Origin of the sequence: Streptomyces poriferorum, from assembly GCF_019399235.1 — a bacterium.
GTDB classification, from domain to species: Bacteria; Actinomycetota; Actinomycetes; order Streptomycetales; family Streptomycetaceae; genus Streptomyces; species Streptomyces poriferorum.
Genome location: NZ_JAELVH010000010.1, coordinates 1 through 52,660, shown reverse-complemented (window position 1 = coordinate 52,660; position 52,660 = coordinate 1). Strand labels below are relative to the sequence as shown.

Below are 52,660 nucleotides of genomic sequence, written 5' to 3'. Positions count from 1 at the left end.
ATCCGAGAAACAGTGCCTAGCAGCGACCGTGGCGGGCAGCCTGAACGACCGCGGGCTCTCCCAACGGACCACCGGCACCGCCCTGGCGCTGCTCGCTGCCTCGTGGCTGCCCTTGGCCTTCACCCGCAGCTCGCTCTGGGCCCTGGTCGTCGGCGTGATCCTCCTCGATCTCGCCGTGCAGGCGGTCCATGTCACCAACCAGACCCTGATCTATGCGCTGCACCCGGACGCGGGCAGCCGGTTGATCGGCGGATACATGGTCTTCTACTCGATCGGCAGCGCCACCGGCGCCATCGCCGCGACCTCCCTGTACACGGCGGCCGGCTGGGGCGCCGTATGTGCACTCGGCGCCGCAATCAGCTGCCTCGCGTTTGTGCTCTGGGCACTCACGCCACACAGCATCCCGGACACCACCAGGGCCACCGACTGAGGTCATTTCGTGGCTGTTGATGTACCGACCAATTGATGAGCAACATCGGTAAGTGGCGATGCGCGGCCGCATCGACGTCGGATCATGCCCATAAAACGGTGTCAGACCGGGTTTGAGATCTCGCGTTGTGGTCGGGTAGCCGGAGATCATGGCTGATCTCCGGCTACCCGACCACACGGATGAATCGTCTGGTGACTGCATCTATCGACCGTCGTCGGTCCCTTGAGGAGCTGGAATGTGATCGTTGGCAGGCGCCCCCGCCTGGCGCCACCTATCTCAGAGGCTGTTGTCTTTCCGAGTCTGAAGACTGTGTTTTTGCTGGTCAGGCGTAGGGGTGGTGTGGGAGTGATGGACCGCCGTTTCATCGCTCCCGTGGAGGTCGTGAATGCCGTCGGCTGCCGGACTGCTGGAACAGCACGAGCTAGCCGCCCGCCGTCGTGTGGATGGGCTGCGTGAGGAAGCCGAGGTGCGGGTGTCACCGCCCGTGGTGGTGAAGGCGAGATCACAGGTTCCGGTGTGGCGAGAGGGACTGCCAAACCGCGCGATCATCCTGATCAGACGTCATGCCAAGGGGCCGGGCCGCACGCGCTCGCCCGACCTGTGAACACTCTCCACTCGGTCAATGCATCGATAGACCAGCGGCATTGCGACCGAGGCCGAACCTGCAGAGCCGTCCGAGGTGGTGCCGTCGAGGCCTGTGGACGCGCGATGCCTTGAGCACGCCGATGAGGGCTGAACCCATGTCATGGTCGCGCCTCCTCGGCGACGAGACGGGCCGCGGCGGGTGGAGCGCCCCGCTACGTCGGACTCGGTTCGCGCAACACCTACCGTGTGGTCCTCCTCGGTCATTGCCCTGCGCGCAGGGCAATGACCGCAGTGTCGGTCACAGGGCGACGACGGCACCCTCACGCATCCAACCCCGCCCATCCGCGGCCGCGTCAGTGGCGACCAGTACATAGCCGTACTCGTTGTAGGACGCGCCCTCGCACGTTGCTGCGCCAACGATGTCACCCGCGTACTTGGTCTTCACCACGGCACTGTTCGGATTCGGATTCTCATAAACTCCAGCAGTCGGCCACACGACCTTGTACTGACAGCCGGCCTGGGGCGACGCAGCGGCGATCGGGGTGCCGGCGAGCGAGCCGCCGAAGCCGAACGCGGTGATCAGGACGGCGGTAGCAAAACGCCTCGTACGCATCATGGGCTGTCCTTCGGAGGAGTTGGTGCGTGTCGAGTACATGATGACAGTCCCCTGTGGCGAGCTGTTCGCGGGTTGAGTCCTGCCGTTCAGCTCCGCAGGGCATCCTTCAGACGTCGGCGCCCGGGGCCGGGTCCGTCCCTGGTCACCCACTGCTCCTCCCGGCTCGACCACGATGGCTGCGGCGGTGTGCCGGTTCGTCGAGAAGGTACCCGGTGCCCGTTCCTCGCCCTCTTCCTGAACGTGACCGCCTTCTCCGCCTTCACAGCATTCCCGACGCCCGGGGTCCTTCCGGGGAAGCGCAACCCCCCTCCGCTCCGAAGCTGGACATGTTGCGCATGCAGGGCAGCGCGATTGTCATGCCGCTGAACTGGTCACCCCGCGGGGGAAGCTGCTTGCGATCACTGCCTGTGGCGGGCGATCTCAGTGCTGGTCGTACATGCCCAGGGTTGACCACGGACGGTAAGACGAAGTACCCGGACTCACCCAGCCGTCCTCTTTGCTCACAAGACTCGGACCGTGCTCGCGGCAGTAGCGATGTGCAACAGGGAGCGCCCGTACCAGGAAGCCCTGGGCCCCTGCGGGTTGCCGTGCGGCAGCGCCCGCCGACGGTACGGAGTGCAGCCCCGGCCGCTCGGGTGCAGGTGCAGGTGCGGGCGGCCGGGCCTAGCGTGGGAGGAGGGCATCGAGGCACTCTTGCGACGGAGGCATGCATGGCCGTACGGCACCGGTTGATCAGGAAGCCTCCCGCAGAAGTCTGGGAGGTTCTTTCCGACACCGAACGGTACGGGGACTGGGTAGTCGGCGCCGCCAAGGCCCAGATGGACGCGGGGCAGTGGCCGGAGCTGGGAGCAACCCTCCGATACGAGATCAGGATCGGGCCGTTCACCCTGCACAACCGGACCGTGGTACGCCGCAGCGAACCAACCACCGTCCTCGAGCTGGAGGCGGACAGCGGGCCGCTGGGGACCGCCAGGATCGCGATGGAGCTGCGGCCCTGGGGCGAGCACACCCTGATCATCTTTGACGAACACCCGCTGCGCGGTGCGGGAGGAGCTCTGCACAACGGCCTCCTGGACGCGGCCCAGCAAATGAGGCACCGCGTGATGCTGGGCCGTCTGGCCCGTCTGTGCGAGGCCGGTGAAAGCCCGCCCCGCACGGCTCACGGGCGGCCGCGACCTCGCAAGGTGTGAACCGAGACCCCGCAGGCCCCGACCGCTCCGCCGGGCGGGGCGCCGACCACCGAGCCGGGAGCCAGCCATGCCGGACGCCGTAGTGATCGGGGCGGGTCCCAACGGGCTGGTCGCGGCCAACCTCCCGGCCGACGCGGGCTGGAGTGTGGAGGTCCTGGAAGCCCAGAACGAGCCGGGCGGAGCGGTCCGGCACGACCGGGGAGTCGACCCAGAGTTCGCCAGCGACCTCTTCAGCGCCTTCTGCCCCCTCGCAGCCGCTTCCCCGGTGCTGCGCGGTCTGCATCTGGAGCGTGAGGGGCTGAGTTGGAGCCACGCCCCGAAAGTACTCGCCCACCCCCCGCTCGACGGCCGCTGCGCCGTCCTCAGCCGTGGCCTGGAAGAGACGGCCGCGAGTCCGGAGGCGTTCGCTCCCGGTGACGGGGCCGCGTGGAAGGAGCTGCGGAACGTCTGGGAGACGCTGCGGCCCGGCATCATCGACGCGCTGTTCACGCCTTTCCCCCCAGTCCGCGCCGGCGCCCGGCTGGCGCTGCGGCTGCGCGCGGCAGGCGGGCTCCGACCGGCCGGGACGATGGTGCCGCCGGTGCGACGACTGGGCCAGGAGGAGTTCCGCGGCGAGGGCGGCAGACTCCTGCTCTCGTCCGGGTAGTCCCCACTGCCTCGGACGCGGCGAGAACAGCGGGAAGGTCGTGGTGGGGGCAGGGCAGCCTGTCAGGCTGGCCGGCTGAGCCGGCCGTCCGACACCGAGGAGTGACGGCGGCCGACCGCTCGGGCTTGAAGAAGTGTCCGTGCCAGGTTGCTGCCGCGGCTATGAGAGGGAGGCACTGCCCCTTCGGGAATGGTTGAACAGCCCGCGGAACGCGATCATGGCGACGGTGAGCCAGACCACGCCGACGAGAGCGACAAGGCCCGCTGATCGTGCGACCACGCCGAGATCCGCTCCGGACTCGAGGTGCCGGATCGCGTTGAGGCCGTGCGTCACCGGCACTGCCTGGGCTGCCCATCCCACGCCGGACGGCCAGAAGTCGACCGGGACGACCGCACCGCAGAAGGCTGTGATGGCCATGGTCACGACGGCGCTCATGACATTGCGCGCCCCCGGCGCCAGCAAGGCCACCGCACCGATCACCAGAGCCATGCAGTACGTGGCGAAGCTCGTCAGCAGCACCAAAACGACGACGAGCGGGACATCGGCCGCGGTCCAGTGGAGATCGAAGAACAGCGACATCGTGAAAATCGCGATGGAGGTGGTAGCGGTGGCGGACAGGGGCCACATCATGCTTCTGCCGAAGTAGTAGCCACCGGGAACGACCGGTGAGGCTGCCAGCAGTGGGAAGGTACCCAGGTTCAGGTCCCAGGTCGTGGACGCCACGGTCATCAGAGACTCCGCGACACAGATCATCAGCGCGGCGCCGAGCACCACGTGAACCACATAGTCGGGGTCTCCGACCGTCACACCGATGATGCTGTAGAACGCCACCTGGCAGAGAACTCGGACGAGCCAGCCGCCCAGCCACGTCTTCCACGTGTAGAACCACGCGAAGTCGGTGCGCGCAACGATGAAGCCTTGCCGTACCGCCGTCATGACCCGCAGGGCATGGATTCCCATCGCTTCCCCCTCACTCCTTGGCCAGCGCGCCGAGTGCGCGTGCGCGTTGCAGGAAGCGACTGATGAACAGCCGTCCGAGTGCGAAGGCGGTTGCCCCGAGGAGGCCGAGCATCACCAGGTAACAGATGGTGTTCTCCAGCTCCGCTCCCGGTGTCGTCGCAGCTCTCAGCAGATCGGCGCCCCAGGACAGATACACGATCCGGGTCAGGCCCTCGAGCCAGCCCGGGTACTGGGAAACGGGCACCAGCACACCGCCCAGCAGATAGACCGGGAAGGACAGGGTGTTCTGCACGCTCCGGGCGCCCGGAGCGATCACGAAGACCGCGGACAGTGCGGTCGCCGTCGCCGCCGTCGCCGCCGCGGTGAGGACCAGGGCAGAGGCGAAGAGCAGAGGCTGCTCGAAGGAGAGCCAATAGCCGAAGACCGAGCCCGCCGCGAGATAGGACATCAGGAACGAAGGCAGTGCGAGCAGCATGCAGGCGCAGAGTCGCCCGAAGAGCAGCATGGCGAAAGACATGGGTGCGGCGATCAACGACTCCAGTCGCCCGTTCTCCCGGTCCTCGCTGATCATCTCCCCCGAGAAGGACAGGGCGGCCGTCCACATGGTGATGAGCATGGGGGCGATGACGGCATGCGAGTTGAGGTCGGTGCGCCCCGAGTACTCCATGATCGACATGAACACCAAGGCGAAGAACGGCGCTGTGATGAGTGAGAAGTACGTGTCCGCCTGACCCCGCATGGCGACGATCTGGAATTCGAATCCGGCGCCGAAGCCGGGCATCAGGCGCCGTCGTGGGGCTCGCTGAAGGGCTGTCATCCACCCACAGCCATTCCGCGGCGGCCGATGAGATGCAGATAGACCTCTTCCAGCGAGGGCCGGCTCCTGGAGACGTCGGTCACGCCCGCTGCCACGATCGTCATCAGCACCTGTCGTGTGGCTTCGGAATGCTCGGTCTCGACGCGAAGGACACCGGCCTCCGTCTCCGACACGGCTGCCACGCCCGCGAGGCCGGTGAGGCGGTCACGCACCTCCTGCGGCACGCCTCGGGCGTCGACGCGTTCCCGGGTAGAGACGATGTTCCCGACCGTGGTGGGGCTTTCCGTCAGGGCCAGGTTGCCGTCGTCGATGAACGACACCCGGTCGCTGAGCTCCGCGGCCTCGGCCATGTCATGGGTCGTCATCAGTATGGTGCGGCCGTCGGCCCGGAGTTCCCGGACAAGGTCGCGAAAGTCCCGGGCCGCCACCGGATCCATGCCGACCGTGGGCTCGTCGAGGATCAGCACACCCGGGTCGGAAACCAGGCCCCGGGCCAGGTGGAGCCGCTGCTTCATGCCGCGGGAGAACCCCTGCACCCGTTCGTCGGCGCGTTGCGCCAGGCCCATCCGGTCGAGCAGTTCGTCCACCCGCCGTCGCCGTTCACCGCGGCGCAGGCCGTAGAGCGATGCCCAGAAGTTCAGGTTCTGCCGCGCGCTCAGTCGGTTGTAGAGCCCGCGGTCACCCCCGAAGACCACGCCCAGGCACTGCTTCGCCTTCTCTGCGTCCCTCACCACCTCATGACCGAGCACCGTGACCGTGCCCGAGGTGGGGAGGAGGACCGTGGAGAGGATTCGGCACAGGGTGGTCTTGCCGGCACCGTTCGGGCCCAGCAGTGCGTGCACCTCGCCCCGGGGGATGGTGAGGTCAATGCCCTTGAGCGCCATGAAGTCGGGCTTCCCCTTGACCACGTAGGAGCGGGTGACCCCTCGTATGTCGATGGCTGCCGTCATCGCTCGCCTCCGGTCGCCTCGGCCTCGGACCTGACCAGGGAGGCAGGCCGCATATCGGTCCACGCCCCCTCGATCACGTCCAGGCATTCCCGGCGCTCGCCGGGTCCGTGGACCTGCCGCCAGCCGCGGGGTACCTCCAGCGGAGCCGGCCACAGAGAGTGCTGGTTCTCGTCGTTGACGAGAACCAGAAAACGCCCTTCGGCGTCGTCGAACGGGTTGGACATCCACCTGCTCCTGTCAGTCGGGGCCGATCGGGCCTAGGGCCTCTCGTCTGGATCACGCCGGGCTCGCGGGGTCCGGCCTGATCCAGACGAAAGGCCCTAGCGGAGGCCGAGGGCGAGAATCCCCGCGATCCGTTCCTGTGCGCCGGGACTCATCAGTTCGACGTGTGCGTAGTCGACTCTCACGACACCCAGCTTCCCTTCCACATAGGGCTCCCAGAGCTCGGAGCCGAGCCAAGCGGGGCGCCCTGGCTCCTCGGCTGTCACGAGGAGCACATCGCCGCGGAAGACTCCCGGGACGTCCCGGGGCCCGAGGCGCAGGTGGTGGCCGGTCACCATCTCCAGCCGGCCGAGGTGCTCCGGCGACAGTCCTCGCAGCACCTCGGCCGTGAGGTGCTCGCGAAGCACGCTCGCAGGATCCGGCTCCCGCCCGGCGCCGCGGGCGGCAACCTCGTTGAGGGGGTAGCTGTCGAGCAGCGCCAGCAGCGACACCTCTTCCCCGGCGTTCTGAAGCTGGGCCGCCATGGCATGGGCGACGTTCCCCCCGAAGGACCACCCCAGGATCTGGTAGGGCCCGTGTGGCTGGTACTCGCGCACCAGTCGCACGTACTCCGAGGCGAGTTCCCGCACACTCGCGGCCTGGCGCCCGGCGCCGCTCAAGCCCGGGGGCTGCAGGCCGACAACCGGAACGTGCGCCGGAAGGTGACGCACCAGGCCGGCGTAGCACCAGCTGAGTCCGGTCACCGGATGGACGCAGAAGAGGGGTGTGCCCGTCCCCTTGCGCAGCGGCAGTACTGCGGCCATGGGGTTCCGGCCCGAGCCGCCCCGCAGCACCCGGAGCAGTCCTGCGACCGAGCGCCCCCGCATCACGTCCTGGATGGTCGGCTCCAGCCCCAGCAAGCCGCGCAGCCGGCTGACCAGCCGGACCGCGAGCAGCGAGTGTCCGCCGAGTTCGAAGAAATCGTCCTCCGGCCCCACATCGGGGATTCCGAGCACCTCGGAGAACTCCTGACAGAGCAGTTCCTCCTCCGGGCCCCGCGCGACGTCCCCGGAGCCCGGCGCGGCGTCCCCGGGCAGCGGAGCCGGGAGGGCGCGCCGGTCGAGTTTGCCGGCCGTGGTCATGGGAAGGGCGTCGACGCGGACGAAGGCCGACGGGATGAGGTGAGCGGGGAGTTGCTCGGCGAGGTGGCCTCGAAGGGCACGCGCCTCACATTCCTCGGCCTCCGGAACGAGGTAGGCGACCAGCTGTGCCTTGCCGGGTTCGTCCTCCCGCAGCATCACCGCCGCCTGCCCCACGTCCGGATGCCGGGCGAGCGCAGCCTCGATCTCTCCCGGCTCCACCCGGAAGCCTCTGAGCTTCACCTGGTCATCCGCTCGTCCGTCGAAGGCCAGCTGCCCGGCAGCGTCCCAGTGGGCCAGATCGCCGGTCCGGTACATACGGGAGCCGGGCGGACCGTACGGATCAGCGACGAACCTCTCCGCCGTCCTGGCCGGTTGCTCCACGTAGCCACGGGAGAGTTGCGCCCCGGCCAGGTAGATCTCGCCACGCGCCATGGGCGGCACGGGGCGAAGGGCATCGTCCAGGACGTACACCGTGTTTCCGCCCAGCGGACGGCCGATGCGCGGCGCCGGTCGTCCGGCCAGAAGACAGGCCGTGGCGTTGACCGTGAACTCGGTGGGCCCGTAGACGTTGTAGGTCCGAGTCCCTGCGGCTGCGCGCAGCCTCGTCCACAGGTTCCGGTCGGCCCGCTCGCCGCCCATCAGCAGCAGGCCCGGGGCGCGCCCGGAGTCGTCGAGCAGCCCCGCCTCCACCAGCTGGGCGAGATACGTCGGCGTAGCGTCCACGACATCGATGTGCCGGTCCAGGAGATACCGGGTGTACTCCTGGGGGTCGCTCCTGGTGGTCTCCGGGACGACGTGCAGCTCGTGTCCCGCGACGAGCGCGAGAATTCCCTGCCAGGAAGCATCGAAGGCGACGGAGGCGGTGAGGCTCACCCGCAACTGTTCGCGGCCCAGTTCCTCCGTCGCGGCCCGGAAGATCTGCTGGGACATCTCGGCGAGCAGACTGGCCAGTTGGCGGTGTTCCACCAGCACGCCCTTGGGGCGGCCCGTCGACCCCGAGGTGTGAATCACGTATGCGGCGTGTTCCCCGCATATCGGCGGTCGGGGCTGTTCCTGGCCGGGAAGCCGGGCAGGCGCGGCGGCCAGTTCGGCGAGTGTCTGGGGGGAGTCCAGGTCCAGACAGGGAACCCCTGACTCCGCCGAGAGCCGCGAGGCCGACTCGCCGTCGGCGAGAACGAGTGAGACACGGGCGTCCCGGAGAATGTTCGCACTGCGTCGCACCGGATGGGAGACGTCGAGCGGTACGGCCGCGCCGCCCGCCGCGAGCACGGCGAGGAGGGTCGTGATCTGGCGGCCCGACCGGGGCATCAGCACCGCCACGCGTTGCTCCGGTCCGATGCCCCTCGCTCGGAGTGCGTGGGCCAGGCGGCCGAGGCGTTCCCCCAACTCTCCGAAGGTGAGCTCTCCGTCCTCGGCGACCAGGGCCGGCGAGTCGGGGACCTCCGCGATCCGCTGCCGGAGCACGTCCAGGACGAGGGGGGCGGGTACCGCGTCGGGCGTCGGCTCCTGTCTCCTCGCCGGGGCGGCGTTCGAACGTCCCGGCGCGGTCACCGGGAGGTCCGGTCGCTCGCTCAGCTGGTCGACGAGGGAACGAAGCTCATCTGCCAGCCACTGGGCTGTCTCGGGTTCGAAGAGCTCTGCGCAGTAGAGCAGTTGGCAGTCCAGCCCCCGGCCGTCAGGGCGCTCACGGAATTCGAGGGCGAGGTCGAACTTGGCCGTACTCAGCCGGGTCTCCCCCGCGGTTGCCGATACCTCGCCGAAGTCCGGCGTGCCTGATTCTGCCTCCAGGCAGGTGACCATGGTCTGGAACAGCGGGTTCCGCCAGGACACCCGATGCGGGCTGAGGCTCCCGACCAGGCGGTCGAACGGGAGTTCCTGTTGCGCGAACGCGGACAGCGCGGTGTCCCGTGCGCGACGGACGAGCTCGCGGAAGTCCGGGTCTCCCGAGACGTCGAGACGCAGTACGACCGTGTTGACGAAGTAGCCCACCATGTCGTTGAGAGCCTCGTCCGTCCGCCCCGCGACGGGCGTGCCCAACGGGATGTCGTGTCCGGCACCGGTACGGGCCAGCAGTGCGGCGACCGCCGCGTGGGCGACGACCAGCATCGAGGTGCCCGACTCCTGGGCCACGGCGGAGAGCCGCCGGTGCACCGCGGGCCCCCAGCCGATCGTGACCCGCCCCGCGGTGATCCGGTCCTCGTCCGGACGCGGGTGGTCGTAGGGCAGCGGCAGCTCCTCGGGCAGCTCCGCCAGAGTGTTCCGCCAGAAGTCCAGTTGGCGCCGTGCGAAGTCGGAGGGCTGTTCGGCGCCGCCCAGGAGCTGGTGCTGCCAGACGGCGTAGTCGGCGTAACGCACCGGCAGTGGAGCCCAGTCCGGCGCATGGCCCGCGGCCCGGCTCCGGTATGCGTCGCCCAGGTCGCGCCGCAGCGGTCCGAGCGACCAGCCGTCCACCGCGATGTGGTGGAACACCAGGGAGAGCACGTGCTCTCCCTCTCCGCTCGTGCAGAGCAGGGCTCGCATCGGCAACTCGTTCGCCAGATCGAACTCGCGGTCACCCTCCGCCCTCAGCCGCCGGGCCAGCTCCTCGGGGGTGACAGACTCCACCGCCAACAGCTCGGGCAGCTCGCCCGGAGGGACCACCTGCGGAAACGGGCTGCCGTCCCGCTCCGGACAGCGCGTACGCAACGCGTCGTGGCGCCCGGCGAGATCGTGCAGGGCACGGCGGAGCGCCACCACATCGAGCGGGCCGGTCAGCCGGAGAGCGCAGGGGACGTTGTATGCGGCGCGGTACCCGGAGAGCTGCTGCAGGAACCACAGACCGTGCTGCACGGGGGCCAGCACCGGTTCCCCGGTGGCCGTCCCGGGACGCAGGGCGGGCCGGTAATGCGCGCTGTCCCCGGCCGCGGACAGCCGGGCCGCGAGTCCGGCCGGAGTGGGCTCCTCGAAGACGTCGCGCACGGTCAGTTCAGCGGCGAGCACGCTCCGGGCGCGGCTGATCAGCCGGATGACGGACAAGGAGCTGCCGCCGGCTGCGAAGAAGTCCTGCCGGGCCGAGAACGGCACGCCGTTGCCGAGCACTTCGGCGAATATCGCGCACATCGCCTCCGTCACGGAGTCGCCCGGTGTCCCGGGCTCGGCCGAGGCACTCGGCCCGGATGGGACGGGGAGCGCCCTGCGGTCGATCTTTCCGCCGGCGGTGAGAGGCAGTTCGGCGATCGGCACGATATCGGAGGGGATCATGTAAGGCGGTAGGTGCCCCCGCAGGAACTCACGCAGCTCCGCGGGGTCCGGCGCGCGATGGCCGGTGGTCACGTATCCGGTCAGTCGGCCGTCGCCGCCCGCGTCCTGCCGGACAATAACGGTGGACTGCCGCACGGCGGGATGACGGGTGAGCGCGGCTTCCACCTCTCCCGGCTCGATACGGAAACCACGCAGCTTGACCTGCTGGTCGCCGCGGCCCAGGAACACCAGCACGCCCTCGTCCCAGCGGACGAGGTCGCCCGTGCGGTACATGCGGCTGCCGGGGGGCCCGAACGGACAGGCGACGAAGCGCTCGCCCGTCATGCCCGGACGTCCGAGGTAGCCACGGGCGAGACCGGCACCGGCGATGTAGAGCTCGCCCGGAACGCCGGGTGGTACGGGGGTCAACGCCTCGTTGAGCACGTGGAGACGTGTGTTGTCGAGCGGCGTGCCGATCGGCAGGGCGCGCTCCGGGACCGTGGCGCGCTCCAGCCGGTACGACGCCGCGAAGGTAGTCGTCTCGGTCGGGCCGTATCCGTTGACGATCGAGATTTCCGGGCAGTGCACGGCGACGCGCGCCGCTGAGGCGGGTGGCACGACGTCACCTCCCGCCCAGACCTCCCGCAGTCCGCGCAGCGTCTCGGGGGCCACGTCCGCCACGACCTGGAAGAGCCCGGAAGTCAGCCAGAGCCCCGTGACCCGGCACTCGCGCACCACACGTCCGAGGGTGTCCAGGTCGAGATCGCCGGCGGGGGCCACGACCACTTCGCCGCCGTTGAGCAGGGGCACCCACAGCTCGTAGGTGGAGGCGTCGAAGGCGAGCGGTGAATGCATCAGGACCCGCTCGTGCCCGCCCCCGTGCCAGCTCCCGTCCTCGACGAGTTCGACGACGCACCGGTGGGTGACCGCCACTCCCTTCGGCACTCCGGTGGAGCCGGATGTGTAGATCACGTAGGCGAGATGGTCGGGGAGCAGGTCCGGCTGCACGACGGGACCCGCTCCGCCCGTTGCCGGGCCGGGTGTTCCGGTCCCGGTGAGCACGAGGGTGGGCAGGCCCAGAGCTGCCGCCCGCTCGGCGTGCTCGCTGTCTGTGATCAGCAGCCGGGCACCGGACTCGGTGAGCACCTGCCGCAGCCGCTGCTCAGGGTCGCGGGCGTGGAGCGGAACGTAGCACCCGGAGGCCTTCAGCACCGCGAGCGGGGCAGCGACGGCGGCGGCGCCACGGTCGAGCAGCAACGCCACCCGGTCCTCACGGCTCAGACCGCCCGCACGCAGTGCTCCGGCGATCCGGTCGGCCCAGGCGTCCAGGTCCGCGTAGCTGAGCCGCCCCGTCTCCCACGTCACCGCCGTGGAGTCCGGATGACTCGCCACCCGGATACGGAACAGCTCCGGCACGGTCACCTCGGGCACGGTGGCGGCCGTGCCGGTTCCGGCGCGGGTGAGGTGTCCGTTCTCGGGCTCGGCGAGCATGTCCAGCCGTGCGACAGCCGTGTCCGGCCCGACGCAGGCGGCGGCCGTCAGCCGCCTCAGCCAGCCGGACAGCCGTTCGACGGTGGAGGGTTCGTACATATCCGCTCGGGCCTCGATGCGCACACCGATTCCGGCGAGGCCACCGTCTTTCCCGGTCTGCTCCGCGAAGGTGAGACACAGGTCGAACTTCGCCGCGGCAAGGGTGGTCGGCTCGGGGCGGCAGGTGGCGCCTGCCATGGTGAAACTCTCCTCGCCGCCGCGTTCCTGCACGACGACCATGACCTGGAAGAGCGGGTGACGCGACACCGAGCGGGGCGGGTTGACAATCTCCACGACGCGCTCGAAGGGCAGTTCGTGGTGGTCGTACGCGGCAAGTACGGTTTCGCGGACACGGCGCAGCAGCGTCCGGAAGTCCGGTCCGCGGGAGAGGTCGAAGCGCAGCACCTGGGTGTTGACGAAGAAGCCGACCAGGTCGCCGACCTGCTCGTCCGCACGGGTGGAGACGACTCCGCCGAGAGGTATGTCGCTGCCGGCGCCGATTCGGTGGAGCAGCATCGCCACGGCGGCCTGGAGGGCCATGGTGAGGCTGACGTTCTCCTCGCGGGCAAGCGCGGACAGGGCTCGGTGGGTCTCCTGGTCCAGGACGAAGTCGAGTACGTGCGCACGGGGTTCGGGGACGGCCGGGCGCGGGCGGTCGGCCCGGAGGTCGAGCTCCGGCGGCAGGTCGGCGAGCGTCTCGCGCCAGTAGCGTGTCTGCCGGCTCGCCAGGCTCGCCGGATCGTCCCCCTCCCCCAAGGCCTCGCGGTGCCACACCGCGTAGTCGGCGTAGCTCACCGGCAGCGGCGGGTATTGCGGCATGTCTCCGCGCAGCCTGGCCTCGTAGGCCACAACGAGGTCCTGTCGCAGCAGTTCGCTCGACCTGGCATCACCGGCGATGTGATGCAGCAGGAGCAGCAGTACGTTCTGCCCCGGTGCGATGTGGAAGAGCACGCATCGCAAGGGCGGCTCCCGGGTCAGCTCGAAGGCATGGCGCAGCGCATTGTCCAGGGCTGCCGGCAGACCGTGCTCGGAAGTGTCGGCGCGAACGAGCAGGGGCCCGGGGTGGTGAGGCAGGACGCGCTGCCGCGGCACGCCGTCCCGCTCGGGGAAGACGGTGCGCAGAGGCTCATGCCGTGCCACCACGTCCAGCAGGGCGAGGTGCAGGACCTCGGCGTCGAGCGGGCCGGAGATCCGCAGGGCCAGGGGGATGTTGTAGGTGTCCGTGGCGCCTTCGGCGCGCGCGATGAACCACAGCCGCTGCTGCGCCGCCGACAGGGGTACGTCGCCCCGATGCGTCCGCGCAGCCAGCGGTGGCCGGGAATCCGTCCGGGTGAGCAGGGGGGCCAGAGCGGCTGGGGTGGGGTGGTCGAAGACGTCACGGATCCGGAGGTCGGATCCGAACACGGAACGAATGCGCGCGAGCAGCCGCGTCACCAGCAGCGAGTGCCCGCCGAGCACGAAGTAGTCGTCGTCGCGGGTGACACTCTCGACGTTGAGCGTCTGTGCGAACAGACGGCACAGGATGTCCTCGCGCGGCGAGCGCGGAGCGTCCGTCGTGTCCGGCCGGTCGTCATACGCCATGGGTGTGGGGTCGGGGAGTGCCCGTGCGTCCACTTTGCCGCTCGCGGTGAGGGGCAGCGCGTCGATGAGCACGATGCTGTCGGGCACCATCGGGCGCGGCAGCCGCGCGGTCAGATGTGCGCGCAGCTCTCCGCCCCGGGTTGTGGCGCCGTCGCAGGGCACCACGTAGGCGCTGAGCCGGGTGACTCCGTCGGTGTCCTGGCGTGCCACGACGGCGGCCTGACGCACCGAGGCATGTGAGGTCAGTACCGATTCGATCTCGCCGGGCTCGACGCGAAAGCCCCTTACCTTGAGCTGGTCATCGGCGCGCCCGTCGAAGACCAGTTGCCCGTCCGCGTCCCAGCGGCCGACGTCGCCGGTCCGGTACATGCGGCTTCCCGGCCGCCCGTGGGGGTCCGCCACGAAGCGGGACGAGGTGAGCCCCGGCTGCCCGCTGTAGCCCCGCGCGATCTGCGGGCCGTGCAGGTAGATCTCGCCTCGCGCGCCGGGAGGAACCGGGCGAAGGGCCTGATCGAGCACGAGGACCCCGAGACCGTCGAGCGGGCGGCCGATCCTGGGTGCGGGAACGTCGCCGAGCAGACACGTCGTGGCGTTGACGGTGAACTCGGTCGGCCCGTAGCAGTTACGGACCTCCACCTCACTGGCCTGTCGGAGCCGGTCCCAGAGCGCCTGGCTCACCGGTTCCCCGCCCACCAGCACCATGCCGGGACAGCCGGGCCGGTCCAGGAGACCGGCCTCGACGAGTTGCCCGGCGTGCGTCGGTGTCGCGTCCACCAGGTCCACCGCGTGTTCGCGCAGGTAGCGTACGTGGGACTCGGCGTCCCGGCGTACGTGGTCGGGGACGAGGTGCAGTTCGTGTCCGTGCACCAGTGCCAGCAGCCCCTGCCAGGATGCGTCGAAGGTGAGCGCCGCGGTCAGGGCGACGCGCAGCCGGTCGCGCCCGAGGCGCCGCGTGCCGGGGATGAAGGCCTCCCGCACCATCTGCGCATGGAGGTGGGCCAGCTGGCGGTGTTCCACCACGACGCCCTTGGGGCGTCCGGTCGAACCCGAGGTGTGGATGACGTACGCGGCGTTCTCGGGGCGCACCTCGGTGGGACCCGGCTCCTCCGGGCTGCCACCACCGGGCTCCTCCTGCCAGGCGCCCGCGACAGCGGGTTCGTCCAGGGTGAGGCGGGCCGGCCGGGGCAGGCCTACGAGGTCTCCAAGGTGTGCCGCGGTCTCCGCCGTGTCGAGCAGCAGCGTGACGTCCGCGTCCCGGAGCATGCCGTGCGTGCGCGCCGGCGGCTGGTCCGGGTCGAGCGGGACGCAGACACCACCGGCTGTCAGCACCGCGAGGAGCGCGACGACCTGAGTGTCCGAGCGCGGCACCAGGAGCGCTACGCGTTGTTCGGGGCCGATACCGCGGTTGGTGAGCAGCCGCGCCAGGCGCCCGGCGCGTCGGCCGAGCTCAGCGTAGGAGAGTCGGGTGTCGCCGTGGACCAGCGCGGTCCGGTCGGGTGTTCTGCGGATCTGCTGCCGGAGCAGCTCCGGGACCAGCGGTGGGGGCTCTGCCGGGGCTCGCCCGCTCCGGCCGATGGCGGCGGCGTTCCCCAGTTCGCTCGGGGACAGCAGTGCGACAAGGTTGAGGGGTGTGTCCGGTTCGGTGGCGGCGTTCTCCAGGAGACGGACGAAGCGCGCCACCGCGCCATCGAGGAAGCGCCGGCTGAAGAGACCGGACCGGAAGCGAAGGTCCCCGGACAACTGCCCATCGACGACGCTGCTGTTCAGCTCGATATCGAAGCGCGCAGCCTCGTTGGGCAGCCACAGCCGGGTGACGTCGTGTCCGGTGTCATCGGTGAGGGCGGTGACGGCGGGCCGTACGCCGTGATGGATCAGGAAGGCGTTGACGGGCTCGGTGCCGCGGCCGGTGGCGGCACCCGCCTCGGCGAGGATCCGCTCGTACGGCAGGTGCTGCTTGCGGGAGGTCCGTAGCCTCCCCGTGAGCTGTTTCATCAGGTCCACGAAGGACGTACCGGGCTCCAGGACGCCACGTAGCAGGAGGTTCTTGACGAAGAATCCGACAACACCGTCGTCATGCCGCCCGCGCCGGGCGTCCAGTGCCAGGCCGACCGTGATGTCGCACTGGCCGGTGTGCCGGGCGAGCCATGCCTGGAAGGCGGCACCGACCACAGCGGTGAGCGGGGAGCGATGTTGGCCGGCCAGCCGCTCCAGTGCCTGAGTGTGCGCGGCGGACAGACTGAACGGAATCTCGTGTGCCGTGGTGCCGGGCCGCGGGACCGGAAGATCACCGGGCAGCGAGGCTGCCTGCATGCCGGCGAGTTCCTGACGCCAGTGGGCGAGCCGCTGCTCCAGCACCGTCTCGCCCAGCTCGGCCCGCTCCGCGTCGGCGAAGTCGGCGTACGTCCGGGTCACCGGCGGAAGCTGCGGGGATTCGCCGCGCCGTGCTGTCCGGCAGAGGGCGACGAGGTCCTCGGTCAGGATCCACAGAGACCTTCCGTCGCACGCCAGATGGTGCATGGCCAGCATGACGACGGAGGAGCCGTCCGTGCAGTCCACGATCAGCGCCCGTACGGGCGGGGCTGCGAACAGCGCGAAGGGCTCCGTGAGGACGCGGCCGGCGATCTCCTGCCACTCCCCGGGGGCGGACTCCCGGGTCCGCACCAGCGGCACCCGGAAGTCCGGCTCGGGCACCTGGAAGGTGTTGCCCGCCTCGTCTCGCACGCAACGGGAACTCAGCACCGCGTGCCTGGCCGCCAGCTGGTCCAGGGCGCCGGAGAGGACCTGCGTGCTGATTCCCCGGGCGAAGCGGAGGATCAGCGGCAGGTGGTAGCCGCCGTGTTCAGGGTCCAGCTCGTGGAGCCACAGCAGGCGTTCCTGCCCCGAAGACAGCCGTGCGGGCGCGGTCGTACGGTCGCTCACAGAGTCTCCCGAGGTTCGTGTGGACCGGAGATGGGCGGGCGGGCGGTTACCGTCGGCGCTCCTGCTCCAGCGTTGCGACGATCTCGCTGTACCAGTCGAGGTCCGGGGAGTCCGAGCCACCGAGGTACCAGTCCTCGGCCCCGGCCATGCCGAGCTGCTTCGCCACGGCACGCAGCACGCTGGTGCTCGCGGCCCAGCGCATCACCACCTGCTGACGCGACAGCACCCAGGGCAGTCCCAGCCGCTGCTCGATGAGGGCGAGTATCTCGTCGAGCGCCCGTTGGATCTCACCCTCCGACGGCTGCGGACGCAGCCAGAGCTCCCATGCGGCCTCCGCCAGAACGGGGTTCACCCGGTGCAGGGCGTCGAGGGCGGCGCACGCGCGCTCCACGGGATCCTCCTGGCCGCGCAGTTCCACGCCGGACTCGACCAGGGAAAGCTCAACCGCCGCGGTGAGCATGGCCTGTCCGGCCCACCAGGCGAGTCCGTACTGACCGGCGTCCAGCGCACCGTCCAGGTCGTAGCGCAGGGCCATGACGTCCAGCTCGATGGCGTTGACCCGGCGCTTGGTCCGCACCCAGCCCTTGAGCGGGAGACTGTGCACGGTCATCGCTGGACCCCCTGGACACTGGACACCGCATAGCCGGCGTCGGCGAGCTCCCGCATCAGCGGGGTTGCGGTCGTGCGGACGTCGCCGGGGGATACCGCGAGCTGCCGGGCGGTCCGCTCCACGGCGGACGGCCAGGAGGCGCCCTCGGTGAGGTGACCGATGAGCATCCGGGCGAGTCCCTCGATCCGTGTGATGGACCTGCTGCCCCGGATCAGGTGCAAGCCGGTCCCGTCGGTCACCGTCGCCACATCCTCGGCGAGTGTCCAGCTGACGGCGTCCCCGGCCCCGCCGGTGGCCATGTCCGGCGAGATGCGCTCCCGCAGAGCGACAAGCCCCGACTCGAGATCGGCGGGTGTCAAGTCGTGCCCCTGGAGGCAGGACCGGTAGCCGGGCGTGTCCGCTCCGAACCGGCGGGCGGCCTTCACCGTGACCCACTTCAGCCTGGGATAGGCCTCTCCCTCGTCCGCCAGCTGCGAGGTCGCCCGCCACACCGCCGCTTGGCGGGCCAGGATCACGGCCCGCGGGACTTCTCGCAGCGCCCCGGCGACCGTCGCTCGCGCCAGATACGCGGCCGCCTGTGCCAGGGACCACCGGGCGAAGAGGGCTGCGGACCGCTCGGCGGAGCATCGGTCAAGGACGGCCTCCGCCTCATCTGTGACCTTCAGCCGGGCAGCGACCGACAGCCGGTAGTAGCGGTCGAAGTCGCGAAGGGTGAGGGCCTGCGGGGCCTCGTCCGGGGTGGTGTCCCGAAAGGCGTCGGCCAGCTTGTGGAGCGCCGCGAGATTCAGGTACTCGACGTCGACATAGCGCGAATCGCGGATGCCGATGGCTATGGGTTTGGTGGCAGTGCTGCCCGACGGCTGGATCACATACAGATCGATGTCCGAGTTGCTGTTGCCGAAGCCCTCTATCAGGGAACCCGTGGCCAGGCAGGAGGTGCCGTGCGGGACACGCTCCAGGTAAGCGTCTATCTCGTCGACGACGTCCTGGGCCAGATTCTCCGGCAGGAGTTCTGTCCGCGGGGCGCCCTGCGGCTGCGGCCCTGCGCGCATCACAGTCCCTGTCCGTAGCGGTGGATGGTCGGCATGGAGTTCTCCTCGAAAGCGTCCCGGCAGCGGCCGCGCTGGATCTTCCCGCTGGTGGTGACGGGCAGCGTGCCGGCCGGCACCAGCCAGACCACGGATACCGGCAGGCCCGGGCCCCGGCCCAGCGCGGAGACGATGCGGCGGGCCAGGGACCGCGCAGTGCCGGCGTCGGTCTCTTCCTGGGCCTCCGCCCTGCATTCGGCCAGGACGACCGGAACGGGCGCGGGGGCGCCCGGCAGCTGGGCGACGAAGACCGCCGTGCGGCCCGGCCGGATCCGGTCGTCCACGGCAGCCACGACGGCCTCCAACTCGACGCTGTAGAAGTTCTCCCCCGCGAGCTGGAAGCGCTCCTTGGCCCGGCCGACCAGGAAGAGCTCTCCGCCTTCCCGGAACCCCAGGTCGCCGGTCCGGCAGCCGAGGGTTCTGCCGACCCGGTGCGCGCCGTCGGGCGCGGTGGCAACCTGCGGGCCGCTGATCCACACCTCGCCGACCTGGTCCGGTCCGAGAACGGCCCGCGTGTCGGGGTCCAGGATCTCCACGCCGGTGCCCCGCAGAGGCGGGCCGCAGGAGACGACCTCCTGCGCGTCCGTCGCGCCGGCAGGCGCCTCGACGTGCCCCCGGCGCAGCGCCGCGGCCGACACGGTGCGGATCCTGGGTGCCTGCCGCGGTGGGCATGTGGTCACCGTGAGCGTTGCTTCCGCCAGCCCGTAGGAGGGCGTGAACGCCGCATGGTCGAAGCCCGCCTTGAGGAACTTCCCGGCGAAGGCGCGCATCGTCGCCGACCGCACCGGCTCGCCCGCGGAGCGCGCAACACGCAGCCGGGTCAGGTCGTACTCCCCCGTGTCGTCGGGGACCTTGCGGTTGCACAACGCATAGCCGAAATCGGGGGCGGAGGTATGGGTCGCCCGCCAGTCACTCATGGCCCGGGGCCAGAGCGTGGGGTCCCGGACGAAGTCGAAGGGGTCGAGGAGGACCGAGGTGTACCCGGTCCACAGGGGGCGGAGCACGGCCGTCACCAGCCCCATGTCGTGGTAGAGGGGCACCCAGCTCACGGAGACGCTCTCCGTGGTCTCCTCGAACGCCTTTGCCGCTTGGGCGAGTTGGGCCAGCACCTGGCGGTGCCGCAGCAGGATCGGCTTGGGTGCGCCGAGGGACCCGGAAGTGTATTGGACGTAGGCGACCTCATCCGGCGCGCCGCCGGCACGGGGCGCGTCCTCAGCGACCGACGCCCGCAGTTCATCGATGAGCAGGACCGGACAGTCCTCGGGCATCGCCGGCGCGGCGGCTGCTTCCGGGGTGTCGACGACGACGGCCCGGGGGCAGGAGGCCCTGATGATGCCGCTGAGCCGCTGGGCGTGCCCTCGATGCGCGTGGGGCATACCGGGAGCGGGCACGGGGACCATCCCCGCCTGGAGGATGCCGAAGAATGCCTCAAGGAAGCGCAGAGGGTCACGTGCCACGATCAGCACATAGGGGCTGCCGGTGCCCGAGCAGCTCAAGGACAGCTCAGTGCCGAACTCCCGGGAGCGGCGCCTGAGATCGTAGGCGGACAGCTCTCCGACAAGGTTCGCGGAGGAGTCCAGCCGCACATAGCGGACACGGCCGTCGGCCGCCCTGCGATCCAGCAGATCCAGCAGGCCGTACATGTTCTTGCCGTTCTCCATCTGCGGGAATCAGCCGCGCAGTGATTTCAGCATGTCACCGAAGGTCGGGCTGCCCAGTACGAGCTCCATCGCGACATCCTGACCCGTCTCCGCGGTGAGCATTTCACTCACCTCGGCAGCATCGAGGGAATCCCCGCCGACGCCGAAGAAATCATCGTGTACAGCGATCGATTCCACGCCCAGGATTTCGGCACACTTTGCCAGAATATCTTCGTCGCGCCCGAAATCCGGCACAGTTTCCCCTCATCGTTCTCAGTGGTTGCGATAATTCGCAGATGGGATCCCCACCGTCAGACAACCGGCCGGCACTGGAACTTCCCCGATTTCAGGGTGAAGCTACTCCAGCCAGACCACCCACACAAGGGCCTTCAGTGCTGCGGGATGGCAATAGGAGGCGTTCCATCGAGGTTGGTACGAGATTGCGCCCGGAACATCCCCGACACTTTGCACCCCGCAGTGGCCGGCCTGAACAGGATGCCGGAAACGACTTCGAGCGGGAACAGTGGCGACAAGTCCGGCGCCGATACGATTTGCCACTGCTCGAACCGTTTGCCCGGACGGCGAAGCCATCCCACGCGTGCGACGACCTGCTCCGCCGTGCCGACCGAAGTGAGCGACAACCCGGCAGGCCACAAATCCCGCCGAACCACCCACCTCTATGCCTGACCAGTGGAAACGCCGCCCATCGACTACGGAAAGACAACAGCGTCCGAAGGGGTATCGCAACGGGATGCACACCCTTGGAGCTGGAGGATCCCCAAGTGGAACCTTGAAGTCAACTCTTGACGCTGTGTCGATCACGCTGGAAAGATCCCGGCCAAGCCAGGCAGGTCTCAGTCTCGGTGCCGTAACTCCTAGTTGAGTCTCCGGTCCCTTGATCGGTGAGGAGTTGGGGCGCAATGATGCGTGCCGCGGTAATTGGCGCCGGGTTCGGGGAGCAGCATCTCGCGTGGCTCCGGAACTGCCCCGAGGCGGAATGCGGCCTTCTCGTCTACGGGCAGAATCGCGAGAAGGCTGAGAAAATCGCCACCGAATACGGCGTTCCCCGAGTGAGCGACGACGTGAGGGACGCCTTCGATGACGCATACGACCTGACGGTGATCGCCGCTCCGGTCGACCTCCACGCGGAAATCGCAGAGGAGGCGCTCGGGCGTGGCAAGTGGGTCGTCTGCGAAAAGCCACTCACCCTCACCGTCGAATCCGCGGAGTCCGTCGTCCGAGCGGCCGAAGCGGCCGGCGTTCCGCACATGACCATGTTCCAGTGGCGATTTCACCCCGCCTTCGGCAATCTGCGCGACATGATCACCGACGGCAGGCTCGGCCGGGTGGTTCATATGGATCTGCAGTTCCACCACGACTTCCTGGCCGGCCCTTCGACGGCCTTCTCATGGCGTCATACGAAGAGCCGGGCAGCGGCAGGCGCCTTCGCCGACCAAGGTGTCCACCTGTTCGACCTGTTGAACTGGACGACCGGCCAGGAATACGCGATTCTCGGCGCCGCCTCCAGCATTGTCTGGCCGATCAGGACCACGCGGGAAGGAAGTCCGGTTCCGGGGCGGACCGAAGATGTCGGTTCCGTACTCGCGCAGTCGCCGGGCGGCACGATCGCCACGATTTCCGTGCTGCGTGTCACCGGCGGACACCGCCGACTGCGGGTCACGGCCTCCGGAACCGACGCGGTCGTCTCGGTGGAGGTGTGCCCGGACACCTCCGAGGGCCGCCTGGATTCCTCTGTGGCCGGGGAATCCGCCACTTGGCCCGCCGGATCGCTCGAGAATCCCTACCCGGCATTCCTGGCATCGAACACCGGGGGTACAGACGCCCGGATCCCGGATTTCTCCGCCGGTCTGGCGGCTCAACGCCTTCTTGAATCGGCTGCCGCACATTCCCCGGCAGTTCTGAGCGAGTGAGCAGAAGGATCAACATGACACATTCGGCCAAGGTTGCTGTGGCAGGCGTCGGCAACAACATATCCGCACTGACCCAAGGGATTCGGTACTACGCGAACCTCGCGGCACAGGGAGTTCCTGCCGAGGAGTTCCCAGGCATCAAGAGGCCAGAGATCGGCGGGCTCTCCGTTTACGACGTCGAAATCGTAGCGGCCTATGACATCGATGCCGAAAAGGTCGGTTCCGAGCTGAACGAGGCTGTTTTCCAGGCGCCCAACAACTATCCTCGGCTCGGCGTTGAGATGGCGCCCACCGGGGTCGTAGTGGAAACGGGAATCTCCCCGGACGCGACCGTGGACGACGAGATCCGTCGTCTTGCCCGGTCCCTGCGCGACAGCGGGGCGGAAGTGCTGCTCTACTCGCTCCCGACGGGTCTGCAGTGGGCCGCCACAGCCTACGCGGAGGCGGCTCTGACGGCCGGCGTGGCCTTCGTCAACTGCACCCCCGAGATCGTCGGCCGGGACGAGCAACTCCATGCACGGTACGTCTCCGCCGGGGTACCGCTCGTGGGCGACGACCTGGCCAGCCACATCGGTACCTCCGTGGTGCACCGTTCGCTGCTGGCACTCTTCGCGGAACGCGGCATCACGCTGGCCAGTTCCTACCAGCTGAACCTCGGTGGGAACGAGGACTTCCGCAACCTGCGTGAGCAGGGAGCCTCCAAGCGACAGTCCAAGCTGAACGCACTGGCCCAGGACGGTGTGCCGCTGGACCGCGTGGACGTCATCCCCTCAGCGGGCTACGTTCCCCACCTGATGGACCACAAGGTTGCCTACCTCAACATCGAAGGCGTCGGGTGGGCGAACACCCCGGTCGAGGTGGACCTCAAGCTGCGCGTGCAGGACTCGAGCAACGCGGCCGGTGTCATCATCGACCTCATCCGTATCGCGGCTGCCGCCCTGCGCGCGGAGGAGAAGGGCTTCGTGGCCGCTGCCGCCAAGCTCCTGAAGTCCCCTCCGAAGGGCCATCCCTCGTACAGCGCGCACGATGTCGAGGCCAGCTTCGCCGCCCTCAGTCCCTCCGCCTCATGAGCGGTGCTGCGGCGGAGGCCGCCGCCCCGGACTGGGTGTTGATCACCGGGGCGAGCCGGGGCATCGGAAGGGCTGCGGCCCTCTCCCTGGCCGCGGCCGGGTATCCCGTGATCCTCTGGGCGCGCACCGCTGCCGACCTCGCGGACGTTTCCCGCACGATCGAGGAGCGCTGGGGAACTCCCGTCCGCACAGCCGTTGTCGACGTGGCCGATTCCGACCGGGTCGATGAGGCGGCGGCCGAGTCCCTGAAGGGCATCGAGTCCCTACGCGGCGTCGTGGTCAACGCGGGTGGCGGGATCTGGAGTTCTCTCGAAGAGATGAGCACCGACGACTGGCGCCAGGTACTGGGTCCCAACCTGGACGGTGCGTTTCACACCCTGCGTACCGCCCTGCCGTACCTGCGCCGCCGGCCCGGTTCGCAGATCGTCGGTCTGGCGTCGGACTCCTCCTACAACTCCTTCAGCGGAAGGGGCGCCTACTGCGCCTCCAAGGCCGGATTCCTGTCGCTGTTGGAGACGGCACGCCGCGAGTCCCGTGAGAGCGGGGTCCGGGTGACCGCTCTGGTGCCCAGTCGGGTCGACACCTATTTCCGGGGCAAGCAGCCCGGCTCCAGGCCAGAGGCCCTGACTATGGCGGAGGTCGGCGAAATGATCGCCTCGGTGTTCGCCATGCCCGGGAGACTCGAGGTCCGCGAGATCCAGTTCTCCTCCATCACCTCATCCTTCGGCATGTTTCCGGAGGTCTACGCGACGGAGCCGACGAGTGTCTGACACGTCCGGTACCCAGGTGATACAGCCTCCTGGCCACACCCTCCCCATCGGCAAGTACTCGCCGGCGGTCTCCGTGCCGCTCGGCAACGGGCGACGCATGGTGTTCGTCAGCGGGCAGGTCTCCAGTGACGCGGAAGGCACGGTCATCGGTCCGGGCGACGCGACCGTCCAGACCGAGACGGTCTTCCGTCTCCTCTCGGAGGTGCTGAAGAAGGCCGGCGGCGAGCTGGCCGACCTCGTCAGCGTCGTCATCTACCTGTCCGACATGGCGGACTTCGCCGCGGTCTCCGCAGTCCGCAACCGGGTACTCAGCGACCCCGCCCCGTCGAGCACTCTGGTCGAGGTCTCCCGGCTCGCCATCGCTGAGCACCTGGTGGAGATCTCGGGTGTCGCGGTGGTGGAGGAAAGGCGGTGAGTTCCGGCACGGCAGGCCGGAACACCCTCCGGGATCAGGAGGTACTGGTAGCCGGCAGCCTCAATATGGACTACCACCTGACCGTCGAGAAGCAACCCGTCGACGACGGGTCGGTGCGGGTCACGGGCCTGTTGGTGACCGGCGGCGGACACGCCGGGAACTGCGCCGTCGCCCTGTCGGCCCTCGGCTGCCGGGTGTCGTTGTTCAGCGCGGTCGGCGACGACGCAGAAGGCGCCTCGCTCCGCACCGAACTGGAGCAGCAAGGGGTACGCCACGACCACGTCGTGGCGGTGGCGGGTGCCACGACCGGACGGGTGTTCATCCCCAGCTATCCCGGCCACCGCAGCATGCTCATGTATCGCGGAGCCACCGAGGAATGGAGGAGAGAGACCTGCGCCTCCCTGCCGCTTTCACGTTTTCGGACAGTCGTCCTCTTCGACCCGCCGAAGGACGTGGCGCAGGAGCTGGTGGCTGCGGCCGGCGCTGCCGGTATGCCTGTGCACTGGACACCGGGAGGCCTGCACGCGGGTGCCCCCTGGGCTGTGCGCCTGGCGGCGCGCTGCCACCGCGTGTACGTCAATCGTGCCGAGTTCACCGACATGTTCGACGCTCCCCCCGAGGCCGATCACATTCTCCGGGCGTGCCGTCAGCACGGACTCTCCGGACTGGTCGTCACTCTGGGCAGTCGGGGCGCCCTGGCCTCGGACGGCAGGACCGTCTGGTTCACCGACGCCGCGGAGGTGACCGCCACCGACTCCACGGGGGCGGGTGACGCCTTCACCGCCGGAGCAGTGGCCGCCGAGCTCCTCGGTCACGGCTGGCCCCTCGCTCTTGCCTGGGGTGCCGCGGCGGGTGCCCACGCGGTCACCGTGCCCGGTGCGCGCGACACGTCACTGTCCCTGGACCGGCTCCCGGCCGCCGCAGCTGCCGTCCGCGCCGGATCGTTCATGCCTGAAAGCGAGGAGCGGACAACACCATGAGCATCGACATTCTGACGAAGGCGTTCCACCAGGTCGACTGGCGCCGTCTGGAGCAGGTCCACGAGGCGGCCGCAGCGGCCCTCCCTGTGCTGGCGGAGCCGGCCGAACTGGGCCGGTTGTGGGACCGCATGGAGGAGGACGAACAGCTCGCCGCAAGTGCCGAGGCATTCAACACGTTCCAGAAGTTCGTGCTGCAGGACGATCCGGAGACCGGTGTGCGGCTGCGGCTGCACATCTTCGGAGACCACATGGTCGAGGAAGCGCACAACCATCGCGCGAGCTTCAGCTCGCTGATTCTTCGCGGCAGTTACCGCCACGTTCTGTACGGGAACGTCGAGGACATCTGGGGTGACGAGAACCGCCCCGCCCAGGCACCCGACCCCAGGTTCATTCAGGAGCAGCTGCCCGGCTCCAGCTACACGCTCGACAACGCGTTCGTCCACGCCGTCTACGCCAACCCCGGCACCATCAGCCTGGTCATCCAGGGGCCACGTGACCGCAGCAGCTTCCGCATCTACGACTTCGTCGAGGGTACGACCCGCACGCGGGTCGGCGGCTCCAACGCCAAGGAGGCGCAGGAACCCGGGGAGCGCAAAATCGGGCGCGCCGAACTGGGCAGCGTACGACTCAAGTTGGCAGAGCTGGGCCTGCTGGCCTGACACGCCTGTTCCGACCCTCCCTCTCTCCCCCGCCCCACCACCCGAACTGATTGAGGACGTCGTGAAGAGATCACCCCTGCCGCTGACGGTGCTTCATCCCTTCGCCGATCACCGCAACGAGGACCCCGATTTCGTCGTGGGTCTGGTGCACCCCCACCTCGTCGAGGCATGGCAGAAGAACCGGCTGAAGTACCGGGAAAGCCTTGCCCTCGGATACCTGGCCGGCTCTCTGGACAAGCACGGCTACACCTCGACCAGCATCAACGCGGAGCTTCTCGGTATCAATCCCGAGGAGGTGGCCGAGCGGCTTCTGGCGGACCCGCGGATAAGGCTGATCGGTATCTCCGCCAAGTCCCAGCGCACCTACCGTGCCGCCCGGCAGATCGCCCGCCTCGTGAAGGCTGTGCGGCGGGACGTACACATCACGCTGGGCGGCGTCTTCCCGAGCGCGGCGGACGGACAGATCCTCGCCGACTGTGCGGAGATCGACTCCATCGTCCGCGGCGAGGGCGAGTACGCGATCGTGGAGCTGGCCGCACGCATCCAGCAGGGACTGCCGCTGCGGGAGATGCGCGGCCTGTCCCTGCGTGTGGACGGCGAGTTCGTCCGGACGCCGGACCGGCCGCGCATCAGGGACCTCGACAGTCTGGCCTTCCCTGCCCGGCACGACCTGCAGGAGATGCTCGCCCAGAACTCACGCGGCTCGAACTCCGCCTACCTGGTGGCGTCTCGGGGCTGTTACGCCTCCTGCACCTTCTGCTCCATCCACCAGATCTACGGCGACCACAACGTGGTGCGCAGGTCGCCGGAGAGCATCGCCGACGAGATGCAGTCCGTCAAGGACCGTTACGGCGTCAGCCGTTTCTCCTTCGTGGACGATCTGTTCATCATGCCCTCCCCCACCGGAATCCGCTGGGTCCACGACTTCTGCGACCTGCTCACCGAGCGCAAGCTGGAGGTCAACTTCTACGCCGAGATGCGCGCGGACACCATTGAGAAGTCACTGGTCCGCAGGCTCATGGACGTGGGCATGCACCGTCTCTTCATCGGGGCTGAGTCCGGTGTGGACTCCGTCCTCCTGCGGTGGGACAAGGGCACCACCGTCGAGGACAACGACCGCGCGCTGCGTGAGCTGCGCGAGGTCGGTATGGCACCGCACCAGATCAACTTCGGCTACATCATGTTCGACCCGGAGATGACCTTCGACGAGTTGAAGGAGCAGTACCGGTGGATCCGGGACTCCGGGTACGCCAAGGTGCAGCACCTTCAGAACAAGATGAACATCTACTGGGGCACCCCTCAGTACCGGCGGATGATCGAACTGGGCCGGGTCGACGACTCGGCCCTCGGCGACCGGTGGATCTACACCTTCGATGATCCGCGGGTGAACTCCTTCGAGCCTGCCTTCCGCAGGTTCCACCGCAGGTACGAGGCCGACTCACGGGCGATGGCCGTGCTTGCCGCCCGGGAAGCGTTCATGGAGCGGGTCCTGGAGGACAAGACCCGCACACCCATGCCTCGCTGGCTGTTCGAGTGTCTCAGCCAGGCGATGCGCCGGGTCGACCAGTCCGACCGCGACTGCTACTTCTACGTCTTCCAACGGCTCTTCGACTTCCTCGAGGACAGCGAGACCCTCCCGGAAGGGGCCGAGGAACAGATCTGGCAGGAGCTGGAGCATCTGCTGGACGGCCTCGCCGCGGATGCCGTGCTGCTGAGTGCGCTGGCGGACAGCGTCCAGCAGATCACCGAGGAGGACGGCACGGCCGTCGCCCGGGCGGGAACTGCCTGGCACACCGACGGCGAGGGCGGAGCACGGGAAGTGACGGTCTGGCTGGCCGAGCACGCCGAAGGCATCGACGGCTTCCGGGTCGGTCTGGGTTATGAGGGACATGACCGCTACGACCACTCCTGCGAGGTCGTCACGTTCCCGGCCGGTGGTGACCGCGATGGCATCGCCACGCGCCTGACCCCGAGGGCCAACGAGATCCTCGCGAAGGTGTCGGCCGTCCCCGCGGCAGCGGACGGAGGCGCAGTGTGATCATCTGCGGTGTCAAACTCACCCATGACGGCGGCGTCGCCCTCATCGACGACGGACGGCTGGTCTTCTCCATCGAGATGGAGAAGCTCGCCAACAATCCGCGCCATCAGCGCATTGACGACCTCGAGATCGTGAGCCGGCTGCTCGTCGAGTACGGCTACCGGCTCGCCGACGTGGACCGCTTCGTGGTGGACGGCTGGCGCAAGACCCACAAAGTGAAGCCCTGGGGCGGCCAGGAGACGCTGATCGATCTGGCTCCGTACCGCCGGGGACTGGTCGACGACAACCTGCTACGGCCCTACGTCTCCCGAATGCTCGATCTGGAGTACACCAGCTACCCGCACTACGCGGGGCATGTGGCCAGCGCGTACTGCTCCAGCCCTTTCGCGAGGGCAGCGGAGCCGTCGTACGTCCTCTGCTGGGACGGAGCGATGTTCCCGTTCCTGTACCACTACGACCCGTCAACCCAGGTCATGGAGAGCCTGGGCGCGGTTCACCACATGCTGGGCGACACCTATCACACCCTGGCCATGGCCTGCCCTCCCTTCGACGCCCCGCTCCAGTGGCCCCACACGCTCGCGCTGCCCGGCAAGATCATGGCGTACATCGCCCACGGCACCGCGGACGAGGGAGTCGTCGAGTCCCTGCAAGTCCTCCTGCGGGAAGCGGAACGGGAGGTCTTCGGGACGGACCAGCCGGACGACGACCTGCTGACCGAGGCTGCCGGACGACGGATCCTGGCCCGGATGAAGGAAGAGCTGGACTGCACAGGGGCGCGCCCCGCCGACGTCCTCGCCTCGATTCACACCTTCTTGGGCCGGGCACTGGTCGACGGGCTGAAGGAGAAGATCGCGGCGGACGGCCGGGGCACCCGGAACCTCTGTCTGGTCGGTGGCTGTGCCCTCAACATCAAGTGGAACAGTGACATCCGCGCTTCGGGCATCGCGGACACGGTATGGGTGCCGCCCTTCCCGAACGACGCGGGCAGCGCCCTCGGCGCGGCCTGTTGCGAACTGCTTCGCTCCCCCGGCCCCGTCCACCTCGAATGGGATACCTACGCGGGTCCCGCGCTCGTCCCCTCGGAGCCGATGCCGGGCTGGGCGGTGCGGCCGTGCTCGGCTGCCGAACTGGCGGGCCGGCTGCACGAGTCGGGGGACCCTGTGGTGGTGCTGCACGGCAGGGCCGAGCTGGGGCCGCGGGCGCTCGGTCACCGGAGCATCCTCGCGCCCGCATCCGACCCTGGCATGAAGGACCGCCTGAACGACGTCAAGGGGCGTGAGCGCTACCGTCCGGTGGCTCCGATCTGCTTGGAGGCGCGGGCGCCGGAGGTGTTCACGCCCGGTGTGCCCGACCCGTACATGCTCTTCGAGCACGAGGTGCGGCCGGACTGGCAGAACCGGGTGCCCGCCGTGGTCCACCTGGACGGCACGGCCCGGGTCCAGACGGTCGGTCCCCGGGACGATCCCTTCGTCTTCGAGGTCCTCACCGAGTACGAGCGGCTCAGCGGCATTCCGCTGCTGTGCAACACCAGCGCCAACCTCAACGGCAGCGGCTTCTTCCCCGACGTGCGCAGCGCGATGCGGTGGGGCCGGGTCCCGGCGGTCTGGTCGGACGGCATGCTGTACGAGAGGGCCTGACGTGCAGCGAGGTGGACCAAGCTGCCACGTACCCGAGTGGCTCTCGAGGGTCGAACGCAAACGGGAGATCTACGCCGGCGATCCGTACTACCGGGATGCCTGGGACGACGTCTCGGCCTTGCTGGGCACGGGGCCGGCCGTCGCGGAAGCTCTCCACACCGTCGCCCCCCTCGTTCTGCGTCCTGACGCGGTAGCCGCCCGAGGCGGAGCCGGGCTGCTGACGGCGGTGCGGGACGCCGGCTTCGTCCCCGTGGCCTGGAGCAGATTCCGGTTCGACCGCCACACCACGCGTGAGGTGTGGCGGTACCAGCTGAACATCGCCACCCGTGAGCGCATAGACGTGATGGACCTGATCATGCCGGCGGGCGAGTCACTGTACGTACTGCTCAGGGACACCCGGAAGACCGGGATCCCGGCCACCACCCGGCTGAGCGGGCTGAAGGGACCGAGCCGGCCCGAGGACCGCGAGACACATCATCTCAGGCGGATCGCGGGGGCTGCCCAGGCCTCGGTGCTCACCTACGTCCATGTCTCCGACGAACCCGCGGACATCGTGCGAGAGCTCGGCATCTTCTTCGACCGGCCGGAACGCACCCGACTGCTCGGCGCTCTCGATGCCAGACAGGACGCGACCGACCAGGTGCTGGCCGTGCTCGCCGAGATCGAGCAACGTACCGAGGCCTGCGACCTGTCCTGGAAGTCAGCACTCGAGCGGCTGGGCCGGTTACTGGCCGACCGGCCGGACGGCACGGAACTGAACTCGCTGCTCGAGCGGGTTCGATCGGGCCGAAGCAGGGACTGGCGGTCTCTCCTCGACCAGGCGGACCGGCTGGGGCTGAAGTGGCGGCACTGGGACCGGGTGGCGGTGGCCGCAGAGCTGAGCGCCCGGCACCTGGAAGTGGAACCCGTCATTCCCGACGTGGGCCGGTCCGCGTGGGCGGCCGACGAGCCTGCCTGTCCCGAGGACCGGGGAGCAGCCGCCCTGCCGGCATGACGGCACGGCTGGTCCGGCCGGACCAGCCCGGATTCGTACCAGGCACGACGAGAGACAAGCAGGAGACATCATGACTGACGGACGGGTGACCGTCGCACGTCTCGCAGAGGCCAAAGGGCTTCCGGTGGAGGCGCTGCGTCGCTTCGGGCTGAGCGACGTGGACGAAGGGGTCCGGTTCACTTACGTGGCCCCGGGTGGAACGCCCGGCCGGACCCGGCTGCGCACCGGCATGCGGGGGGCAGGGGGATCCGCGTGGATGCCTGGGGACGCGCACCCCGTCGTGGCCTACTGCAGCGCCGACGGACTGGACAACGCCCGGTCCGCCGGATACCAGATCGTGGTGGAGGGTGAATCCGACTGCTGGACCGCCTGGCACCACGGACTCCCCGCGGTCGGCATACCCGGCTCCGACCACTGGGACGCGCTCGCCCCGGAGCACCTGCCGGTCGGCGAAGTCTTCGTCCAGGTGGAGGCGGACAACGCGCAGACCTATCCGGACGGAGTGGCGGGATACGTTGCCGCCGTGGTGCGCCGTATCCGCATCCTCGGATTCACCGGCCGGGTGCACGAGCTCAAACTGGGTGACGGCATCAGCGACCTGAGCGACCTCTACGGCAGCGACCCCGACGGATTCACCGCCGCGGTGTCCCAGGCGCTCGACCGCTCCCGCCTTGCCGGTGAGGAGACACCGTGACCAGCCGGCAGACCGCGACGCCGGTCGGCCAGGACGACCGCGGTGACAACGACGTACGGGAGACTCTGGCTCCGCACTACTCCGTCAGGTCCTCCCGGGTGGTCGACCTCAACCTCTTCCGGCTTCGCATCTCCAGCAACGTAGCCGACTTCGGCGGGTACTCGTACTTCAGCAGGTTCACCCAGCCCGCTGATCACTGCGCCTACGAGATCGTCTGTGTCGACCTGGACCGGGATCCGGTCGACCCCGCACTGATCGAACCCCTCGCGGACCGGGGTTTCCGCGCCGACCGGTTCCGGAGTGGCTTCTACCTCACTCACCACTACGGCCCGCCCGCCTACCTGGTCACCCGCGGCAGCACCATCTACGTCTTCGGCCGCCAGCTGGAACGCACCATCTGGCCCTACTTCACCAAGCACCTGCTGACCCTGTTCGCCGTGGACCACGACATGGTCCATCTCAAGGCCGCCGCCTTCGCACAGCCGACGGGCGCCACATTGCTCTTCGGCCGCGGGAGCGGAGGCAAGACCGTCTTCCTCACTCAGGCGTGCGCGGCCGGCGCGGTCTTCGTGAGCAACACGCATGTACTCACCAGCGGTAGCACCGTGCACGGAGTCCCTTCCGCGATGCGGGTCCGCCGGGACCGCTGCTTCGAGGAGCTCATCGACTCCGGCAGGCTGGAGAAGCACCTGGACGCGTCCGAGTACCGGCTCGATCCCGGAATGATCTTCGGCCACGAACCGGCGGCCGAGGCAACGGTCCGCAACCTGTGCGTCATCGACTACAACGCCGATCGGCCCCCCTGCTTCGAGAGCGTGGAAGAGGAGACGTTCAACGCGTTCCTGGACCTCTTCGCCTTCGCGATCGGCACCTATGGCCTGAAGGACGACGTGCTCGCCCATCTGGGCAACGACTTCCAGCGCTACGGCGACTCCTTCTCGACGATGAAGCGGCGCATGCACGATCTCGTCAAGACCTCGCGACGCCTCTACATCAACGCCGACATGCTGGACCCGCAGATCCGCGACCGCACGCTCGCCCGGCTCGCGGAGCTGTGAGGGCCATGGAGTGTCTTCCTCCCGTCCTCTCCGCCGGGACAGCCGGCGCGACGGACCTGCCGGCGGGCCGCACCGTGCACCAGGCACCCCTTCGCTGCGGCTTCCCCACTCACCGAGGAGGCCGGCGGTGACCTGGGTGGGTGTGCTGGCCTACGAGGGCGTCGAGGAACTCGACCTGGCCGGAGTCGTCGCGCCTCTGACCAAAGCGGTGCAGTGCACGCAGCACAACAGCGGCCTGCGGGTGCTGACAGCCGGTCCGACACCGGAGGTAACCGGGTCCAACGGGCTGGTGATCGGCGGTCTCCGGACGCTCGCAGCCCTGTCGTCGTGCGCTGCGGTGGTACTTCCGGGCGGCCGGGGCGCGGAGGAGGCCGCGGCCTCCCCGCTGCTTCGGGAGGCGGTTGCGGAGGCGGCTGCGCGGGGGGCCGCGTTGTTCTCCGTCTGCACCGGCGCTCTGCTGGTGGCCGCTGCCGGGGTGCCGGCCAGGCGCATGGCCGTCCACGGCGGCAAGCAGGATCTGCTGCGGAAGCTGACGTCGGCCGAGATCGGCCGCGGGCTGATCCGCGACCCGGGCCTCACCAGCGTGGGCGGGCTTCCGGGACCGGGGATCAAGGCCGTCGACATCGCCTTCGAGGTGATCCGGCGGTTCGCCGCCGAGTGTGTGCCCTGCGTGGCGCAGCGACTTGAAGTTCTTGCTCCTTCCCGGCCCGTGACCATCAGCGCGGCCGGACCCGCGACGAACGAAGAAGAGGAGCCCCGCCTTGGCTGAGCAGGGAATCGTGACACGGTCGCTGAGCCGCGAGTTCAAGGACAAGGCAGGACGGGTACGGGCCGCCGTCAGTGGTGTCGACCTGACAGTCGAGCCGGGCGAACTGGTGTCCGTACTCGGCCCCAACGGCGCGGGCAAGACGACCACGGTGCGACTGCTGACCGGACTGCTGACCCCCACCTCCGGCTCCGCCGACGTCGGCGGCCACGACGTCGTGCGTGAGCGCCGTGCCGCTTCCAGGGCTTGCGGCTTCAGCCTGGGCGGCGATCTCGGCCTGTACCCGCGACTGACGGCTCTGCAGAACCTGACCTTCTTCGGCCTGATGTACGGCCTTCGGGGGTCGCACCTGCGGCAACGCTCCGTAACGGTTCTCGAGCAGATGGGACTTGCCGACCGCGCCGGTGACACGGTGGGCACCTTCTCGCGGGGCATGAAGCAACGCCTGCACCTTGCCCGGGCGCTGCTGCACGAGCCCTCGGTGCTGATTCTCGACGAGCCGTCCGCCGGGCTGGACCCGCAGTCCGCCGCTGCGATGCGCCGGCTGGTGGGCGGACTGGCTGAGGAGGGCCGGAGCATCCTGCTGACCACGCACGACATGAGAGAGGCCGAGGAGCTCAGCGACCGTGTCGTACTCATGAAGGACGGCGCCGTGCACAGCGAAGCAACGCCCGGCCGGTTGCGGGTGGCCGCCGCCGCCCGCCTCGGACACTCGGTCCAGATCATCTGGACCGCGGCGGATGAATCGGTACCGGCGTGCGACGCCTGCCCCGGACTGCTGGAAAGCCGCCAGGACCGCGGTACCACCCGGCTGCGGGTTCGTGACGGGGCAGAAGCGGCCGGCTGGGTGCTGGCCCGCTTCGGCGACCAGGTCGCAAGCGTCTCGGTCACGCCTCCGAGTCTGGAGGAGGTCTTCCTGGACATGGTGGACTCACGGTGACCGCGACGACCTGGCGCGCGGCGGGCGACCAGATACGCATGCAGGCGAGCAGCCCGGTCGCCCTGCTGGCGGGGCTCATCATGCCCGTGGTCTTCGCTGTCATCCTTCACAGTTACAGTTCCGCGGCCGTCGACCCGGCATTCGCCGTGGGCATCGCCGGCATCGGCTACCTCGACGCCCTGATCGTCCTGGTGGTGGTGAGCCTGCTGGGCGAAAAACAGTGGCGTACCCTCACCCCGGCCCTGGCAGCCCCGTACGGCATTGTTCCCGTGGTGCTCGGCCGCCTGGCGGGCATGACGGTCCAGGCGCTCGTGTCCCTCCCCGGCACGTTGCTGCCGCTCGCCCTTCTGTGGGGGCTGGCGCCCGGTTTCGACTGGCTCCGATGGCTGGTGGGCGGTGCAGCGCTGGCACTTGCCACCACTTCCGTGGTGGGGCTGATGGCCTTCGTGGTGCTCCGCTTCCCCTTCTCCCCGGGCATGACGAACGGCCTCGTGGGCCTGCTGCTCGCTCTCGGATCCCTGCTCGTTCCCCGGGACGCGCTGCCGCCGGTGATCCGCCAGCTCTCCTGGCTCATGCCGCAGTCACACGTCATGAGCTGGGTACGCGGAGCCGACGCCGGCAGCCTCGCCGTTTCTTTCGGGCTCACGGCTGTTTCGCTGGCGATCGTGGTGGGCCTGGTACTGCGCCTCCAGCAAGCCGTCCGTGACCACGCCATCCCGCTGGAGGCCTGAGCGATGTCCCATCCGGTCCTCCAGGGCGCAGCCCTCAGTTACCGCGCGCTCTTCACCTGGCTCAACCCGCTCGGCTACCTGAGCTCACGCCTGATCCGGCCCATAGGCCTGGCGGTCACCTTCGCGGCGGTCAGCTCCCACTACGGCGGTTCCGTGGCGCGCACGCTCGTCGGGGCGAGCCTGCTGGCCTGCGCACACGCCGTGATATACGGGTTGGCACTGGCGGTCGCCAACGAGCGCTCCTTCGGAACGCTGGACCTGTGGCTGGCCTCGCCGCAGAACACCTTGGCGGCCATCTGCCAACGAGGACTGCCACATCTGGTCGACGGCTTTCTGGGCGGGCTGATCACCTATCTGGTCTGCGGCCTGCTGTACGGAGTCCTTCCCGTGCCGCTCCACACGTTCGCCGGAGCACTGATCCTGGTCCTGGTGAGCGCGTTCGGTATGGGGGTCCTGACCGCGGGCATCGCGCTCCTGGTCAAGGACGTCTTCACCACTCCCAACCTCGCGCATCTGCTGCTCATGGTCTTCTCCGGAACTCTGATGAGCACCGAGGACCTGCCGTCGCCTCTGCGTCCCGTCTCGGAGGCATTCCCGATCAGCCATGTCGCGGCATACCTCTCCGGACCGGTCGGCCGAGGTCCGGGCCTCCTCGAATCCGCAGTCGGTGAGGTGGCCGTGGGGCTGGTCTGGTTCGCCGGTGGCGCCCTGCTCGTACAGATCTTCCTCCGGCGAGGTTCGCGCGGCTGAGCAGGCCGCGCACCAGGGTCTCCCGCGCCGGCCGGTGCGGGGCAGTGCACCACCAACGAAGGGGTTCCTCATGGAGGACATTCTCGAATTCGGCGACGTGGAAGCCGAAGTACGGGAGCAGGTCGAGGCCGCGACGCCCGCGGTCGTGAACGTCGACGTCGTGGACGTTGTGGACGTGATCGACGTCGTGGACGTGATCGACGTCGTGGACGTGATCGACGTGGTCGACGTGGTCGACGTGGTCGACGTCGTGGACGTCGTGGACGTCGTGGACGTCGTGGACGTCTGAAGGTAGATGCAGTGGGGCGTGGACGCCGAACGGTGTCCACGCCCTTCCCCGTCGTGTCAAAGGAACCCATGCGATACCGCGAAGAAAAGCTTGTCACCGCCCGTGCCGCGACCGCCCGGCTCGCCGATGACCCGCTCATGGACGCCATCTACCTCGCCGGCAGCCTGCCGGCAGGGCTGGGCAGCCCGACCAGCGACGTGGACGTGTTCGCCGTCGTCTCCTCGGACACGGACATCCAGGTACGCCAGATCACCGAGGGCGGCGAAAGGCTGGACGTCGAGACCTACACTCTCGACTGGTTCCGTGACGCCTTCGCCAAAGTCGAGCAGTGGGCCGTCAGCCGGCAGGACCTGCGGTCCACCGGACTGACCAGGAACGAACTCGACGTGCTCCTGCGCATGCGCCAGATGGAAGTCGTCAAGGACTCACCGAATCTGGCGGACCTCCGCAGCCGGCTGGCTCACAACGAGGACCGGCTGCGGCAGATGACTCTGAATCACTGGGCACTTGAGGCCAACGGCCATCTCTCGGACTTCAAGGGCTCCTGCGAGGACGAGGACTTCACCACCGCCGCGCTGGTCGGACAGACCTTGATGCTCTGTGCGGGCAAGTCCCTGACCACTGCCGCGGGAGATCCGTACTACGGCACCAAGTGGGTGCACCGCCAGCTCGAGCGATCGGTCAGCAAGGACTTCCCCCACAGCTTGTACACCTCCCTCCAGACCGGTTCCTGGGCTGACGGAGACCCTCGCGAGGGGATGCGGGAGTTCCTGTCCTTCCTGCAGACGCTTTCGGTGGCCTCGCAACTGCTCGGATGGGACGCGCCCGAGGTGAACCGGTGGCCCTTCTGGGTGACGGGGCCAGGACCTCTGAGACGGAATCCGCAGTACAACGTCATCCACCTCACCGAAGGCGTGCTGCTCAACAACGAACTGCGGCGGCAGTTCGTCGTGAAGCCCGACGTCGCACTCGTCTGGGGGCTGTGCAACGGCCGCGAACCGGAGGAAGTGGTGGAAGCCGCGGTCCCGCTCCACAAGCCTCTTTCGGCCGGCACCGACGAGGCGCCGCTCACCGCGGGCCGCGCCCACGAAATCGTCCAGGTACTCCTGCGCCGCGGCCTCGTTTCGCGGGAGCTGTTCAGGTGACCGCGCCGACCGACCGCGCTCCTGATGTGGGGGCGGAGCCGGAATCGTCCTTCGACCGCCTTCTCGAGGCGGTCGCCGCGCACTGGTGCGAGGAAGGTGTACGGCTGGGCGCGCAGTACGCGCAGGCATTCGTCGAGGCGACATCGCACGTGCGGCTCGACAGCACCGTCCGCCACGGGGCCCGCGCCGGTCACGGGACATCGCTGGACCGCCGCTTCGGAGTCGGACTGCTTCTGCGCCGGCGGGACTCCTGGTGGTACGGCTCCGCTCCCCTTGCCGAACCTGGCCTCCTGGCGGAGAGAGTGGCCACGCTCCAGGGTTTCGGCCGCCCCCGTGCTCCCGAGCCCATCACTCGGTGCTCCGAACTCGAGGAGGAACGGCCTCACCGAGACCTGTACCTCCTCACCGAGGCCATCACCCGGTCGGCTGCCGCCGCGGACCTGTCCGTGGATTTCGTACAAGACTTCTTCCGAGGGCAGCGGGCAGTGGTGGACTCCACCGGAGCCGGCCGGAGCTGGCGGTCCACCGGTGGGCGCCAGCGCTGCGCCGCAACAGCATGGGGACAAGGACAGCAGGCACGCGTATTCACTCGGCGCAACGCCCCGCACTGGCGGCTCGGAGATGCCGGGCCCGACCTCGCACTGTCCGCGGAGAAACTGATCCTCTCCGCCGCTGACCGTGCCAGGGCCTTGCTCGGCTCCCGACGGCTCGGTGTCCGCACCACACCGGTGGTGCTGGCCCCCCGGGTCGGGGCAGCACTGCTTCATGAGCTGATCGGTCATGCGCTGGAGGCGGACAACCTGGCCAAGGGTTCGCGCTATACCGGCGGCCTGATGGGCGCCGCTCTCACATCGGCTCCGCTGCGACTGGTTGACGACCCAGGGGTTCCCGAAGGCATGGGAAGCTGCGCGACGGACGACGACGGGCAGGCCGCGACCCGTGTGGTCCTGGTCGACCGAGGCGTCGTGGCCGGTCGCCTCACCTGCACGAGGGCCGTGTACGGCTCCTCCGACCTGAATACTGGAAGCGGCCGCAGGGAGGACTACCGTCATGCCTCGCTTCCCAGAGCTTCGAACACCGTCGTTCTCCCGGGACCGGACAGCACCGCCGTTCTGCTGGAGCCGCCCCGGGGCGGTCTCCTGCACGTCGGCGCCCTCAGCTCGGGCGAAATCAACCTGGATCGCGGCGAGTTCTCCTTCGCGGCGTCGGAGAGCCATTTCCTGACACCCGCTGGGGACAGCATTCCCCTGCAGGACGTGGTCCTGTTCGGTGACGCCCGTGATGCCCTTCGGCAGCTCGCCGGCATCGCCGACGACGTGGAGGGTGACAACGCGACCTGCGGGAAGCAGGGGCAGTCCGTCCGAATCGGCCTCCACTCGCCCACCATGCGATTCGACCAGCTCACCTGGCGGTGTTGACGTGCACCAGACTTCCGATCGGTACGAGGCCTGCCGTACGGCGGAGGACACCGCCGGACGTGCCCGCACCCGCGAACGCGTCGACGCCCTGGTCCTGACGTCGACCCGGCGCAAGCACCGGATCCTCGACGCCGGAGTGCGCTCGGGAGCGCCTCTGCGGAACGACACGACGCTGGTCCGTCTCGCCGCTGGGGGCCGGGACGTACACACGTCGGTCCACGGCACCGCACCGGACTCGCTGGTCGGCGCTCTGGAGGCCGCCCGCCGGTTGCTGCCTTTCGGACGCCTCTACGCAGAGGCCCGGCCGCTGCTGCCGGACACGACCTGGGACCAGGTGGCCTTCCTCGACAACACCGCGGAGACTCCCGACAGCCTGGCCCGGCTGCTCACCGAACTCCAGGGCCTGGCGGAGTTCGTGGGCCCCCGCCAGGACGTCTCCCTGAGGATTGCGGACTGCGTCCTGACCGTGGATCACCGGGCAACCGCGTTCGCTTCCCCGGAGCGTCCGCAGGCCGCCGACTACGGGGTGACCCGGCTTGAACTTCGTACGCTTGTGGAGGTCGAGCGGGCCGGCCGGAGGATCCGGCTCTGGACTGCCCGCCACGGGCACCGTCTGCGGGAACTGCCGATGAAGGAGAGCCTGGAAGAGGCGGGTTGGCGCGGCGCAGCGATGCTTGCTTCGCATGCCAAGCCGGGGCCGGGTGCCGGGAACACGCTGATGCTCGCTCCGAGAGCGGCGGCATCACTGCTCGGACTGGTGGTCAAGGACCTGGTCGACGGGTTCCCGGTCAGCACAGGCCCGTTTCCCGCCACTGTGCTGGACGACCCAACCGCCGTCGGCGGGTACCACGTCCATCCGTTCGACGAGGAGGGCGCTCCGAGCGGGCCGACGGTGCTGCTCGGCCGGACCGGAACCCGCACGCAATTGACGTGCCGAGGCAGTGGGGACGGGCAGGGAACCGTTGCCCTCACCGGTCACGCCGCCCGGGGAGGAGAGAGTGAAGTCCCCGAAGCACTGCCGTCCAACGTGCGTCTCGAAACCGCTCCTTCCGACTACGCCCACGACGAGTACGAGGGGCTGCTCGCTTACGATCTGAGGGGCGACGGAGTCCAGCGCATGCGCTCCGGCAGCTGCTTCACGGTCCGACTTGATGTCGCGAGGCTGAGAGAGGGCAAAGTGGCCCACGGAGCCGGGACCGTGGTTCTCACGGCGACAACGGCGGAGGTGCTTTCGGCCATCACGGCGACAACACCGACACGCTCCTATTTTCCCGGTCGTACCCACTCCGTCGGCGGGGCGTGGCTGAGCCTTGACCTCTCCGCCCTCCGGTTCGAGTACGTCGCGTGAAGTCCACCCGGCCCGGGCGCTCTCACCCGCACGGCCTTTCAGGAGAGGCGGCCGGCAACCGAACGACACGCTCGCGCCGGCACCGGCAGGCGAGGGCTCGGACCTGCGGCCGGTCCCGACCCGCCTTCCGGCCCCACGTCCGCCTCGGTGAGGATCACCGTGACGCCTTGGGCGGCCACCATCCGTGCCGGCGGCTCGTTCTCGCCGAACCAGATCGGCAAGCGGCCGGCGCACGGCCGCCCGGCGAGCCCGCACCTGTCCCTGCCACCGCTCGCCATCGTGTGGTGCGCCGGACTGGACGTGTACGCGGCGTTCTATAGTCGCCCGGGTCGACCGTTTCATGGGGGGGGTCCGGAACACGTGCAGTCCTGGAGATCACTGGCCGGTGTCCTGTTGAGCGCCGTCGCCGTGCTGCTGCTCAGCGCCTGCGGGGCCCAGCGGGCCGGGGCGCCGACGACGGAAGCGCCGCACTGGCAGACGTTCGCTCCGTTCCGCGTGACCGCGGCCCGGCTCTCCGGCGGCGGACGGGCGCTCCGTGTCGACGCAGAGGTGCCTGGCAAGGGGAAGACCTGCGCGCGCCGGCCGCAGGCGGCCGTGACCTCCACGTCGGAGCGCAATGTGTGGGTGCAGGTCACCTTCTCCACCCTGACCGGCGACCCGCACGCCGACTGTTCGAAGACCGCGACCGTCACGGCGAAGGTGCGGCTGCCGTCCGCGCTCGGCCACCGCGAACTGGTCGTGGACCACGACACGACGTTCACCGCGGACGACGCCGGCCTGCCAGGCCTGCGTCTGTGCGGCGACCGCGGCTGCCACCCGGCACCCACCGGCTGCACCCCCGCCTCCTACGACCAGGCAGTGGCGGCGCTCGACGTGCCGACCCACACCTCCCGCGGCGAGGAGCATTGCGACGGGAAGTGGCTGGTGTTCGACGTGTCCTCGCGCATGGGACCGGCCTGCGCCGAGGGCCGGGCGCCGGGCTGTGGGGCGAGCCTCGGCGACCGGTGGTTCTTCCGCGCCGAGAAGTCGGGCTGGGTGCCCCTCGCACGCGGCACGAAGGCCGGCTGCGCCGACGTGCACCGCGTCGAGCCCGTCTTCCCGGCCACCCTGTGCGCCGATCTGCCCGCCCTTCAGAGCTCGAACTGAGCACTGCACCGGTCCTGTTGACGACCCGGACTGCAGCCCGGACGCACCCGTCCTGTCGGCTGGTCCTACCCGGAAGCTGAGATCAGCCGGAGGCCGCGGACCGGCAGGGCCGCTTCCGGACCCTTACGGCGAGTATCACCTGCCGAAGTGGTGAGCCCCACTGGCGCAGTGCCACACCCCATGGTTTATGACCACGCGGCTGTTGCCCAGCGCTCCCGGCATGGCCCGGCAGGTGATTGCGTACCACCAGAAGGCGCCGCCGCACGCCCTGCACGCTCCGCCAAACGACTGATACCACGTCAAAACCCTTGGCATAGAAATCACACTGATGGGTCAATTCAGGTGTCTGCACCAATGGGCGATGGTCCATCGATTCCTCGCGGACCAGCCACCCTCACGGGACCGAACTCATCCCGTCCGGACGGGCCTCCGCACATCCCATCTGCCGGCGGGCCAACGTACCGGCCGGGGCTGATTCGGGACGTCCGTGGATCGGAACCCACTCACTGCTCGGAGAAGATCTCCGAGTGAGAGGAACCCCTCATGCCTATCAGTCCCAACCAAGGCTCCACCAGCGGCGGAACAACCGTCACCATCACGGGCGTGAACCTGTCCGGTGCCACCGCCGTCCACTTCGGGTCCCGGACGGCCACGATCACCGCGAACACCCCGACCTCGATCACCGTCATCGACCCCGCGGGCTGCGGCGTCGTCGATGTCAACGTGGTGACCGCTGGCGGGACGAGCAACTCGCTCTCCTTCTTCTACATCAGCCCACCGATCGCAATGTCAATCGGCCCGGGCTCCGGTCCCACCGCAGGCGGCAACACAGTCACCATCAACGGCTACGGCCTCTCCACGGCCAACACCGTGTCCTTCGGCTCCAACAGCGCGACCCCGACAGTCGTCTCGGACAGCCAGTTGTCGGTGGTCGTTCCGGCCGGCAGCTCCAGCGGTTCCGTCGATGTCGCGGTCACCACCACCGGGGGCACGACCTCTCCACTCAGCTACGCCTATGTCGACGCGCCGACACTGGTCTCGCTCGCACCCGCCTCGGGGCCGGCGTCTGGCGGCACCGCGGTGACCGTCAACGGCACCGGCCTCGCCTCCACCACGGCCGTCACCTTCGACGGCACCACCGCGTCCTTCGCAGTGCTGAACAACACCACGCTGGTGGCCGTCACACCGTCCGGCACGGCAGGTTCCGTCGATGTCGTCGTGACCACAGGGGGCGGTAGCGCCACTGTCAGCGGCGGTTTCACCTACGTTTCCGGCCCAGGCATCTGACGGCGTCTCGAACGCACAGCCGCGCACGCCTCCGGTGAGCTCCGGTCCACCGGCCCGTGCCCAGCGGACGCGGTGCGGGCTCGCGAACACCCGCCCGCACCGCTTCCGTGCCCCCAGCTCGCTGCCCAGCCAGGCCGACCACACTCCTTGGAGTCACCGTGGCCCCTCCCGTCCTCACCTCGGTCGCACCCAACACGGGTCCGGCGGCCGGCACCAATCCCGTGGCCCTCAACGGAAGCCAGTTCACCGGTGCCATCGCCGTCACGTTCGGATCCGCAGCCGCCCTGTCGTTCACGGTCAACACCCCGTCGACGATCACGGCGGCCGTCCCGCCTGGAACGGGCACAGTGAACGTCACCGTGCGCACACCCGCCGGGCTCAGCAACACGATCCCCTACACCTACGCACCCACGCCGGCTCTCAGCACGATCGCGCCCAACCAGGGACCGACGTCCGGCGGGACCAGTGTGGTCCTCACCGGCACCGGCCTGACCGGGACCACCGCCGTCACCTTCGGCAGCACCCCCGCGACCTCCTACACCGTCAACTCCGCCACCCAGATAACCGCCGTCACACCGGCCGGCACCGGCGCGGTGGCCGTCACCGCGACCACCGTAGGCGGCACCTCGGGGCCGGTGTTCTTCTACTACATCAACGCGCCCTCGTTGCTTTCCGTCTCGCCCGCCGCGGGACCGGCGACCGGCGGGACCACTGTGATCCTCACCGGCACCGGCCTGACCGGGACCACCGCCGTCACCTTCGGCAGCACCCCCGCGACCTCCTACACCGTAAACTCCGCCACCCAGATCACCGCCGTCACACCGGCCGGCACCGGCTCCGTCGCGTGCACGGTCGCCGGTCCCGGCGGCACCAGCAATTCCGTCGTCTACACCTATTTGGCGGCGCCTGCGCTCACCGCGCTCTCGCCCGCGCAGGGGCCGACGGACGCGGGCGCCTCCGTGACCCTGACAGGCACCGGGCTGACCACGGCATTCGCGGTCCGCTTCGGCACCGCACCGGCGGCCTTCACCGTGGTGTCCGACACGACTGCGATCGCGATCGCCCCCGCGGGCCCGACGGGTTCGGTGCTGGTGAGCGTCACAACGTCGGGCGGCACCAGCAACTCGCTCGCCTACCAGCGCGTCGCGCCTCCCGCGATCTAGTGCCGCATCAGGCAGCGTGTGCCCTGGCTGTACGGTCAAGACATGGATGCAGGGCACCAGCCGACAGTTGATGAGGTTGAGAATCGCCTCGCGTCGCTCATCGAGGGTCGGCTGACGAGGGATGAGGCCGACCGCTGGGCTTCGCGGTGGGTGGCCGACGACCGGCTTGCCTGGGACGACATCTCGTGGTGGGCGCTGAACCTCCTGTGCGGAATTGACCTGCCCGCGGATGAGAGCGGCGGCTACCTGCACGACGACGGGCAAGTACGAGGGTGGCTCGCTGAGCTGAGGAAACGCCGAATGGTGTGACACTGCCGGGATACTGGCAGCCAGGGTCCAGTGCGCCGGCAGGCTGCGCGCATGGCCGATCGGGTACGTATCCGTGAAGTTGATGATGCCGAGGGCCGGCGGCTGCTGCGGATCATCCGCCGCGGCACGGGGGTCGGCGGTGGCCTGGCCACTGGCCCGGATGGTGCTGCTGTCCGCGCAGGGCATGCCCGTGGCGAAGATCACCGAGGTCACGTTCACCAGCCCGGACCGAGTCCGCGACGCAGAACTTCAACCCCGCTCCGGTCGCCGAGGGGGTGGTCGACGAGGTGCGGATCGCCGTCATCCGTGACAACTACTCCCCGCAGCTGACCACGAAACGCTGCCGGCGAGTTGCCACCTGGGCCGACGGGAACAACGTCGAGATCGCCTACACCCCGACGAACTCCTCTTGGCTCAACCGCGTCGAAGCCCAGGTCACCGCCCTGCGCTACTTCACCCCCGACGGCACCGACCATGCCGGCCGCAAGGAGCAGGGCAGCGTGATCCGCCGATACATCATCTGGCTGAACAAGCACGCCGAAGACGAACACATGCGCGAGGTCGTGAACAGAGCGAACGTTGCCTGATGCGGCACTGGTCAGCAGGCATCGGCTCCACCGGCTCGCTCCAGCCCATTCGAGCGAACCGATGACTCAGGTGGACCCACCGGGACCCGCACCTACCGCGCACGCCACCAAAAGCGGCCTAAGGTCACGCTCCGAACGGTCAGGGCGGATCCCCGCCTGACTATCAGACCGAGGAGGCCCCCTCAGTGAAAGCGTGTCTTGCACGCAAGGTCGGACTCGTGGTCGCCGTAGCGGCGGCCACAGTGCTGTCCTTCGCTACGTCGGCTGCAGCCGCCGATCCGTCCTCGACTACCGTCCAAGCCACACCTTCCCCGGCGGTGACCGGGCAGCTGGTGACCCTCGACGCGATGGTGACCTGCAGCTCCGACCCGAGCGGCGGCTTGGGCGTGTCGTTCTTCGACGGCTCGGAGCTCCTGGCGACCGCACCCGTCTCCGCCAACGGGCACTCCTCGCTGACCACCGGTTTCACGGCTACCGGAACACACGACATCACCGCCGCCTACAACGGCGACGACAGTTGCAGTGCTTCTAACGGCACCACCACCATCACCGTGTCCCAGGCCCCGTCTCCCCCGGCCAACAACCCGGGCTGCCTGCTGTGCGGGCTGATCGACTTCCAGGTCGGGGACATCCACAACGAGGTAAGCGTCAACAGCCACAACGTGACGCGCATCCACAAGTGAACCCGGCCCGGCAGGTGCTGGACGCCCGTGAGGGGTGCCACGGACCGTGGTACCCCTCATCCGTCCGCTGAGAGAGCACCCATGGGTACAGACGTCCGGGGCCTGCCGGGCAGGTGAACACGTGCAGGTCCCGGTGAGGCCACGCAACGCTCGCTCGCCGCACAGCACGCGCGTGCCCGCGTGCGCGCGTCAAATCCTCCCCAGAGGCGGCCGGCGCGGCAACCTGCCCCAGCGAGACGAGCAGAGCGGCCCGCGGGCCGCGCGGCGGCGGCCAGTCGCCGTCCCGGCCCCCGGTACTGCCGCCGGCTGAATCTACGGATACGCCGGAGCCGACACGACTGACGCTTCTACCGAGAGCCCCTCAGGCGCCCACACCGCTTGACCAAAGAGATGGGCCCCCAACCGCAGAACGTCAGGAGACGGATGAGACCGGAACGGTGGCGACCAGGCTGTAGAAGACCGAGCGTCCTTGCTTGGATCGCTCCAACAGACCCTGCGCGACGCCCTGTTCCAGAGCGTTGCGCACTACTGTCACCTGAACCGCGCGCTCAGGGTGTGCTTCGGTCAGCGAGGCCGAGACCTCGGCCGCGGACCTGGGCTCGCTCTGTCCGCTCAGGTGGGCGGTAGTCAGCTCGAGCCAGGTAGCCTCGCCCGGCTTCTTGGTTGAGGCAGACTTCTTGGCAGCTTTGCGCCCGTCGGCCGCACCCGACTTCCCTGCTGCTGTCTTGGTGTTGGAGCGGCGGGCTGCCGGAACCGCAGCCGTCTTACGGCTCTTGCCCTGCTTCGCCGTCTGCTTGGGTGCGCCGCCGAGCACGTCCTGCATCTTCGTCAGTACCTGCTCGCTCTCCTCCAGGCGGATGAGCTCGTCCTGCAGCCGATCCAGCTCGGAGCGCACACGCTCCTGCTCGCCCCGGTTCGCAGACAGGTCGTCAGCAACTCGCAGGGCGTAGTCCGCCGTGACGCTCGGAACTGAAAGGTTTGTGGACATGTGGTCCTCGGCTCTCGAAGTGGGGGTTGAGCGGCTAGCAGCGATAGTACCCACACGGCTCAAACCACCCCTCCCTCGCTTCCTGCGACATAACACCTGTTCGATGTGCTCAGCTCTCGATCGCTTCCAGGTTCGAGGGCGCTCACAACGTGGACGAACCAGCGGGCCAACCATAAGCACCGAGGCAGTCAAGGCGGCCCCCCGCTCCGACCGGACCGTCTACGAGTGCGGCTCGCCGAGCCGCTCACTGCCGTTGACGAGGCGGACGCAGCCACTGGTCAACGACACCGGGCGTTGGCCCGGTCCAGGATCGCGCAGTACCTGGGCCGGACCCCGTCGCCGACGGCGAAGAACCGGACCCGGGTCAGCCCGAGACGCTCGCCCGGCCGTTCTCGATGTGCCCCATCAGCCGGCGCCGGAAGGCGTCGTCCCCGTCGACGGTGACGTCCAGGTCGTACCAGCCGTGCGCGTCTGCCGCCGAGTGCACAACGGTGCGGCTGCGCCCAGGCTTGACCTTGATGGTCCTGGTCCAGTCGCGCAGGTCTGCCTCGTCGACGTATCCCCGCGGCCCCACCCTGAAGGTGAGCGTCGTCCGCCCCGTGTTGCGCAGCGTGAGATGCAGGTCGCGCTCACGGGCATCGACCCGCGACGCAACCTCGGCCGGGGCACCGTCCTTCGTGGACCCGGCGAACTCGCGGCGGAACCCGTTCGGCCCCGTCACCGTGAACCGGTACGCCGCGCCGGTGACGGGCACCGTCCACTGCGTCGTGCCCCTCACGTCCCGGTGCTGCGGTACGGGGAACTCGCCCGCGTACGGATACAGCGCGAAGTGCGCCGATGAGCGCCCCGTGTTGCTGAGGGTCACTTGCACGGCGCCATCCACCACCTTGGCCTGCGCGTCCGGCTGGTACGGCAGTGCGCGGGCCGGACGTACGCCCGGCTCCTGCACGGGCATGTGCTGCACCAGCGGCGGCCTCGGCGACCAGCGGCCGCTGAACGGCGGAATGGCGCCCGGCTGCTCCGTCTCGGGTCGGCGACGTCCTCGCGAGAAGTCGAAGGCGGAGGTCAGGTCGCCGGTGACGGTACGCCGCCAGTCGCCGATGTTCGGCTCCTTCACCCCGGTCCAGCGCTCCAGGAAGCGGATCACGGAGGTGTGGTCGAAGACCTCGGAGCAGACGTAGCCGCCGATGGTCCAGGGCGACACGACCAGCATCGGTACTCGCATGCCGAGACCGGTGGGCTTGCCCTCCCACTGCTCCTCGGTCACGTCGGGCGAGGCGACCGGCGGCGGCACGTGGTCGAAGAAGCCGTCGTTCTCGTCGTAGTTGATGATGACGGCGGTGTGCCGCCACACGTCGGGGTGCTTGCCCAGAGCGTCCAGGACCTTGTAGACGATCGTCGCGCTGTGGATCGGCGAGGAAACGCTCGGGTGCTCCGAGTCGACGGCGGAGGGCACCAGATAGGAGACCTCCGGCAGCGTGCCGGCCGCCACGTCCTTGGCGAACTCGTCGGCCAGCGTTCCGGTCTCCACCCGGCGCAACGCCCGCTCGAAGAGGCGGCGTTCACCCGTGTCCAGGGTGGCGACGCCCTCCTCCAGCAGACCGGACAGCCGCGCCCGCTCGGCTGCGTCCGCGTCCCGCACGGCGGAGTAGAACGACTCCATGTACGTGTGCCCGCCGGTCCTCGCCAACGCCTTGCGGGCGATGGCCTTGAAGGTGGCGAAGAACTCGATCTGATTGTCGGTGAAGTTCTCCCACTCGGTGTACGTCCGCCAGCTGCGCCCGGCCTGCTCCAGCCGCTCCGCGTAAGTGCCCCAGTCGTATCCGGGGTGGGTGCCCTCGTCGTATGCGTCGTTGCCGACGGCACGCTTGCCGTTCGGCTCGTTCCCCGTCTTCCCGCTCCACAGGTGGTTGCGGTTGGGACTGGTCGAGGAGTGGATGGAGGAGTGGTAGGCATCGCAGACCGTGAAGGTGTCGGCCAGCTCGTAGTGAAGCGGGATGTCACGGCGGTCGTAGTACGCCATGGTGGCGGCCGTCTTCGCGGATACCCAGCCGTTCATCCACCCGCCGGCCCACGCCTTGCTGCCGCCGTTCCAGGAGTGGTCGAGCGCACCGATGTACTGGAGGTCCTTCTTCTGTGTCTCAGCGGCGCCGCGCACCGGGAACGGCAGAACGGAGGTGCCCAGCGGTGCGGGCTGCTCGAATACCGGCTTGCCCGAGGGCAGCTCGACGGCGTTGCGGTCACCGAAGCCGCGTACGCCCCGGAGCATCCCGAAGTAGTGGTCGAAGGAACGGTTCTCCTGCATCAGGATCACCACGTGCTTGATGGCTCCGAGCCCGTCACGGCCTCCGGACCCCGCCGAATGTGCCGGCTGCGCGGCTATCGCGGCCTGCAGCGAAGGCGGTAGCAGCGACCCCGCCGCCGCAGCGCCGAGCGCACCGCCGCCGAGCGCCAACAGCCGTCGCCGTGAAATGTCCGTGGTCAAGTTGAGCCTCCCGAGTCCTGTCGTACAGCCGGGAAGCTAATCAAGCCGAGTGGCGCGGGGAAGGATTTCGTACGGCTTCGCGGTGAACCTCCAACAGGTCGTACGGGAAGTCCAACCGCCCGGCACGCACCCCAGTGGACTCGCCCCGCCCCGCCCGCATCACTCGCCGACGAGCTGGTCAAGCCGGCCGGCCTGCGGGACCAGGAGAGGCAGGGCCCCGTCCTCACTCCTGGCCGTACTCGCTGTGGTGACCGGTGCCGAGTCGGACGGCGTTGCACCTCGGACCCAGCCGTGTCGCCGGCGAAGTGGGACCGATTGCCTACGGACCGAACGGGATGTGTGAGACTCCCCTCGAATGATCATTGGGGGGAGTCTCACGTTGAACGGGTTCTTGAAGAGGATATGGATCGGGCTGGCCGCGATTTTGTTCGTGAGTCTGGTCGCCGTGATCCTGCCGGACCAGGTACAGATCGACGACAACGGGCACGTGCACCTGGGCGCGCCCCTGGCCGAGCCGTCCGGTTCCGGTTCCGGGGCGGCGCCCGCGCCGGAGCCTGAATCCTCATCGCCACCCCTCACGCGGGTCGGAGTGGACAAAGCGATCCGGACGGCGGTCCGCGCGGCGGGCCTCGACCCGGAGCAGGGCAAGTCGACGGTCCCGGCCGGATCCGACCTGAACAGGACGGGCTGGATGGCTGTCCGGGAGAAGCCCGCCGCGCAGTCCGAAATGAAGGCGATCTGCGCGGACCTGGAGCGCCAGGGCTGGGTACTGAACCCGAACGGCGACAGCGCCGACGCCTCCCGCAGCTACAAGCGCGGGGGCTGGTACATGCTGGTGAGCACGCGTGGGAAGTCGCAGGCACCGTCCCACACCCTGAGCGACTCGCAGACCTACCTGACCATGACCGGGCTCCAGCTCGATCTCTCCGACATACCGCTCCCCGAGTTCACCATCCGCATGCGCTGACCTGCGGGAGCAAGCCGGTATGGGCTCCGAGTGTCGAACGGCGGCCGGGAGGCGGCGCGGTGGACGCGGTACTGGTCGCTCCTGCTGTGATCGTGGGCGGGGATGGTTGCCGGCGTCGTAGCAGGCAACGGACCTCAGCCCGGCATGAGGTCTGTGCGGAACGGCCTCTGGGCGTCCGAGCGCTCCCCGTGGCTGTCACGGCCAGGACCCGTCGATCCAAGGCAGGCCCGGGCCCGTCGGCCTGGTTTCCGCCGTCGGCCGACGCACGGTGCACACCTGTGTCACGGACCGGGCGTACACAAAGCTCCGTTGGGGCTGACCGTGCTCACGCGTGGCCGACGCACTGACCGACGCCACCTCGGACTGTGGGCAGCAGCCCGTTGAATACGAGCCGGCGGCAGCGGAAGGAAGGTAGCGGGCCATGGACTCTTGATCCGGACCATTCAGGCGGCAGGTGGCCCTGCGTACGTGCGAAGTGACCGCAGGGCCAACCCTGAATGCCGTCCTGTCAGGGCACCCACACCGACCGTACGGTCAACCGGTCCTGACCGCTCGTCGAGAGCGGCTGTCCGCAGCCTGAGCCGGCCGAACCCGGGCACGGCGGGCCGGGGCAGGCCGGCGCGGGGCAACGGCGTTGCCGCCGCGGTCGTACGGCGTCCGGGGGCAACATCCGCGCCCGTGTGACCTACGGGGCGGACCCGGGCGCCGCGCATCACTTGAGTCTCTCGGCAGGAACTCGTTCGATGCGGGTCCAGCCCCTCCAGCCCCGCTCCTCCAGGATCGCCAACAGCCGCGCCGCACCCGGTGAGGACTCGACCATGGTCGAGTCCAGGAGGTCGACGAACCGGTCGTCGATCCCGTCCTCGGTGCCCACCTCGCCGGCCTCGACAGCACGGATCATCAGGCGCTCCATGATGTCGGCGACCTCGACGATCCGCGGGTCGTGGGCCGGCCAGTCGAGTGCCCCGCTGAGAAGACTGTAGAGCTTCACCGTGTCGGGGTCGTCCAGTTCCTCGTGCTTCTTGGCGATCACGGAGTCGATCAGGTGCGGCACCTGGGCGGCGATCATGATCCAGGCGTCCCGCTCCATGTCGATGTACTGCTCCTCGACGCCGAGACCGCGCAATCGGTCGAGGTAGTCCACCACGCTCTGCGGGAGCGCCAGGTGCTCTCCGGCAGCGAGCCGGGCGAGCCGGCTGCGAGTGCCTTGCAGTCGCCGGATCTCGGCGCGCAGGTCCTTGTCGATCTCCTGGACCCCGCCGGCGAACTCCTCCGGCCCGGCGTCGAGGAGTTCCTGCACCCGGGCCAGCGGCACGCCGGCATCTGCCAGGGTGCGGATCCGGATCAGTCTCACGACCGCGCCGGCGTCGTACGTCCGGTATCCGGACCGGTCGCGTCCGGGCTCCGGCAGCAGCCTGATCCGGTGGTAGTGGCGTACCGCCCGCACCGTCACCCCGGCGTACGTCGCAAGCTGGCTGATGGTGAGCATGGGTCTCAGACTGCCTCAGCCGATCTTCCGGCGGTAGGCGGCCATCGCGAAGAGATACGCCAAGACGAGGATTCCGACGCACCACGCCATCGCGGTCCAGATGTCGTCGCCGGCCGGCTGCTGGGCGAGCAGGTTGCGGATCGTGTTGACGATCGACGTCACCGGCTGATGTTCGGCGAACCAGCGCACCGGGCCGGGCATCGTCCTTGTGGGCACGAAGGCCGAGCTGACGAACGGCAGGAAGATGAGGGGGTAGGCGAACGCGCCCGCTCCCTCGACCGACGACGCGGAGAGCCCGGGGATCACGGCCAGCCAGGTGAGCGCCAGGGTGAACAGGACCAGGATGCCGACGACCGCGAGCCATGCCTGCACTCCTGCCCCTGAGCGGAAGCCCATGAGCACAGCGACGCCCACGACGAGCCCGAGGGCGATCAGGTTGGCGACCAGAGAGGTGACGACGTGGGCCCACAGCACACCCGACCGGGCGATCGGCATCGACTGGAATCGCTCGAAGATCCCGCTCTTCACATCGGTGAACAGCCGGAACGCGGTGTAGGAGATGCCCGATGCAATGGTCATGAGCAGGATGCCGGGCAGCATGTAGTTCACATACGACACCGACCCGGTATCAATGGCGCCGCCAAACACGTAGACGAACATCAACATCATGGCGACCGGCGTGATGGCCGTCGTGATGACGGTGTCCAAGCTGCGGGTGACATGGCGCAGGGTCCGCCCCGTGAGCGCGGCAGTGTCGCTGAAGAAGTACGCGGTCATCCTCGTCCCCCGGCCGTCGTGCCGGCGGCGTCCCGCTTGTCGCCGCCGCCGATGACGGCGAGGAAGATCTCTTCGAGAGTCGGCTGCTTCTCCACGTACTCGACCGTGGCGGGTGGGAAGAGCTGTCTGAGCTCGGCGAGGGTGCCGTTCACGATGATCCGGCCCTGGTGGAGGATCGCGATCCGGTCGGCCAGCTGCTCGGCCTCGTCCAGATACTGCGTGGTGAGCAGCACCGTCGTTCCGTAGCCGGTGAGCTCCTTGACCGCGTCCCACACCTCGATGCGCGCCTCGGGGTCGAGACCGGCTGTCGGCTCGTCCAGGAAGATCACCGGCGAATTCCCGATCAGGCTCATCGCGATGTCCAGTCGGCGGCGCATCCCACCCGAATACGTGGACACTCGGCGCGTGCCCGCCTCGCTCAGCGAAAAGCGCCTCAGCAGGTCGTCCGCGATCGCGCCCGGGTCCTCGACGTGGCGCAGCCTGGCGACGAGGACGAGGTTCTCCCGACCGCTGAGGATCTCGTCGACGGCCGCGAACTGCCCGGTGAGGCTGATGGACTCCCTCACGTTCGCCGGTTGCGCGGCAACGTCGAAGCCATTGACGCTCGCCGCCCCCGCGTCGGCTTTCAGGAGCGTGGCGAGAATTCTCACGGTCGTGGTCTTGCCCGCCCCGTTGGAACCGAGCAGGGCGAAGATGCTGCCCGGCACCACGTCGAAGTCCACGCTGCGCAGTACTTCGAGCTTCCCGTACGACTTCTTGAGTCCTCGCACTCGAATCGCCGGACCGGCGATCGATTGGGCTGTCATGGTCGTCTGCCTCCTTCGTGGAGCTGTCCGGGCGACTGCGCGGAAGCTCCTCCGGAAGGATGGAGGGTTGACCCAGCGTCAAGGTCAAGTCCGTTCCGGCCAGGACATCCAAATCGCCGGTCGACGCCACCCATCGCAGCAATGCCGGAGCGCCGGCCCTGAGCGCTTCGGTCGAGAACCCGCCATGCGCGTAGCTGTCGGTGAACCACTCACGCG

Annotated in this window: 43 protein-coding genes and 2 pseudogenes; 30 read left to right on the top strand and 15 right to left on the bottom strand. The window is 68.9% G+C overall.

Annotated elements, in window-relative coordinates; all coding sequences use genetic code 11:
- Both JGS39_RS03525 and JGS39_RS03520 read left to right on the top strand, forming a co-directional pair.
- Positions 1–430 (top strand): MFS transporter (locus JGS39_RS03525; protein WP_219567194.1); only part of this gene is annotated, 430 nt, incomplete at its 5' end.
- Positions 431–815: 385 nt separating this feature from the next.
- A complete protein-coding gene (locus JGS39_RS03520) occupies positions 816–1,034 on the top strand; it encodes a hypothetical protein (RefSeq protein WP_219567197.1) in 219 nt (72 codons plus the stop codon).
- A gap of 279 nt (positions 1,035–1,313) precedes the next feature.
- On the opposite strand, the gene JGS39_RS03515 is transcribed toward JGS39_RS03520, so the two are convergent.
- The gene (locus JGS39_RS03515) at positions 1,314–1,670 is read right to left on the bottom strand and encodes a glycosyltransferase (RefSeq protein ID WP_236062560.1); all 357 of its coding nucleotides are present in this window, start codon (positions 1,668–1,670) and stop codon (positions 1,314–1,316) included.
- Positions 1,671–2,341: 671 nt separating this feature from the next.
- On the opposite strand from JGS39_RS03515, the gene JGS39_RS03510 reads away from it, so the two are divergent.
- Positions 2,342–2,821, top strand: coding sequence for an SRPBCC family protein (locus JGS39_RS03510; RefSeq protein ID WP_219567193.1), 480 nt, complete (start codon positions 2,342–2,344; stop codon positions 2,819–2,821).
- 67 nt (positions 2,822–2,888) lie between these two features.
- A pseudogene (locus JGS39_RS03505) lies at positions 2,889–3,458 on the top strand (phytoene desaturase family protein); the annotation flags it as partial.
- A gap of 168 nt (positions 3,459–3,626) precedes the next feature.
- Here the strand turns inward: JGS39_RS03505 and JGS39_RS03500 are convergent.
- The 9 genes from JGS39_RS03500 to JGS39_RS03460 all read right to left on the bottom strand — a co-directional run bounded on the left by JGS39_RS03500 (position 3,627) and on the right by JGS39_RS03460 (position 20,379).
- Positions 3,627–4,427 (bottom strand): ABC transporter permease, encoded by an 801-nt coding sequence (locus JGS39_RS03500; RefSeq protein WP_219567192.1) that lies wholly within the window; start codon positions 4,425–4,427, stop codon positions 3,627–3,629.
- A gap of 10 nt (positions 4,428–4,437) precedes the next feature.
- Positions 4,438–5,208 carry an ABC transporter permease gene (locus tag JGS39_RS03495; protein WP_219567191.1) on the bottom strand — a complete coding sequence of 257 codons (771 nt, stop codon included), beginning with the start codon at positions 5,206–5,208 and terminating at the stop codon, positions 4,438–4,440.
- A 32-nt stretch (positions 5,209–5,240) separates the two neighbouring features.
- Positions 5,241–6,194, bottom strand: coding sequence for an ABC transporter ATP-binding protein (locus JGS39_RS03490; RefSeq protein ID WP_219567190.1), 954 nt, complete (start codon positions 6,192–6,194; stop codon positions 5,241–5,243).
- Positions 6,191–6,418 (bottom strand): MbtH family protein, encoded by a 228-nt coding sequence (locus JGS39_RS03485; RefSeq protein ID WP_219567189.1) that lies wholly within the window; start codon positions 6,416–6,418, stop codon positions 6,191–6,193. Before JGS39_RS03485 ends, JGS39_RS03490 begins: the two co-directional genes overlap by 4 nt.
- A gap of 96 nt (positions 6,419–6,514) precedes the next feature.
- The gene (locus JGS39_RS03480) at positions 6,515–16,786 is read right to left on the bottom strand and encodes a non-ribosomal peptide synthetase (RefSeq protein WP_219567188.1); all 10,272 of its coding nucleotides are present in this window, start codon (positions 16,784–16,786) and stop codon (positions 6,515–6,517) included.
- Between the two features lie 46 nt (positions 16,787–16,832).
- Positions 16,833–17,396 carry a hypothetical protein gene (locus tag JGS39_RS03475; RefSeq protein WP_219567187.1) on the bottom strand — a complete coding sequence of 188 codons (564 nt, stop codon included), beginning with the start codon at positions 17,394–17,396 and terminating at the stop codon, positions 16,833–16,835.
- Positions 17,393–18,448 (bottom strand): hypothetical protein, encoded by a 1,056-nt coding sequence (locus tag JGS39_RS03470; RefSeq protein ID WP_219567186.1) that lies wholly within the window; start codon positions 18,446–18,448, stop codon positions 17,393–17,395. Before JGS39_RS03470 ends, JGS39_RS03475 begins: the two co-directional genes overlap by 4 nt.
- Complete coding sequence (locus JGS39_RS03465; RefSeq protein ID WP_219567185.1) at positions 18,448–20,145, bottom strand: AMP-binding protein; 1,698 nt, start codon at positions 20,143–20,145, stop codon at positions 18,448–18,450. Before JGS39_RS03465 ends, JGS39_RS03470 begins: the two co-directional genes overlap by 1 nt.
- A gap of 9 nt (positions 20,146–20,154) precedes the next feature.
- On the bottom strand, positions 20,155–20,379 hold the full coding sequence (locus JGS39_RS03460) for an acyl carrier protein (RefSeq protein ID WP_219567184.1): 225 nt from the start codon (positions 20,377–20,379) through the stop codon (positions 20,155–20,157).
- 665 nt (positions 20,380–21,044) lie between these two features.
- On the opposite strand from JGS39_RS03460, the gene JGS39_RS03455 reads away from it, so the two are divergent.
- The 25 genes and pseudogenes from JGS39_RS03455 (at position 21,045) to JGS39_RS03335 (ending at position 44,932) form a co-directional block, all read left to right on the top strand.
- Entirely contained in the window at positions 21,045–22,055 is a 1,011-nt protein-coding gene (locus JGS39_RS03455) for a Gfo/Idh/MocA family protein (RefSeq protein WP_219567183.1), read from the top strand.
- Positions 22,056–22,069: 14 nt separating this feature from the next.
- Positions 22,070–23,125, top strand: coding sequence for a hypothetical protein (locus JGS39_RS03450; RefSeq protein ID WP_219567182.1), 1,056 nt, complete (start codon positions 22,070–22,072; stop codon positions 23,123–23,125).
- Positions 23,122–23,895, top strand: a complete 774-nt coding sequence (locus tag JGS39_RS03445; protein WP_219567181.1) for an SDR family oxidoreductase — start codon at positions 23,122–23,124, stop codon at positions 23,893–23,895. Before JGS39_RS03450 ends, JGS39_RS03445 begins: the two co-directional genes overlap by 4 nt.
- Positions 23,888–24,310: a RidA family protein gene (locus JGS39_RS03440; RefSeq protein ID WP_219567180.1), complete on the top strand. Its 423-nt coding sequence runs from the start codon at positions 23,888–23,890 to the stop codon at positions 24,308–24,310. The genes JGS39_RS03445 and JGS39_RS03440 overlap by 8 nt, the downstream gene beginning before the upstream one ends.
- The gene (locus JGS39_RS03435; RefSeq protein WP_219567179.1) at positions 24,307–25,290 is read left to right on the top strand and encodes a carbohydrate kinase family protein; all 984 of its coding nucleotides are present in this window, start codon (positions 24,307–24,309) and stop codon (positions 25,288–25,290) included. The genes JGS39_RS03440 and JGS39_RS03435 overlap by 4 nt, the downstream gene beginning before the upstream one ends.
- A complete protein-coding gene (locus tag JGS39_RS03430; protein WP_219567178.1) occupies positions 25,287–25,949 on the top strand; it encodes a hypothetical protein in 663 nt (220 codons plus the stop codon). The genes JGS39_RS03435 and JGS39_RS03430 overlap by 4 nt, the downstream gene beginning before the upstream one ends.
- A gap of 61 nt (positions 25,950–26,010) precedes the next feature.
- Positions 26,011–27,987 (top strand): B12-binding domain-containing radical SAM protein, encoded by a 1,977-nt coding sequence (locus JGS39_RS03425; RefSeq protein WP_219567177.1) that lies wholly within the window; start codon positions 26,011–26,013, stop codon positions 27,985–27,987.
- Positions 27,984–29,624, top strand: coding sequence for a carbamoyltransferase N-terminal domain-containing protein (locus JGS39_RS41590; protein ID WP_219567176.1), 1,641 nt, complete (start codon positions 27,984–27,986; stop codon positions 29,622–29,624). Before JGS39_RS03425 ends, JGS39_RS41590 begins: the two co-directional genes overlap by 4 nt.
- 1 nt (position 29,625) lies before the next feature.
- On the top strand, positions 29,626–30,618 hold the full coding sequence (locus tag JGS39_RS03415; RefSeq protein WP_219567175.1) for a nucleoside-diphosphate kinase: 993 nt from the start codon (positions 29,626–29,628) through the stop codon (positions 30,616–30,618).
- Positions 30,619–30,688: 70 nt separating this feature from the next.
- Positions 30,689–31,312, top strand: coding sequence for a hypothetical protein (locus JGS39_RS03410; RefSeq protein WP_219567174.1), 624 nt, complete (start codon positions 30,689–30,691; stop codon positions 31,310–31,312).
- Between the two features lie 65 nt (positions 31,313–31,377).
- Complete coding sequence (locus JGS39_RS03405) at positions 31,378–32,370, top strand: FomB family phosphonate monophosphate kinase (protein ID WP_219567195.1); 993 nt, start codon at positions 31,378–31,380, stop codon at positions 32,368–32,370.
- A gap of 127 nt (positions 32,371–32,497) precedes the next feature.
- A complete protein-coding gene (locus JGS39_RS03400; protein WP_219567173.1) occupies positions 32,498–33,139 on the top strand; it encodes a DJ-1/PfpI family protein in 642 nt (213 codons plus the stop codon).
- On the top strand, positions 33,132–34,076 hold the full coding sequence (locus JGS39_RS03395; protein ID WP_219567172.1) for an ABC transporter ATP-binding protein: 945 nt from the start codon (positions 33,132–33,134) through the stop codon (positions 34,074–34,076). Before JGS39_RS03400 ends, JGS39_RS03395 begins: the two co-directional genes overlap by 8 nt.
- Positions 34,073–34,807 carry a hypothetical protein gene (locus JGS39_RS03390; RefSeq protein WP_219567171.1) on the top strand — a complete coding sequence of 245 codons (735 nt, stop codon included), beginning with the start codon at positions 34,073–34,075 and terminating at the stop codon, positions 34,805–34,807. The genes JGS39_RS03395 and JGS39_RS03390 overlap by 4 nt, the downstream gene beginning before the upstream one ends.
- A 3-nt stretch (positions 34,808–34,810) precedes the next feature.
- Complete coding sequence (locus JGS39_RS03385) at positions 34,811–35,557, top strand: ABC transporter permease (RefSeq protein WP_219567170.1); 747 nt, start codon at positions 34,811–34,813, stop codon at positions 35,555–35,557.
- Between the two features lie 70 nt (positions 35,558–35,627).
- A complete protein-coding gene (locus JGS39_RS03380; RefSeq protein WP_219567169.1) occupies positions 35,628–35,846 on the top strand; it encodes a hypothetical protein in 219 nt (72 codons plus the stop codon).
- Positions 35,847–35,914: 68 nt separating this feature from the next.
- Positions 35,915–36,991, top strand: a complete 1,077-nt coding sequence (locus JGS39_RS03375) for a hypothetical protein (RefSeq protein ID WP_219567168.1) — start codon at positions 35,915–35,917, stop codon at positions 36,989–36,991.
- A complete protein-coding gene (locus JGS39_RS41585) occupies positions 36,988–38,409 on the top strand; it encodes a TldD/PmbA family protein (RefSeq protein ID WP_219567167.1) in 1,422 nt (473 codons plus the stop codon). The genes JGS39_RS03375 and JGS39_RS41585 overlap by 4 nt, the downstream gene beginning before the upstream one ends.
- Before the next feature lies 1 nt (position 38,410).
- Positions 38,411–39,757, top strand: a complete 1,347-nt coding sequence (locus tag JGS39_RS41580) for a metallopeptidase TldD-related protein (protein WP_219567166.1) — start codon at positions 38,411–38,413, stop codon at positions 39,755–39,757.
- Between the two features lie 360 nt (positions 39,758–40,117).
- Positions 40,118–40,903, top strand: a complete 786-nt coding sequence (locus tag JGS39_RS03360; protein ID WP_219567165.1) for a hypothetical protein — start codon at positions 40,118–40,120, stop codon at positions 40,901–40,903.
- Positions 40,904–41,446: 543 nt separating this feature from the next.
- Positions 41,447–42,190, top strand: coding sequence for an IPT/TIG domain-containing protein (locus tag JGS39_RS03355; RefSeq protein WP_219567164.1), 744 nt, complete (start codon positions 41,447–41,449; stop codon positions 42,188–42,190).
- Between the two features lie 158 nt (positions 42,191–42,348).
- A complete protein-coding gene (locus tag JGS39_RS41575; RefSeq protein WP_308120151.1) occupies positions 42,349–43,353 on the top strand; it encodes an IPT/TIG domain-containing protein in 1,005 nt (334 codons plus the stop codon).
- Positions 43,354–43,395: 42 nt separating this feature from the next.
- Positions 43,396–43,662, top strand: coding sequence for a YxzC family protein (locus JGS39_RS03345; protein ID WP_219567162.1), 267 nt, complete (start codon positions 43,396–43,398; stop codon positions 43,660–43,662).
- A 51-nt stretch (positions 43,663–43,713) separates the two neighbouring features.
- Positions 43,714–44,249: pseudogene (locus JGS39_RS03340) on the top strand (hypothetical protein).
- A 185-nt stretch (positions 44,250–44,434) separates the two neighbouring features.
- Positions 44,435–44,932, top strand: a complete 498-nt coding sequence (locus JGS39_RS03335) for an Ig-like domain-containing protein (RefSeq protein ID WP_219567161.1) — start codon at positions 44,435–44,437, stop codon at positions 44,930–44,932.
- Positions 44,933–45,344: 412 nt separating this feature from the next.
- Here the strand turns inward: JGS39_RS03335 and JGS39_RS03330 are convergent, their stop codons facing one another.
- A complete protein-coding gene (locus JGS39_RS03330; RefSeq protein ID WP_219567160.1) occupies positions 45,345–45,920 on the bottom strand; it encodes a hypothetical protein in 576 nt (191 codons plus the stop codon).
- Positions 45,921–46,284: 364 nt separating this feature from the next.
- Positions 46,285–48,405, bottom strand: a complete 2,121-nt coding sequence (locus JGS39_RS03325; RefSeq protein WP_219567159.1) for a phosphocholine-specific phospholipase C — start codon at positions 48,403–48,405, stop codon at positions 46,285–46,287.
- 430 nt (positions 48,406–48,835) lie between these two features.
- On the opposite strand from JGS39_RS03325, the gene JGS39_RS03320 reads away from it, so the two are divergent.
- The gene (locus tag JGS39_RS03320; RefSeq protein WP_219567158.1) at positions 48,836–49,372 is read left to right on the top strand and encodes a hypothetical protein; all 537 of its coding nucleotides are present in this window, start codon (positions 48,836–48,838) and stop codon (positions 49,370–49,372) included.
- Between the two features lie 712 nt (positions 49,373–50,084).
- Here JGS39_RS03320 and JGS39_RS03315 read toward each other — a convergent pair.
- The 3 genes from JGS39_RS03315 to JGS39_RS03305 are packed head-to-tail and all read right to left on the bottom strand — an operon-like array spanning position 50,085 to position 52,444.
- Positions 50,085–50,861, bottom strand: coding sequence for a MerR family transcriptional regulator (locus JGS39_RS03315; protein WP_219567157.1), 777 nt, complete (start codon positions 50,859–50,861; stop codon positions 50,085–50,087).
- A 15-nt stretch (positions 50,862–50,876) separates the two neighbouring features.
- Entirely contained in the window at positions 50,877–51,638 is a 762-nt protein-coding gene (locus JGS39_RS03310) for an ABC transporter permease (RefSeq protein ID WP_219567156.1), read from the bottom strand.
- Positions 51,635–52,444: an ABC transporter ATP-binding protein gene (locus tag JGS39_RS03305; RefSeq protein ID WP_219567155.1), complete on the bottom strand. Its 810-nt coding sequence runs from the start codon at positions 52,442–52,444 to the stop codon at positions 51,635–51,637. Before JGS39_RS03305 ends, JGS39_RS03310 begins: the two co-directional genes overlap by 4 nt.
- Positions 52,445–52,660 lie beyond the last annotated feature (216 nt).

Bases quoted from the DNA above. Each gene is read 5' to 3' on its own strand.
- JGS39_RS03500 (WP_219567192.1), bottom strand. From the start codon at position 4,427: ATGGGAATCCATGCCCTGCGGGTCATGACGGCGGTACGGCAAGGCTTC.
- JGS39_RS03455 (WP_219567183.1), top strand. From the start codon at position 21,045: ATGATGCGTGCCGCGGTAATTGGCGCCGGGTTCGGGGAGCAGCATCTC.
- JGS39_RS03330 (WP_219567160.1), bottom strand. From the start codon at position 45,920: ATGTCCACAAACCTTTCAGTTCCGAGCGTCACGGCGGACTACGCCCTG.
- JGS39_RS03355 (WP_219567164.1), top strand. From the start codon at position 41,447: ATGCCTATCAGTCCCAACCAAGGCTCCACCAGCGGCGGAACAACCGTC.
- JGS39_RS03445 (WP_219567181.1), top strand. From the start codon at position 23,122: ATGAGCGGTGCTGCGGCGGAGGCCGCCGCCCCGGACTGGGTGTTGATC.
- JGS39_RS03465 (WP_219567185.1), bottom strand. From the start codon at position 20,145: ATGGAGAACGGCAAGAACATGTACGGCCTGCTGGATCTGCTGGATCGC.
- JGS39_RS03385 (WP_219567170.1), top strand. From the start codon at position 34,811: ATGTCCCATCCGGTCCTCCAGGGCGCAGCCCTCAGTTACCGCGCGCTC.
- JGS39_RS03470 (WP_219567186.1), bottom strand. From the start codon at position 18,448: ATGCGCGCAGGGCCGCAGCCGCAGGGCGCCCCGCGGACAGAACTCCTG.
- JGS39_RS03515 (WP_236062560.1), bottom strand. From the start codon at position 1,670: ATGTACTCGACACGCACCAACTCCTCCGAAGGACAGCCCATGATGCGT.
- JGS39_RS03310 (WP_219567156.1), bottom strand. From the start codon at position 51,638: ATGACCGCGTACTTCTTCAGCGACACTGCCGCGCTCACGGGGCGGACC.
- JGS39_RS03475 (WP_219567187.1), bottom strand. From the start codon at position 17,396: ATGACCGTGCACAGTCTCCCGCTCAAGGGCTGGGTGCGGACCAAGCGC.
- JGS39_RS03450 (WP_219567182.1), top strand. From the start codon at position 22,070: ATGACACATTCGGCCAAGGTTGCTGTGGCAGGCGTCGGCAACAACATA.
- JGS39_RS03315 (WP_219567157.1), bottom strand. From the start codon at position 50,861: ATGCTCACCATCAGCCAGCTTGCGACGTACGCCGGGGTGACGGTGCGG.
- JGS39_RS03520 (WP_219567197.1), top strand. From the start codon at position 816: ATGCCGTCGGCTGCCGGACTGCTGGAACAGCACGAGCTAGCCGCCCGC.
- JGS39_RS03410 (WP_219567174.1), top strand. From the start codon at position 30,689: ATGACTGACGGACGGGTGACCGTCGCACGTCTCGCAGAGGCCAAAGGG.
- JGS39_RS03490 (WP_219567190.1), bottom strand. From the start codon at position 6,194: ATGACGGCAGCCATCGACATACGAGGGGTCACCCGCTCCTACGTGGTC.
- JGS39_RS03375 (WP_219567168.1), top strand. From the start codon at position 35,915: ATGCGATACCGCGAAGAAAAGCTTGTCACCGCCCGTGCCGCGACCGCC.
- JGS39_RS03495 (WP_219567191.1), bottom strand. From the start codon at position 5,208: ATGCCCGGCTTCGGCGCCGGATTCGAATTCCAGATCGTCGCCATGCGG.
- JGS39_RS03510 (WP_219567193.1), top strand. From the start codon at position 2,342: ATGGCCGTACGGCACCGGTTGATCAGGAAGCCTCCCGCAGAAGTCTGG.
- JGS39_RS03305 (WP_219567155.1), bottom strand. From the start codon at position 52,444: ATGACAGCCCAATCGATCGCCGGTCCGGCGATTCGAGTGCGAGGACTC.
- JGS39_RS03485 (WP_219567189.1), bottom strand. From the start codon at position 6,418: ATGTCCAACCCGTTCGACGACGCCGAAGGGCGTTTTCTGGTTCTCGTC.
- JGS39_RS03430 (WP_219567178.1), top strand. From the start codon at position 25,287: ATGAGCATCGACATTCTGACGAAGGCGTTCCACCAGGTCGACTGGCGC.
- JGS39_RS03380 (WP_219567169.1), top strand. From the start codon at position 35,628: ATGGAGGACATTCTCGAATTCGGCGACGTGGAAGCCGAAGTACGGGAG.
- JGS39_RS03345 (WP_219567162.1), top strand. From the start codon at position 43,396: ATGGATGCAGGGCACCAGCCGACAGTTGATGAGGTTGAGAATCGCCTC.